We start from the raw sequence: 57,671 nt of genomic DNA, 5'->3' as shown, positions 1-57,671 counted from the left end.
GGTGGTATGGCGTCGCGTAATACGCTGCCGCCGCACCGGTTGCCGTTTCCCTGACGAGATTCGAACCGCTGCGCTCGCTCTGGATGAACGCCAGCGATCCGTTGAGCGTCGCGGACAGCGAACGCGAAAGCTCGAGACGGTAGGCGGTTTCCTCGGTGCGCTTGCGGGTCGTGACCAGACGGGCGGCGTAGACGTCCCGCTTCTTCTCGTCGTAATCGAGCCCCGCGGTCACCTTGAAACCGGCCGGGAGCATGTAACGGGCTTCGAGCTTGCCGGTATTGACCTCGAAATCGCGAGTCTCGTTCACACCGCTGAACGTTTTCGATGCCGTGGTCGAGAAATAGCGGCGCGCCGTGGTCTGATCGTCACGATTCTCGTGGCGCCAGTCCGCAACGATGGTCAGCGCGGAAAGCGGCCGGGCGCTCAGGCCGACCTGGGCAAGCGTGGTCTCGACCTTGCCATCGAGGTCCCGGTTGCCGGGATCGGCGCGAACGACAAACCTGTCCTCCTGGTAAGCGAAGCTTCGTGCAACTTTAAAGTTGACCCGGGTAAGGGGAGTGAAATTGTACCCACCGGTCAGGTAGAACTGGTGCGCGTAGTTGTCTGGCGGCAGGGCGATGCGGTTCGGGTTGGCGATGTCCATCAACCGGATCGAGGAGTTGCCATTCTCGAAGAACGACCCGTAGTAGCCGGCGGACAACTGCAGGTCCTTCCCTGCATAGCCGAGAACGACGTCGAGTTGCTGCATCGTGTGGTCGATCGGCTCGCCGATGAAGGCCACGTTGAAGTTGCCCGGATACACGCCGAACAGACGACGGCCTTCCTTCGTATCCTGCTTGGCCTTGACCTGCACGCTCCAGCCCGGGGCGAGAACGTAGGAGCCGCCTGCGCTAATCGCCTCGCGTGCCGTCTTGAAGCGCACATCGCGCACACGGCTCGCGGGGCCGAAGACATCGAGCGTATCGTGGCCCAGTCCCTGCACCCCGGTCCTGACGTCGTACTGGGAGAAGCGCGGGGTCTGGTCGTATTCCAGGAAATACTTCCAGCTCCCCTGCACGCCATGCTCGAAACGCAGGCTGCGATTATCCAGGCCGAGGTTGCGGCCGTTCAGCAACAGCCAGCGCCCCGTCCCGTCGTCGCGCCGAACCAGATTAATGTTTGCGATTGCGTAGAGTCCCAGATCCGGCATGCCCGAGTATTGGCCGAAACGCGCCGCATCCTCGGTAAGGTAGCCCAGGCCCAGGCTCACGGAGCTCTCGGGGCGAATCAGGCGAGTGACGATATCGTCCTCGGCAAACGCCGGGGAAAAAGCGGCCGACAGCGATGCGGCGATGATGCTCAGGCTGACGGCGCGAACGCGATTGATCTTTCTCATGTCCATTCCCTCCCCTGTCAGCGGCGCAACGCACGGCCGGAGTTTGTGTCGTCGAACGGGTTGTTCGTGCCGTGGATGTTGGTATGGCAGTTCAGGCAGCCGCGCCCCACGATCAGCTTGGTCGCGAACGAGGCCGCCCCTGACACTGGGCCTTCCGGATTCGGCACCATCTGCTGGTGGCTCTGGTTCTCGTGACACTGCTGGCACAGGAAAGGCGCGCGCTGCTTGAGCAGGTTGTCATTCACGCTGCCGTGCGGCGTGTGGCAGATCGTGCAGTCTTCGGTCACCGGCTGGTGGCTGCGGACGAAGGGGCCGCGCTTTTCCATGTGGCAGGTGTAGCAGGTGGCAACGACGCTGTCGCGCTGCATCAGCTTCGGACCGGCCGACCCGTGCGGGTTGTGGCAGTCGACGCACACGACCTTGCGCTCGGGGATCGGATGGTGGTTCGGGCGCATCACCTGCGCGCGCTGCTCCTTGTGACAGGCAAAGCAGACATCGGGCTGGGTCTGGCGGTCGCGGACCGGATCCTCATGCGAATGGATCTTATGGCAGGAGGTGCACTCCATGTTCGCGGCGGCGTGCGGCCCAGTCTGCCAATGCGTGCGCTGGCCGCCCTGGTGGCAGTTGAGGCAGACCTGGTTGCGCTCCTCGATCGGCGTCGAGGACTTCGGTCCGAAATTGACGGTGGGCTTCGGGCGCTCCGTCACGTCGGACGGCTTGCTCACGTGCGTCGGGCTTTCGCCGTGGCACGAGGTACAGGTTCCGGCATTCTTGTCGGCCATCGTGCCGTGGCGGGTCTGGCCGATCGACAGGACCGGCTTGGCCTCGCCTTCGTCGTGGCAGCGTGTACAGACCGCGTCGCCAACCTGGACGACGTCCTTTGCGGCATATGCATGACCGATGAATGCTGCACCGGCCAGCAACGCCAGCATCCACTTGCGGATGCTTCCTGCTTGCTTGCTCATTAACTTCTCCCCTTTAGTACTGCCGGCGCACTGGCGACGACACCGCGTCGCCGCCTGTGCATCAAACGGCGCGAAGCGCACCACGACCGCGGGTAACTCTTTAAGGAACCGCCTGCTGGCAGGTCCGGAGGTCCCGCCTCCCTGTTGTAATCAGCCGTGGCGCGCTTCGAACCGGATTCGTGTCAGAGCGAAAGAATCCACTCGACGACGTTCTTGACCGCCGCCGGATCCTCGGTCTTCAGCGTCTCGTGGTCCTCTTCCTTCCCCTCGACCTTGACCTTGCTCGGCACGGTTACGTGCTTCGTGAGCTTCTCCATCGCCTCGGGCTTGCCCTTGTACTTGGCGGCAGTCTCCTTGAACGCCGGGCCGTCCTTCTTTTTCTCGACGGCATGACAGGTCAGGCACTTGCTCTTGCGCACCAGGGCGTCGGCGGCGGCGGCATCGACCGCGGCAGCCGGCAGGCTCGCTGCACTTGCTGCGAGGGCTATGGTGAAAACAAAAAGACGCTTCATTTCAACTCCTTGGCGAGGCTCCGGATTCGGCCTGCCCGATTTGTAGCAGAATGTTTCTTATACCTTTTGGACGATGTACCGGCAACCACCCTGTGGCGCCGAAACGACAAGCAAAACAGTTAGATACGGAAACGCCTGATTTCATCGCGCAACTGCGCCGCCAGCTGCTCCAGGCTGGCCGTCGCGCATGTGACGCCGTCGAGCGAAGCACTCGTCTGCTGCGCCAGCCCGGCGATCATCTCGACGCTGTTGGCCGCAAGGGAGCTCGCCTTCATCTGCTCGTCGGTTGCCGTGGCGATGCTGTTCATGCCATCGGCCACACCGCCAGCCGACTCCATGTTGCTGCGCAACGCGTCGGACACGCGCAGCATCGACTCGCGGATGAGCACCAGCGCATCCGCTCCCTGCGTGATCGCGGCGCGCACCCCCACCGAACCCGAGTTCAGCTTGTGCGTGACGTCGTCGATGTCACTTGCCGAGCGGGTCGACTTCTCGGCCAGCTTGCGCACTTCGTCGGCGACGACGGCAAAACCGCGGCCGTGTTCCCCCGCCCGGGCGGCCTCGATCGCGGCGTTGAGCGCGAGCAGGTTGGTCTGGTCGGCGATTTCCTTCACCTGCGCGGTCAGGCTCGAGATCGCGTCGGTGTTGTGGATGAAGTCGCCGACGGTCTGGGTCATCTTGCTCACCGCGCTCTCGACATCGGACAGCCTGCCTGTGAGCTCGAGCACGTCGGCGTTGCCCGCCTCGGCGCGGGACAGGCTGTCGCGCGCGACCTTGAGCACCTCGCCGCTCGCCTGGGCAACGGACATGATGCTCGCCGCCATCTGCTCGACTGCGGAGGCCGCCGAAGCCGATTTTTCGGACTGCTCGCCCGCTCCGGCCCGGATCTCGACGGCCCCGCGCTGCAGATCGGAGGCGGCGCTCGACACCTGATCGGCCGATGAGGAAATGTTGCGGATGACGCCCTGCAACTTTTCCATCATCTTGTTGAAATAGCCGGCGGCCTTGCCCACTTCATCCTCGGCACGCACGGGCAGGCGCTGGGTGAGATCGCCCTCCCCTTCCGAAATGTCGCGCAGCCGGCTCGACAGCTCGGCCAGCGGCCGCGCGACCACCGCCTGCAGGAAAACGAAGATCAGGACCATCATCAGGCCCAAGGCCGCGAGCGCGCCGCCGATCAGCTTGGAGCGTGCGGCGGAGACCGCCGCATCCATGCGGTTGAGCGAAACCTCCATCGTCACGGCCCCCAGCACCGTGCCCTCGGGGTACTCGTCGTGGCACTCGGTGCAGTCCTTGCCAAGGTAATTCGTGCGGTTGATGGCCGGGAACACGGCCTTCAGGATCTTTCCCTTGTCCGGTTCGTTACGCAGCTCGAAGAACGGCTTGCCGCTGTCGATCGCCGCCTTTTCGTCGGGCCCGACGTTCATTTCATCCTCGTCGCCGTCGCCGAACTGATGGATGACCGGCTCCGCCCGGACCACCCGCATGTCGGTCAGTCCCGACGACTTCTTCACCTGGTCGAGATAGATCGCGCGCTTCTTGATCGTCTTCGTGCTCTTCATGAACACCAGCGTCGCCATGGTCATCTGGTTGATCGTCTCGGCGAAGTCATGGGACTGATTGATCGCCATGTTCTCCTGCTCGGCCGACACCCATACGACCAAGGTCGTACCGACGGCGATGAGCAGGGTTCCGATCGCCAGCATCAGGCGAACCCAGATCGGCGAATTCTTCAGTCGTTGCATCATGGCTGTGTTGTCCTGTCTCTACTTCCTGCACGTGCGCGGGGCACACATGCGCGTGGCCATCACTCATACGTACGTATTACGGTAACGCCGAAACAAAGTTTAACAATGATCGAAATCAGGGAAAAAATCGCACCAATTCCCCGGAAGCTCGCGATAGAAAACTTCTATCGACCACCTGTGCAAAAGGCAATTGGATCTTTCCAAATCATGGCAACATAATCCTCCGGTCATTCAACCCACTCTGGAGACGACTAACATGGCAGTCCTCGTCGGCAAGAAGGCCCCGGATTTCACCGCCACTGCGGTTCTCGGCAACAACGAAATCAAGAACATCACGTTCTCGGAAGTCACCAAGGGCAAGTACGCCGTGGTGTTCTTCTACCCGCTGGACTTCACCTTCGTGTGCCCGTCCGAGCTGATCGCCTTCGATCACCGCCTGGAAGAATTCACCAAGCGCGGCGTCGAAGTGCTTGGCGTTTCGATCGACAGCCAGTTCACCCACCTCGCGTGGAAGAACACGCCGGTCAACAACGGCGGCATCGGCCAAGTCCAGTACACGCTCGTCGCCGACATCAAGCACGAGATCTGCCGTGCCTATGACGTCGAAGCCGAAGGCGGAGTCGCCTTCCGTGGCTCCTTCCTGATCGACAAGAACGGCGTCGTGCGCCACCAGGTCGTGAACGACCTGCCGCTGGGCCGCAACATCGACGAGATGATCCGCATGGTCGATGCGCTGCAATTCACCGAAGAGCACGGCGAAGTCTGCCCGGCCGGCTGGAACAAGGGCAAGGCCGGCATGAAGGCCAGCACCGCCGGTGTCGCCGAGTACCTCGCCGAGCACGCCAAGGAACTCTGAGCGCTCGCAGCCGGATCAGCCGAAAGGCCGCGCCCTCACGGGCCGCGGCCTTTTTTGCGTCCGTATCAATTCGGATAGACGACCTCGACCGATTCGTGCGGCAACCACTCCCGCAGACTGTCGAGGAGCGCATCGTCGATACGCACGCGCCAGGCCGCGCCGAAGGGCAGCTCGGCCTCCGCTTGTTCGTTGCGATAGCGCAGCGAAACCGGGCAGCCGCCGTCGCGAAACGGCGAGAGCAGCGCTTCGAGCTTGTCCGCAGCCGCTGCGGCGCCCCCCGCACCCTTCACTTCGCCATTGACGCTGATCTGGAGAGCCTTGGCAAAGCGGGAACGTGCCTCACCGAGCGACAGCAACTTGTCGGCGACGATGCGCAGCCCGCCGGTGAAGTCGTCGTTGCTGACCTTGCCTTCGACCACCAGCACCTCGTCGGTGACGATCTTGGTCCGGTTCGCGTCGAACGCTTCGGAAAAAACCGAAACCTCGCGCACCTGGGAACCGTCGTCGAGCACGACGAAGGCCATCTTGCCGCGGTTGGTCATCTTGGTGCGCACATCCATCACCACCCCCGCCAGCAACGCTAGATCGCGCGATGGTTCGAGCTGCGACAGCGGCCGCCGGATGAAACGGCGCACCTCGTCGCGGAAGCTGTTGAACGGATGGCCCGAAAGGAAGAAGCCGATTGCGGTCTTCTCTTCCTTGAGCCGCTCGCGCTCCGTCCACGGCCGCACGTTCGCATACTGGGGCGCGGCACCGGCGGCCTCCGGGACGAGATCGAACAGGCCTCCCTGCATCGCATTCGCGGCGGCCTGCTCGGCCGCCTCCATCGCCAGCGCGACGGTCGCGAGCAGGCGCGCACGGTCTGCCGTGCCGCTGGGCTCGATGGTGTCGAAGGCACCCGAACGGATCAGCGCCTCGATCACGCGCCGGTTGACCATGCGTCGGTCCACGCGCGCGCAGAAATCGAACAGATCCTTGTACGCGCCGCCGTTCTTGCGTGCCTCGAGGATGGAGCGCACCGCCGGCTCGCCCACACCCTTCACCGCACCAAGACCGTAGCGGATCGTCTTGCGATCCGTGGGAACGAAACGGTAGTCAGACTGGTTCACGTCGGGCGGCAGGACCGTGATCCCGTTCGCGATCGTGTCCTCGAAGAAGATCTTGATCGTGTCGGTGTTGTCGAGGTCCGCCGACATGGTCGCGGCCATGAAGGCCGCGCAGTGGTGCGCCTTGAGCCACGCGGTATGGTAGGTGACCACGGCGTAGGCGGCAGTGTGCGACTTGTTGAAGCCGTACTCCGCGAACTTCGTCATCAGGTCGAAGAGCTGCTCCGCGAGCGCCGGATCGTAACCCTTCTGCTTCGCACCGGCTGCGATCGTCTCGCGGTGCTTGGCCATCTCCTCCGGCTTCTTCTTGCCCATCGCGCGGCGCAGCATGTCGGCGCCGCCCAGCGTATAGCCGCCGATGATCTGCGAGATCTGCATCACCTGTTCCTGATACACGATCACGCCGTAGGTCGGCTCCAGGCAGGGCTTGAGATCCGGATGGAAGTAGTCGATCTCCTGCTGCCCCTTCTTGCGCAGGATGAAGTCGTCCACCATGCCCGAGCCGAGCGGGCCCGGGCGGTAGAGCGCGAGCACCGCAATGATGTCCTCGAAGCGGTCGGGGGCGAGCTTCTTGAGGAGCTTCTTCATCCCGTCCGATTCCACCTGGAAGATCGCGGTGGTATTCGCGTCCTTCAGGATCTGGTAGGCGGCGGGGTCGGTGAAAGGCAGCGCGGCGAGGTTGGGCTTCTCCCCGGTGAGGCGCTCGACGTACTCGACTGCGAGCTCGATGATGGTGAGGTTGCGCAGGCCAAGGAAGTCGAACTTCACCAGGCCGACCGCCTCGACATCGTCCTTGTCGAACTGTGACACCGGCGTCGCGTCGTCACCGTCGGCGATGTAGAGCGGGCAGAAGTCGGTGAGCTTGCCCGGCGCGATGAGCACGCCGCCAGCGTGCATGCCGACGTTGCGGCTCAATCCCTCCAGCGGCTCGGCGAGGCTCCACAGCTCCTGCACCGACTCGCCGTCGTTGCCGTCCTTCATCATCTCGCCGATCTGCGGCTCCATCTCGTAGGCCTTCGCCAGCGATACGGGTTTGGCGCCTTCGATCGGGATCAGCTTGGAGAGCCGGTCGCACAAGCCGTAGGGCAGGTCGAGCACGCGGCCGACGTCGCGCACCACCGCCTTGGACGCCATGGTGCCGAAGGTCGCGATCTGGCTGACCGCATCCTTGCCGTAGCGCTCGCGCACATACTCGATCACGCGGTAGCGGTTGTCCTGGCAGAAGTCGATGTCGAAGTCGGGCATCGACACCCGCTCGGGGTTCAGGAAGCGCTCGAACAGCAGCGCGTAGGCGAGCGGATCGAGGTCGGTGATGCGCAGACTGTAGGCGACGAGCGAGCCCGCCCCCGAACCCCGCCCCGGACCCACGGGGACGCCGTTCTGCTTGCCCCAGTTGATGAAGTCCGCGACGATCAGGAAGTATCCGGGAAAACCCATCTGGATGATGGTGTCGGTCTCGAACTTGAGCCGCGCCTCGTAGGTCGGACGCTGGCGCTCGCGTTCGGCATCGTCCGGATAGAGTTCCTTCAGGCGCACCTCGAGGCCCGCCTTGGCCTCCGCGACGAGGAAGTCGTCGAGGGTCATCCCTTCCGGGGTGGGAAACTGCGGCAGGAAGTTCTTGCCCAACTGCACGGTCAGCGAGCAGCGGCGCGCGATCTCGACCGAATTCTCGAGCGCCTCCGGGATGTCGGCGAAGAGTTCGCACATCTCGTCCTGGCTCTTGAGGTACTGCTCCTCGGTGTAGTCCCGCGGGCGACGCTTGTCGGCCAGCACGTAGCCCTGCGCGATACACACGCGCGCCTCGTGGGCCTTGAAGTCCTCGCGCTTGAGGAACTGCACCGGGTGGGTCGCCACCACCGGCAGTCCCAGCCTGCCGGCCAGCTGCACCGCCTGGCGTACGTAACCCTCCGCTCCCGCATGGCCTGCGCGCTGCAACTCGATGTAGTAGCCGCCGGGAAACAATGCAGCCCATTCGGAGGCCACCCGATCAGCGAGTTCGACGTTACCGTTCGCCAGTGCTTGCCCCACTTCCCCTTCGCGCGCACCGGACAGGCACAGCAGGTCGGACGCGGCGCCGTCGGCGAACCAGTCGCGACGAATCTCGGCGCGTCCGCGGTACTTGTTGTCGAGAAAGGCGCGCGTCAGCAGCTCGCACATCTGGCCATAGCCCTTGCGGTTCTTGCAGATGAGCAGGGCGCGGAAGGGCTTGTCGCGATCGGTGTCGTTGGTGATCCACGCGTCGACGCCGATGATGGGCTTCATGCCCTTGCCGCGTGCGCCCTTGTAGAACTTGACCATGCCAAACAGGTTGGCAAGGTCGGAAATGCCCAGCGCCGGCATGCCGTCGGCGGCCGCACGGGCAATCGCCTGGTCGATCTGCACGATGCCGTCGGAGATCGAGTACTCGGTATGCAGGCGCAGGTGGATGAAGCGGGGTTCGTGAGATGCAGTCATCGGCGAATTTTACCCGATCGCCTACCTGCGCCGCGCCCCAATTCGGCAGCAGCTGCCGTCGTCGCCCGAGGCAGCCGCGAGGCGTCAGCGCGCGCCGGCGGCCTCGCGGGCCTTCATCAGCGAGAGCTTGCGTGCCTGGTCGGCCTCGAGGATTTCGGCCCGTTGCTCGGGCGTGAGCGGCGCGCCCAGGTCAAGCTCGAGCGCCGAAATCAATCGCGACGCAGCGGACGTGATGCGCCGCTCGTCGGGCATCGCACGGCGCACGCGGGCGGGAGTCGTGCCCGTGATGCGCGCGACCTCGGCAACGAAGTGGTCCTCGATGCGGCGACTTGCGGCCGACAGCGATGCAGTGCGCGCGGGATCCATCGCCGACGGCGGCCCCTGCTGCGCTAGCGCCGAGGGCGCGAGCGGCAGCGCCAGCAGGACCGCTATCGCGAAGCAAGCGCGGCGCAACGAACCGGTTTTCCGCTTCATGGCTCGACCGCTGCTCAGGGCAACAGGATGGTCGAGCCGGTGGTGCGGCGCGCCTCGAGATCGCGATGCGCCTGCGCGGCATCCTTCAGCGCGTAACGCTGATTGATCTCGACCCGCACCTTGCCGGATCCGACCACGTCAAAGAGTTCGTTCGCCATCGCAAGGAGATCCTCGCGTTTCGCGGTGTAGGCCGCGATGCTCGGACGCGTGACGAAGAGCGACCCCAGCGTGTTCAGAAGACCAAGATCGAACGGCGGTACCGGCCCGGACGCCGCACCGAACAGCACCATCATGCCCAAGGGGCGCAGACAGCGCAGCGAATCCATGAAAGTGTCCTTGCCGATCGAGTCGTACACGACCGGCACGCCTGCGCCGCCGGTGATCTCGCGGACACGCTCGGTGAAATTCTCACGGGTATACACGATCGGGTGCTCGCACCCGTGCGCCCGTGCAAGCTCGGCCTTGGCGTCGGATCCGACCGTTCCGATCACGGTCGCGCCCAGCGCCTTCGCCCACTGGCACGCGATGAGGCCGACACCGCCCGCGGCCGCGTGGATCAGCACCGTATCGCCCGGCTGCACACGGTAGGTGCGGCGCAGCAGGTACTGCGCCGTGAGCCCCTGCAGCATCATCGCGGCCCCCTGCTCGAAGGACAACGATGCCGGCAGCTTCACGACCCGATGCGCAGGCAGGTTGCGCACCTCGGAATACGCCCCGAGCGGCCCGCCGGCATAGGCGACCCGGTCGCCGGGCACCAGGTCCGAGACGCCCTCGCCTACCGCCACGACCACGCCCGCCCCCTCGAGGCCCAGGCCGGAAGGAAGCGGCACCGGATACAGTCCGCTGCGATGGTACGTGTCGATGTAGTTGAGACCAACCGCATGATGGCGAACCGCCACCTCGCCCGCGGCAGGTGCACCGACGTCGACAGTTTCCCACTGGAGCACCTCGGGACCACCGGTCTTGTTGAAGCGAATCGCGTGAGTCATGTCAAAGTCCCTTATTCCGGAAATGTTAGGTGGATTGTAAACCCTGTTAACGCCGGAACAGCCAGATAAGCAGACTCAGGACGAGGGAGACGAGCAACCCCGTCGTGACCGGAAAGAAAAAGTCGAAGCCGTCGCGTTGAATGTGGATGTCGCCCGGCAGACGGCCGAACGGAATCCGCGCCAGCCAAGGCCAGAAAAGTCCCGCGACGAGAACAAGAAGGCCGAGGATGATCAGCAGCCTTTGCATGATCGTTTCCCCGGCCTCCCCGAAAAAAAACCCGCGCGACCGGGATCCTGACCCGGATCCCGGTCGCGCCGTCCGACTCCCTTACACCGCAGCGCCCGACTGCATGCGCTGCTCGTAGGCGTCGACCACCGACACCGCGGTAATGTTCACCAGACGGCGCACCGTTGCCGACGGCGTCAGAATATGCACCGGCAGGCGCGCACCCAGCAGCATCGGGCCGATCGAAACGCCGTCGCTGTTGGCCATCTTCATCATGTTGAATGAGATGTTCGCGGCGTCGATGTTGGGCATCACGACCAGGTTGGCCTCGCCGACCAGCGTCGACTCGGCGTTGGCCTTGGCACGGATTTCCGGCGACAGCGCCGAGTCGCCGTGCATCTCGCCGTCGCACTCGAGGCCGGGAGCGATCTCACGCAGGATCCCTGCAGCCTCGCGCATCTTGCGCGCCGAGGCGGTACGCGCGCTGCCGAAGTTGGAATGCGACACCAGCGCGACACGCGGCTCGATGCCGAAGCGACGCAGCTCATCGGCCGCCATGCGGGCGATCTCGGCGACTTCCTCGGCGTTCGGATTCTCGTTCACGTACGGGTCGGTGATCGCCAGCGTGCGCTTGGGCAGCAGCAGCAGGCTCATCGAGGCGAAGAGCTTGGCGCCGGGCCTCAGGCCGATCACGTCCTCGACCTGCTTGAAGTGGTAATCGTACGAGCCGAAGGTGCCGCACACGAGGGCATCCGCATCGCCACGGCGCAGCACCATGCAGCCGATGAGCGTCGTGTCGCGGCGCATCTTGGCCTTCGCCAGCTCCGGCGTGACGCCGTCGCGGCACATCATGCGATGGTACTCCTGCCACAGCTCCTTGTAGCGCGGGTCCGATTCCGGATTGATGATGTCGAAGTCGCGGCCCGGCACGAGGTTCAGGCCGATCTTCTGGATGCGCATCTCGATGACGCTCGGACGGCCGATGAGGATCGGACGGGCGATGTTCTCCTCGATGACGACGCGCGCGGCGTGCAGGACGCGCTCATCCTCGCCCTCGGCGTACAGCACACGCTTGAACTCGGCCGGCACGCGCTTGGCTGCGGCAAAGACCGGCTTCATGACGATGCCAGACTGGTACACGAAGTCCGACAGGCTCGCGATATAGGCTGCCAGATCCTCGATCGGCTTGGTCGCGACGCCCGAATCCATCGCGGCCTTCGCGACGGCCGGTGCGATCTTGACGATCAGGCGCGGATCGAACGGCTTCGGAATGATGTACTCGGGGCCGAAGCGCAGATCAGCACCGCCGTAGGCGGAGGCGACGATGTCGCTCTGCTCGGCCTGCGCCAGCTCGGCAATCGCGCGCACGCAGGCAAGCTTCATCTCCTCGTTGATCGTCGTCGCGCCGACGTCAAGCGCGCCGCGGAAGATGAACGGGAAGCACAGGACGTTGTTGACCTGGTTCGGGTAATCCGAACGCCCGGTCGCGATGATGCAGTCGGGGCGCGCCTTCTTGGCGTCCTCAGGCAGGATCTCCGGGTTCGGATTCGCGAGCGCGAAGATCAGCGGCTTGTCGGCCATCGAGGCGACCATCTCGGGCTTCAGCACGCCCGCGGTCGACAGGCCGAGGAACACGTCCGCGCCCACCATCACGTCGGCGAGCGTGCGCGCGTCGGTCTTCTGCGCATAGCGGGCCTTGTTGGCCTCCATGTTCTCTTCGCGGCCGACCCAGATCACGCCCTTGGAGTCGCAGACGTACACGTTTTCGCGCTTCAGGCCGAGGCCCACCATCAGGTCCAGGCAGGCGATCGCCGCGGCGCCGGCGCCGGAACACACCAGCTTGACCTTGGCGATGTCCTTGCCGATCACCTTCAGGCCGTTGATCAGGCCAGCCGCGGAGATGATCGCCGTGCCGTGCTGGTCGTCGTGGAAGACCGGGATCTTCATGCGCTCGCGCAGCTTCTTCTCGATGTAGAAGCACTCGGGCGCCTTGATGTCTTCGAGGTTGATACCGCCGAGCGTCGGCTCGAGCGAGGCGATGATGTCGATCAGCTTGTCCGGGTCGTTCTCGGCCAGTTCGATGTCGAACACGTCGATGCCGGCGAATTTCTTGAACAGGCAGCCCTTGCCCTCCATGACCGGCTTGGATGCCAGCGGGCCGATGTTGCCCAGACCAAGCACCGCGGTGCCGTTGGTCACCACCGCGACGAGGTTGCCGCGCGAGGTGTATTCGCGCGCGTTCGCCGGATCCTCGACGATCGCGTCGCACGCCGCGGCGACGCCGGGCGAGTAGGCCAGCGCCAGATCGCGCTGGTTGGTGAGGCTCTTGGTCGGGACGACCGAAATCTTGCCGCGCGTCGGCGCACGATGATATTCGAGTGCCGCGGCGATGAAATCCTGATCCATTGTTCTCCCTCTCCGGGTCGGTGAGATGTGTTGTTGCTGTAGTGTTTTTCCAGCGCGGCGAAAACCTACGCCCGCTCGGGCGTCTCGCCAATTGCGATCATCCGCAGCTGTCCGGCCTATTCCGTCGGGGACTCCCGGGACCGGGAGCGATCGCACGCATCGGACAGCTGAGCTCGCACGCCGGCGGGGCGCGAGGGCGCCGCACCGGCACCACGCTCGGCGAGGCGCAAGTGTAGCGCAGCTACTCGGGCTTGGGCAGTGGCCATGTAGGGGTAAACCCGAAAGCACCGAACGACGCCGGAACGGCCACCGCACTTCCCGGAAACCGCATCCCGATCGACATTTTTTGGCACAATCTCACCCGACTCGACAAGGGAATCCAAGATGCGACGCGTGGTATTCAATCAGAAGGGCGGAGTCGGCAAGTCCACCATCACCTGCAACCTGGCGGCGATCAGCGCCCACCAGGGCAAGCGCACACTGGTGGTGGACCTCGATCCGCAGGGGAACTCGACCCAGTACCTGCTGGGCATTTCCGGGGAAAACCTGGAAACCACGCTCGCCGACTTCTTCGACCAGACGCTCAATTTCAAGCTCAACCCGAAGAAGATCGAGGAGTTCATCGTCGCGAGCCCCTTCCCCAATCTCGACGTCATGCCGTCGCATCCGGGCCTCGAGGACCTGCAGGGCAAGCTCGAATCGCGCTACAAGATCTACAAGCTGCGCGACGCGCTCGCGGAGCTCGCCGGCGACTACGACGTCATCTACATCGACACCCCGCCCGCCCTGAATTTCTACACCCGCTCGGCGCTGATTGCCGCGGACAGCTGCCTCATCCCCTTCGACTGCGACGAGTTCTCGCGCCGCGCGCTATATGCGCTGATGGAGAACGTGCAGGAGATCCGCGCCGATCACAACCGCGACCTGTCGGTCGAAGGCATCGTCGTGAACCAGTTCCAGGCGCGCGCCGGACTGCCGCAGAAGGTCGTGCAGGAGCTCATCGACGAGGGCCTGCCCGTGCTGGCGCCCTACCTCTCGGCATCGGTGAAGATCAAGGAGTCGCATGAACAGTCGCGCCCGATGATCCATCTCGACCCGAAACACAAGCTCGCGCAGGAATACGTCGCGCTGCACGACCGCCTCGCACGCACCTACGGAACCTGAACCCCGCGCGGTCAGGTGCCCCGCTGCGCGGCGGGGCGCCGCACATCATGCAGGGCTGAGTTTGGCCACTGCCAGCATCAGCCACTTGACGCCGGCCGAGCCGAAATTGATCTGTACCCGCGCATCGGCGCCGCTGCCCTCGGCCGCCACGATCACGCCCTGGCCGAACTTCGCATGCGTAACGAGCTGGCCGACGCGCAGGCCGCCCAGATCCTGGCTCCGCGCCGGAGCCTGCGCCACCCGGGGCGCAAGGCCGCCACGCCCCGGCTCGACACGCATCCCCGCACCGCTGCGCGCGCCCATGCCGCGCGGGCTGGGCGGCGAAAGCCATTTCACCAGCCCTTCCGGGATTTCCTCGAGGAAGCGCGAGCGCAGGTTGTAGCGCGTCTGACCGTGCAGCATGCGGCTCTGCGCAAAGCTCAGGTACAGCCGCTCGCGTGCCCGCGTCACCGCGACGTACATCAGGCGTCGCTCTTCTTCCAGGCCCTCGTTCTCGACCGCACTGTTCTCGTGCGGAAACAGCCCCTCCTCGAGTCCGGAGAGGAAGACCACGTCGAACTCCAGCCCCTTCGACGAGTGCACGGTCATCAGCTGCACGGCGTCGCTGCCGGCATCGGCCTGATGATCGCCCGCCTCCAGCGACGCGTGGGCGAGGAAATCGGCCAGCAGCGCATGCGGCTGCGCCAACGCCTCGGCATCCGCGCCCGACTCGCCGAGGAAGTTCGCTGCGGCGTTGATGAGTTCGTCGAGGTTCTCGAGCCGCTCCTGCCCTTCCTTTTCGCTGCGATAGAAATCACGCAGCCCACTCGCATCCAGCACGTGATCCACCAGCTCGGGGAGCGGCAGACGGGCCGTGTCGCGGCGCAGATCCTCCACGAGGCGCACGAATTGCGCGAGCACCGTCCCCGGCTTTCCCGACAGGTGCGGCACCGTCGAGTACAGGCTCGCATTCCAGGTGCGCGCCGCGTCCTGCAGCGCTTCGAGCGATCGCGCACCGATGCCCCGCGTCGGAAAATTCACGACGCGGCTGAAGGCCGTGTCGTCGTCCGGGTTGGCGATCAGGCGCAGATAGGCCAGCGCATGCTTGATCTCCTGACGCTCGAAGAAGCGCAGGCCGCCATACACGCGATAGGCGATGCCCGCGGAAAACAGCTGGTGCTCGAGCACGCGCGACTGAGCATTGGAGCGATACAGCAGCGCGATGTCCGACCGGCTCATGCCGTCACGTACCAGCGACTGGATCTCCTCCACGATCCAGCGCGCCTCGTCCATGTCCGCATACGCCTCGAACACGCGGATCGGTTCGCCGGCGCCGCGCTCGGTCCATAGGTTCTTGCCCAGCCTAGCGGTGTTGTGGCGGATGATCGCGTTCGCCGCGTCGAGGATGTTGCCATGGGAGCGGTAGTTCTGCTCCAGCCGGATCACGTTGGCGACACGAAACTCGCGCTCGAAGTCGCGCATATTGCCGACCTCCGCGCCGCGGAAGCGGTAGATCGACTGGTCGTCGTCGCCCACGCAGAACAGGCAGGCCCCGCCTTCGCGCCCGTCATCGGCAAGCAGCTTCAGCCAGCGGTACTGCAGGCGGTTCGTATCCTGGAACTCATCGACCAGGATGTGGCGGAAGCGGCGCTGATAGTGCCGGCGTATCGGCTCGTTGCGCTCCAGCAGCTCGTAGGTACGCAGCAGCAACTCCGCAAAATCCACAACAGACTCGCGCTGGCATTGCGCCTCATACTCCGCGAAAAGCTCCACCCGGCGTCGCGTGTAGTCGTCCCAGGCTTCGACCGCGTGCGGGCGCAGACCGGCTTCCTTCTGGGCATTGATGAAATGTTGCAGTTCGCGCGGCGGAAACTTCTCGTCATCGACATTGAGCGCCTTCAACAGGCGCTTGATCGCTGCGAGCTGGTCACCGGAATCGAGGATCTGGAAGAGCCGCGGCAGCCCCGCATCACGGTGGTGGGCCCGCAGCAGGCGGTTGCACAGCCCGTGGAAGGTCCCGATCCACATTCCGCGTGCGGAATGCCCGAAGGACAACGGCAGCATCGCCGACAGGCGCGCCAGCAGCTCCTTCGCCGCCTTGTTGGTGAAGGTCACCGCAAGGACCCCCTGCGGATCGACCTGCCCCGTCTGCACCAGCCATGCGATGCGGGTCGTGAGGACGCGGGTCTTGCCCGAGCCGGCACCGGCGAGGATCAGCGAGTGCTGCGGCGGGAGGGTGACGGCCTGGAGTTGTTCGGGATTGAGATTGGCGAGCAGATCGGACATGCGGGCTTCCTGGTCAGGCCGCGATTCTAACCGGGAGCGGCGACTTGTTTCCTCCCGGATCATCGCCCCCATCCTCAGGATCCGGTCCGCAGCCCATGCAGTTGAAAAAGAAAACCGTTGCGGCAATGCAACATCAAGTTGAAAACGTATAACGAATGGCGTATTTTTTTAGTTGTGCGTAGCAGCAATCCGTTGAGAAAAATCAAGGAAACCTGCTACCGAAGCGAAGAAAATTGCAACCAATTTTTGATGCTGCAGCGCATTAACCGCGCCCTCCACGGCCGGCTCAAGAGGCCGATCCGCGCGACGCAAGAACTGGCCGACGATGGCCATCAGGAGAACCAAGCCATGAAGACCCCGAAACTACTGCCCTGGTATGCCCGCAAGGCCGGCGTAACCATCGAGCGCGCCACGGTGCTATGGCACCAGGCCGTGCGCGAGGCGACCGCGGCAACCGGGTGGGTGGGCAATTCGGAATACTGGGGCGAGGCGATGAACGCCTTCCAGCGCCTCCTCGAAAGCGAGCGCGCCACCTTCTGCGCGCCGCGCGTGACCCCGATCGTGCGCTCCCAGAACCGCCTGTGGCGCCTGCCGCTGACGGCGATGGAAGACATGGTCTCCGTCTTCTCCGCCAACTGGCAGCGCCAGGCCGGCACGCCGCGCAAGGCCGCCTGAGCACACGAATATCCGCGGCTCGCGCCGCGACATCGTCTTCCTCCCTCTCCCTCAAAGGAGATTAAGCATCCGGCTCCCTCCGGATGCTTTTTTTTGTCCGCACCCGACCCGCCCGGACGTCGCAGGCAGAGACGCCGCACGAGGCTCAACGGCTTCGCGGTATACTCGTGTGTTTTCCACGTCTCGACTCCCGCCCGCACATGCAGGACAAATACACCCCCGCCACGGTCGAATCCGCCGCCCAGCAGCACTGGGAATCCGCCCAGGCCTTCCGCGTCACCGAGGACGCGAGCAAGCCCAAGTACTACTGCCTGAGCATGTTCCCCTACCCGTCGGGGAAGCTGCACATGGGCCACGTGCGCAATTACACGATCGGCGACGTGCTCGCGCGCTACCACCGCATGCGCGGCTACAACGTCCTGCAACCAATGGGCTGGGACGCCTTCGGCATGCCGGCCGAAAACGCCGCGATCCAGAACAACGTGCCGCCGGCGAAGTGGACCTACGCGAACATCGACTACATGAAGACGCAGCTGAAGCGTCTCGGTTTCGCCATCGACTGGTCGCGCGAGCTCGCCACCTGCAAACCCGATTACTACCGCTGGGAGCAGTGGCTGTTCACGCGCCTGTACCAGAAGGGCCTGATCTACAAGAGGCTCGGCACGGTGAACTGGGACCCGGTCGACGAGACCGTGCTCGCCAACGAGCAGGTCATCGACGGCAAGGGCTGGCGCAGCGGCGCCGTCGTCGAGAAGCGCGAAATCCCCATGTACTACATGAAGATCACCGCCTACGCGGATGAGCTTCTCGACGCCCTCGACGCCCTGCCCGGCTGGCCCGAGCAGGTCAAACTGATGCAGAAGAACTGGATCGGCCGCTCGGAAGGCGTGGAAGTGCATTTCCCCTACGACCTGTCGACGATCGGCAAGTCCGGCGTGCTGAAGGTGTTCACCACGCGCGCGGACACCCTGATGGGCGCGACCTACGTCGCCGTCGCCGCCGAGCACCCGCTCGCGCTGCAGGCCGCAACCAACAACCCGGCACTCGCCGCCTTCATCGACGAATGCCGCCACGGGGGCGTCGCCGAGGCCGACCTCGCGACGATGGAAAAGAAGGGCATGCCGACCGGGCTGCGCGTGGTCCACCCCATCACGGGCGAATTCATGGACGTGTGGGTCGCGAACTACGTCCTGATGGGCTACGGCGAAGGCGCGGTAATGGCCGTCCCGGCGCACGACGAGCGCGATTTCGCGTTCGCGACGAAATACCACCTGCCGATCCGCATGGTCGTCGGCTCGACGCGCGACGCCTATGCCGACACCGTCGCGCCGTGGCAGGACGCCTACTCCGAGCACGGCCGTCTGGTGAATTCCGGCAAGTACGACGGCCTGCACTTCCAGGATGCCGTCGACGCGATCTCCGCCGATCTGGCCGAAAAGGGCCTCGGCGCCAAGCGTACGCAGTACCGCCTGCGCGACTGGGGCATCTCGCGCCAGCGCTACTGGGGCTGCCCGATCCCCATGATCCACTGCGACGACTGCGGCGACGTGCCGGTGCCGGACGAGCAGCTGCCGGTCGTGCTGCCCGAGAACGTCGAGATCACCGGCCGCGGCTCGCCGCTCGCGAAGATGCCCGAGTTCTACCAGTGCAGCTGCCCAAAATGCGGCAAGCCCGCGCGCCGCGAGACCGACACGATGGACACCTTCGTCGAGTCCTCGTGGTATTTCCTGCGCTATGCCGCGCCGGACAACGACAAGGCGATGGTCGACGGGCGCGTGAACTACTGGGCGCCGGTCGACCAGTACATCGGCGGCATCGAGCACGCAATCCTGCACCTGCTGTATTCGCGCTTCTTCACCCGCGCGATGCGCGACGAAGGCCTGGTGAACGTCTCCGAGCCGTTCACGAACCTGCTCACCCAGGGCATGGTCGTCGCCGAGACCTACTACCGCGACGCCGAAGGCGGCAAGAAGCAGTGGATCAACCCCGCCGACGTGCAGATCGAGCGTGACGACAAGGGCCGCATCACCGCGGCGAAGCTCGCTACCGACGGCCAGCCGGTCGTCATCGGCGGCACCGAAAAGATGTCGAAGTCGAAGAACAACGGCGTCGACCCCCAGGCCCTGGTCGACCAGTACGGCGCCGACACCGCGCGCCTGTTCATCATCTTCGCCGCGCCGCCGGACCAGCAGCTCGAATGGTCGGATTCGGGCGTCGAAGGCGCCTATCGCTTCCTGAGGCGCGTGTGGGCCTTCGGCCACGGCTTCGCCAACGAAATCCGCGCGCAACTCCCCGCCGCGCGCACGCTCGCGGCAGCCCAGTTGCCCGAGGCGCTGGCCGCGGTGCGCCGCGAGATCCACACCTGCCTCAAGCAGGCGAACTACGACTTCGGCAAGCACCAGTTCAACACCGTCGTCTCGGCGGCGATGAAGACCCTCAACGCCCTCGAGAAGGCGCCGCGCGACAACGCCGCCGCCCACGCCGAGGTCACCGAGGAAGGCCTGTCCATCCTGCTGCGCCTGCTCGCCCCGATCACACCGCACATCGCGCACGCTCTATGGCAGGACTGCGGTTTCGCCGGCGATGTGCTGAATGCGCCCTGGCCCGAACCGTCCGAAGCTGCGCTCAAGCAGGATGAGCTCGACCTCGTGCTGCAGGTGAATGGCAAGCTGCGCGGCAACATCAAGGTGTCGGCGGACGCCAGCGCTTCGCAGATCGAGGCGATCGCGCTCGCCTCCGAGGCGGCGCAGAAGTTCATGGAAGGCAAGCCGCCGCGCAAGGTCGTGGTCGTGCCGGGCCGTCTCGTCAACATCGTGGTCTGAGGACTCCAGCGGATGACTCCTTCCCGCTCCCGCCGCAGTCTGCTGCTGGCCCTCGGCGCAGTCGCCGTGGCGCCGCTGGCCGGCTGCGGCTTCCAGTTGCGCGGACCGCGTCCGCTCGCGTTCTCGAGCATCCACGTCGGCGTCAGCGCCCAGAGCGAATTCGGCGCCGCGCTGCGTCGACGCATCCGCACCAGCGGCACGACCGAGATCGTCGACGACCCGTCCAAGGCCGAAGCAAAACTCGAAATCCTGCGCAATCAGCCCGAGCGGGAGATCCTCACACTGACGGGCGCCGGCAAGGTGCGCGAGTACGAACTGCGCCACGTCCTCACCTTCCGGTTGATCGACCGCGCGGGCAACGAACGCATCCGCCCCACGACGATTTCGGCCAAGCGCGAATACACCTACGACGACTCCCAGGTGCTCGCGAAAGAGCAGGAGGAAGCCCTGCTCTACCGCGACATGCAGGGCGACCTCGTAGACCAGCTCATGCGCCGACTCGCTGCCGTCAAGCCGTGATCCTGCGTCCGGACCAGCTGCCCCCCCTCCTCGAAAAGCCGCTCGCCCCGCTTTACCTGCTGCACGGCAACGAACCGCTGCTTGTGCTCGAAGCGGCCGACCTGATCCGGGCGGCCGCACGCCGCCAGGGGTTCGAGGAAAGGGAGACGCTGGTCGTCGGGCAGGGATTCCGCTGGGACAGCCTGAGCGCCGCCGCCGGTAATTTCTCGTTGTTCGGCGGCTCGAAGCTGATCGACCTGCGTATCCCCACCGGCAAGCCCGGTCGCGAAGGCGGCGAGGCGTTGCAACGGCATGCCCGCAACGCGGGCGACGGAATCGTCACGCTCGTCACGCTACCCGAGCTCGACTGGACCGCACGCAAGGCCTCATGGTTTACAGCCTTGAGCGATGCCGGCATAGCGGTTGAGCTCAACGCCCCCGAGCGCGAGCGCCTGCCGGAATGGATCGCGGGCCGCCTCGCGCGCCAGAACCAGTCCGCGCCCGCCGAAGCGCTCGCCTTCATCGCCGATCACGTCGAAGGCAACCTCCTCGCGGCACATCAGGAGATCCTCAAGCTGGGCCTGCTGCACGGTGAAGGACGCCTGACGCAGGAAGACGTGCAGGATGCGGTGCTCAACGTCGCGCGCTACGACATCAACAAACTGCGCCATTCCCTCCTCGAAGGCGACCCCGTGCGCTGCACGCGCCTGCTCGAAGGCCTGCAGGGCGAGGGAACGGCCCCGCCGCTCGTCCTTTGGGCGCTCGCGAACGAAATCCGCACGCTCGCCAACCTCAGTTCCGGCGTCGCATCCGGCCAGCAATTGCCGGCCCTGCTCAAGGCCGAGCGCGTCTTCGACGAACGCCGCCGCCAGGCGATCCAGCGCGCCATGCCACGCCTGAAGCCGGCGACGCTGCGCGCCGCGCTGCTGCACGCCGCACGCATCGACCGCGTGATCAAGGGCCTCGCCCCCGGCGACGTGTGGGACGAGTTCCTCCAGCTCGCGCTCCGGCTCGTCCGCCGCTAGCACGTCGGCCGAGCGCGTTCCGACACTGGCCGCACGGCACCGTTCGGTGCTTTAATGTTCTTTTGCACGGCAACACCGGAATTTCGATGGATATTCAGGAATACATGCAGACGCTGGGCCGCCAGGCCCGCGCCGCCTCGCGCCAGCTCGCCAGCGCATCGACCGCCGCGAAGAACGCGGCGCTGTGCGCGATGGCCGCCTCGATTCGCGACCGCCGCGAGGAGTTGCTCGCAGCCAACGCACGCGACCTCGAAGAAGCGCGCGCCGCCGGGCTCGAGCCCGCGATGATCGACCGCCTCACCCTCAACGCCAAGGGCATCGAGGCGATGGCCCAAGGCCTCGAACAGGTCGCAGCGCTACCCGACCCCGTCGGGGAGATCACCGACGTCAAGCGCCGCCCGTCCGGCATCCAGGTCGGCAAGATGCGCGTTCCGCTCGGCGTCATCGGCATCATCTACGAAGCGCGCCCCAACGTCACGGCCGATGCGGCCGCCCTGTGCCTCAAGTCCGGCAACGCGGCGATCCTGCGTGGCGGCAAGGAGGCCCTGCACTGCAACCAGGCGATCGCTGCCTGCGTGCGGTCCGGCCTTGCGGCCGCCGGCCTGCCCGAAACGGCGGTCCAAGTCGTGGACACCACGGATCGCGCCGCTGTCGGCCAGCTCATCACGATGCCCGAGTTCGTCGACGTCATCGTACCGCGCGGCGGCAAGGGGCTCATCGAACGGATCTCGCGCGAAGCGCGCGTGCCGGTGATCAAGCACCTCGACGGCAACTGCCACGTCTACGTCGAAACCGAAGCCGACCCGGCGAAAGTCGTGCCCATCGTCGAAAACGCCAAGACGCAACGCTACGGCACCTGCAACACGGCCGAATCGCTGCTCGTCGACCGCGCCGTGGCGGCCCGCTTCCTGCCAGAAATCGCCCGCATGCTCGCCACGAAGGACGTCGAGATGCGCGGCTGCAACGAGTCGCTCGCCATCCTGCGCGAGGCTGCCATTCCCGGCGCCCGCCTCGTCGCCGCGACCGAGCAGGACTGGAGCGAGGAATATCTCGCACCGATCATCGCGATCAAGCTCGTGTCCGGCATCGATGAGGCGATCGCGCACATCAATACGTACAGCTCCGGGCACACCGAGGCCATCATCACCGAGAACTACACGCGCGCGATGCGCTTCCTGCGCGAAGTGGATTCCGCATCGGTCATGGTCAACGCGTCGACACGCTTTGCGGACGGCTTCGAGTACGGCCTCGGCGCCGAGATCGGCATCTCCACCGACAAGATCCACGCACGCGGCCCGGTCGGCCTCGAAGGCCTCACGAGCCAGAAGTGGATCGTGTTCGGCAACGGGGAAACGCGCCGCTGACATCGGCCCCGAGCAAGCCACCGCCCGGCCCGCATGCCCCGGAACGCCCGTCCCCGCACGGGCGTTTTCGTGCAGACGGGGAAAATCCCCCCGATGACCGAGGAGACGCTTTCATGAACCACCGCCCGCTCCTTGCCGCCCTCGCATTCACTGCAATGACGGCATATGCTTCCCTCGCCGCCGCAGCGACAAACGTTGCCGGTGTGCCTTTCGACGATACCGCCACCGTCGGCGGGCAGACACTGGTTCTGAACGGAACGGGGGTACGCACCCGCCTGCTGTTCAAGGTCTATGCGATGGGCCTGTATGTGCCGCAACGCGCCAGTGATGCGGGGGCCGTGCAGAACCAGTCCGGCAGCAAGCGTATCCGCATCGTCACCCTGCGCGATCTGAGCGCCGAGCAGTTTGTCGACGCCCTCGTCGACGGGCTGAGGAAGAACCACTCCGCCGAGGCGCTCGCAGCCCTCGCCCCCGCGATCGCGGCGTTCCGCAAGGCCATGCTGGAGATCAAGGATGCCCCCACGAATACCGAAGTCCTGCTCGAATCGTGGAACGGCGCCACGCGCCTCACCGTAGGCGGAAAACGACGCGGCGAAGACATCCCGGACGAACGCTTTTTCCCCGCGCTGTTGCGTATCTGGATCGGAGAGGCGCCTGCCGACGCCGAACTCAAACAGAACCTCTTGGGCAAGGCGCCGTAGCCCCGTCAGCCGCAGCCTACACGTTCACACGCAAGTACCCCGGCATTAGGCATACGATGAATTCCAGACGCAACTCGCCCGCGCAGACCGGATTCTCTGCGATCCTGACGCTGCCCTTCGGTGGTCTGGGGGTGCATGCGGACTCATGCTGCATCCGGGAACTTGTGTTCCTGCCGCCGGAAACACCCGCCCGCCCCCCCGAGAATCCGCTTGCCGAACGGGCTGCGACGCAACTGCTGGCGTGGCTCGACGACCCCGACCGCCCCTTCGACCTACCCCTCGCGGAGCGCGGCACGGCGTTTCAGCGGCGGGTTTGGTCAGCGATTGCTGCCATCCCGCGCGGCGCGCATCGCGCCTACGGTGAAATTGCCGCGGAAATCGGCAGCGCCGCACGCGCTGTGGGTCAAGCCTGTGGAGCCAACCCCTTCCCCATCATCGTGCCCTGCCACCGCGTGATGGCCGCCGGCGGAGGAATCGGGGGCTTTGCCAATTCGACCGGCGGCTACCTGCTCGACACCAAGCGCTGGCTGCTGCGCTTCGAGGCCTGCCGGTGAGTATCGAGAATGCGCTCGACGCCGCCACCCGGGCCGCACTCGACAGTTTCAACGACGCGATGTGGCTCGAGCACGGGCTCGCGCGCAATACCCTGGCGGGCTATCGCAGCGACCTCGCCCTATTCGCGTTCTGGCTCCATGAACGCGGCACCCAACTCCAGCAAGCAGGCCCACCCGACCTCGCAGCCTACCTCGCCGAATTCAGCCGCCGCGCCAAGCCCGCCAGCCAACGACGTCTGCTCGCCGCCTTGCGCCGGTATTACCGTCATCTGCTAGCCCAGGGGCGTATCGGGACCGATCCCACCACCCTGCTCGATCCGCCGATGCGCAGCGAGCGCTTTCCGAAGACCCTTACCGAAACACAGGTGGATTCCCTGCTCGCAGCACCCGACGTCACCACGCCCATCGGCCTGCGCGACCGCAGCATGCTTGAAGTTCTTTATGCCACCGGATTGCGAGTTTCGGAGCTTGTGGGACTCAAGATATTTTCCACCAGTCTCGCTGACGGTGTCGTCCGCGTAATGGGAAAAGGCAGCAAGGAACGGCTCGTTCCCCTCGGCGAGGAAGCCATCGACTGGCTTGGCAATTATCTGCGGGATGCCCGCCCGGACCTGCTCGCAGGAAAAAGCAGCGACGATGTATTCGTCAGCCGGCGCGGCAGCGGAATGACCCGCCAGATGTTCTGGCGCATCGTAAAACAATACGCGATGACCGCCGGCATTCCCGCCGCCAGCATCTCGCCGCACACCTTGCGCCACGCCTTCGCGACCCACCTCCTCAACCACGGCGCCGATTTGCGTGTAGTCCAGATGCTGCTCGGCCATGCCGACATATCGACGACCCAGGTCTACACGCACGTCGCACGAGAGCGCCTCAAGGCACTCCATTCCCTGCACCATCCGCGCGGATGAATCATTTCCTCAAATACGCTTTCAAACCAGATTCGCAATTCGGAGCACCATCATGAGCAAACAGGATACGCACGCACCCGAAACGCCGGCCACGCGTTTCCTCAAGCAGCACGGCGTCGCCTTTTCCGCGCACCTCTATGATTACGAGGCCCACGGAGGGACGAAAGTATCGTCGCGCGAACTCAATGTTCCCGAACACGCCGTGGTCAAGACGCTGGTCATGGAAGATGAAAATGCCGCTCCGCTGATCGTGCTCATGCATGGCGATTGCAAGGTATCCACCAAGGAACTGGCACGCCAGACGGGCAGAAAACGCGTCGAACCCTGTGCCCCTGAAACTGCAAATCGGCACTCCGGCTACCTGGTCGGCGGCACATCCCCGTTCGGCTTGCGCAAACGCATGCCCATCTACCTGGAACGTACGATTCTCGACCTCCCGCTCGTCTATATCAATGGGGGCCGACGCGGCTTTCTGGTCGGAGTCAGCCCCCACGAGATAATGCGCGTATTGCAGCCGGAACTGGTCAGCGCCTCGATTTGAACGCACTTTCCTGACGCCGATTACGATTTCAATTCGCCTCCTGATTCTAATTCGCCGAAATTGCTGGCAGAATAAGCGCAGCCAATCACCCTGACGCCAGTGAAGCACAGCGTACCCAAGGATGATTGCCCTGATCGGAAATCAGATCAATAACAATTGAAACCGGAGAAAACATGGAACTGGCCAAGATGTCGCTGACCGAATTGCGCCGCCTGCAATCCAAGGTCGAAACGGAGATCCGTCGACGCAGCGATTCCGCCCGCCGCGACCTCCTGAAGAAAATGCAGAAGATGGCGGCCGAGGAAGGCCTGTCGCTGAGCGACCTGCTCCCCAGCGCCGCGGCTGCGGAAGAAAAGAGTGCGCCCACCAAGCGCCGGACGAAAGCAGCAGGCAAGAAGGCCGCACAGGTCGCCGTGAAATACCGCAATCCGGCAAATCCGCAAATCGGCTGGAGCGGCCGCGGCCGCAAGCCGCAGTGGGTGATCGACTGGCTTGCCCAAAACAAGCCGCTCGCAGAACTCGAAGCCGTCGCGGCGAAATAAGCAGTCCGGGGCATTTGATGCCCCGACGAAGGCTTGTTGTTTCAGCCCGCGGCCGGAGGAAGGGAGACCCCATCCCGGCCGCGCTGGATATACACACCGACTCGTCGCACCCCTTTCATGACCCCCAGCTTGGCGATGCGTATCTTCACCCAGGGGGCGCCGAATTCGTCGAACAGAAGCTTCACGACGAATTCTCCGAGGGTTTCTATCAGGTTGAAGTGACGCTCGGCGAACTCCTTGCGGATTCGTTCGATCACCTCCGCATAGTCGATCGTGTCGGCGATGTCGTCCTGCTCCGCCGCCGAATCCGGGACTCCGAACGTGAGGTTGAGCTCCAGCGTCTGCGGTGCGGCCTTTTCGCGCGAATAGATGCCGACCCAAGCCTGTACCCTCAATTCCTCGATGAAAATGAAATCCATGTCGCTTCCCGATTTGAATCGCGGCAATTCTAGGTGAAAAAATGACCCTGCTGCTTCTATTGCTGGCCGCCTACCTGCTCGGCTCCATCCCCTTTGCCATCGTCTCCAGCCGCCTTTTCGGCCTCGCCGACCCGCGCAAGTACGGCTCCGGCAACCCGGGCGCGACCAATGTCCTGCGTAGCGGCAACAAGGCCGCCGCGTTGCTGACCCTGGTCGGCGACTGCGCCAAGGGGTGGCTCGCGGCATGGGGCGCCAGCCGCCTCGGCTTCGACGCCACCGACACAGCCCTGGCCGGCCTTGCGGCCTTCCTTGGTCACGTCTTCAGCGTGTTCTTGCGCTTCAACGGCGGCAAGGGCGTCGCCACCGCACTTGGCGTGCTGCTCGGGATCAACGCCTGGGTTGCACTGGCTGCACTGGCAACCTGGCTCGCGGTCGCATTCACCACTCGCTACTCGTCCGCCGCAGCCTTGTCCGCCGCACTGGCCACCCCCGTCGCCGGCTACGTCCTGCTGGGCCCCACGCCGGTGACCGGCGTTCTCGCGCTCATCGCGGCAATCCTGATCTGGCGCCACAGCTCCAACATCCGCAAACTGCTCAACGGCACCGAAGGCCGCATCGGCGGTCGCAAGGCCTGAACGCACCCCGCTCGCGTCAGGCGGCACCTGGCGCACGCAACGCCGCCAACGGCCAGCGTGGGTACACCCGGACGGCACAGGCCGCCTCGGGCGCCTCGCCGGCCGCCATCCGGCGGCCCCCCGCAAAGGCAATCATCGCACCGTTGTCGGTACACAGCGCCGGCTCAGGGTAATACACCCTCCACCCCTTGCGTCGCGTCGCCGCGTCGAGACGCTGGCGCAGCTTGCGGTTGGCGCCCACGCCACCAGCCACCACCAGCCGCAACAGCCCCGTCAACTCCAGCGCCTTGAGCGCCTTGGTGCATAGCACGTCGACCACGGCATCCTGAAAGTCGGCCGCCAGATCGGCAGCATCTTCGGGTTTCCACTCGGGACCGGAAACGACGTTCAGCACTGCGGTCTTCAATCCGCTGAAACTGAAATCGAGATCGCCGGACTTGAGCATCGGCCGCGGCAGCCGGAACCGCCCCGCGTGCCCGAGCTCGGCAAGCGCCGCCAGTTGGGGGCCACCGGGATAACCGAGACCGATCAGCTTCGCCGTCTTGTCGAATGCCTCGCCCGCCGCGTCGTCGAGCGACTCGCCCAACAGGACGTACTCCCCAACCCCGGTCACCTGCATGAGCTGGGTATGTCCACCGGAAACCAGGAGCGCGACGAACGGAAACTCAGGCGGATCCGCGGACAACAGCGGCGACAGCAGATGCCCCTCGAGATGATGGACGGGCAGCACCGGGACACCCAGCGACATCCCCAGCGCCTCCGCGTAGCTTGCCCCTACCAGCAAAGCCCCCGCCAGCCCCGGCCCCGCCGTATAGGCGATCGCATCGATCTGCGCAAGGGTGCAGCCCGACTCCGCAAGCACCTGCCGCACCAGAGCGGGCAGGCGGCGGATATGGTCACGCGACGCCAGCTCCGGAACGACGCCGCCATAGGTCGCATGCAGATCGATCTGCGAATGCACGCTGTGCCCGAGCAATCCGGCATCAACGTCGAACACCGCCACGCCCGTTTCATCGCAGGAGCTTTCGATTCCCAGAACTCTCATGATTTGCAGCCAGCAGCCTCGCCGATCGGACAGGGCGCCATTCTAGCGGGCGGGCACTCGGAAAGCTAAGTTTGTACTTGGCTTGTTCTGATCTAATGGATATAATCCGCGTTTTCCGCCTACCAGACACACAAGGAAGTTCGCAATGCCGGGTATCCGCGTCAAGGAGAACGAGCCGTTTGAAGTCGCCATTCGCCGCTTCAAGCGCACCATCGAAAAAACCGGTTTGCTGACCGAGCTGCGCGCCCGCGAGTTCTACGAAAAGCCCACCGCGGAGCGTAAGCGCAAGTCGGCCGCCGCCGTCAAGCGCAACCACAAGCGCCTGCGCAGCCAGACCCTGCCGCCGAAGCTGTACTGATCCACACCTGGATCCAGCAGCCGGTCATCCACGCCGGGCGCAAGTCAGTAGACTTGCGCCCGGCGTGGCTTTTGCATTTCCATTCGGAGCATTTCCCATGTCCCTCAAGCAGCGCATCCAGGACGACATGAAGGCCGCCCTGCGCGCCAAGGATAGCGCGCGCCTGTCCGCGGTGCGCCTGCTCATCGCCGCAATCAAGCAACGCGAAATCGACGACCGGATCGAACTCGACGACGCCGGCGTCCTGGCCACGGTCGAAAAGCTCGTCAAGCAGCGCCGCGACTCGGCGAGCCAGTACGACACCGCGAACCGCCCCGACCTCGCCGCCAACGAGCGCTTCGAGATCGAGGTGCTGTCGGCCTATCTGCCCACCCAGCTGACCGATGCCGAACTGGACGCCGAAATTGCCGCCGCGATCGCCGAAGCGGGAGCCACCGGCATTGCCGACCTCGGCCGCGTGATGCCGCAACTCAAGGCTCGCCTCGCCGGACGCGCAGACATGGCGGAAGCCTCGCGCCGGGTACGCGCCAGACTCTCGGCCTGAGCACTCACCGCCCGCCCGGACACGGGCGGCGGCAACCATGATCCCCCAGTCGTTCATCCAGGACCTGCTCGCGCGCGTCGACATCGTCGACGTCATCGAACGCCACCTCACCCTCAAGAAGAGTGGCGCGAACTACTTCGCCTGCTGCCCCTTCCACGGCGAAAAGTCCGCCTCGTTCTCCGTCAGCCCGAGCAAGCAGTTCTACCATTGCTTCGGCTGCGGCGCGCACGGCAGCGCCGTCGGCTTCCTGATGGAATACACCGGGCTGTCGTTCGTGGAAGCAGTCAAGGAGCTCGCCTCTTACGCCGGATTGCAGGTTCCCCAGGAAACCCGCCCCGGCTTCCGCCCTGAATCAGCACCGGCTCATGACGGACTGATCGACGCCATGGCTGCCGCCGCACGCTTCTATCGCGAGCAACTCAAGTCGGCACCCGCGGCCATCGACTACCTGAAGCGAAGAGGCGTATCGGGCGAGATCGCAGCGCGCTTCGGCATCGGCTTCGCACCGGACGACTGGCAAGCCTTGCGCGCCACCTTCCCCAACTACGACGCAAAGCCCCTGCTCGACGCCGGTCTCGTCATCGAAAACGACGCCGGACGCCGTTACGACCGCTTCCGCAACCGCATCATGTTCCCGATCCAGGATCGCCGCGGACGCATCATCGCTTTCGGCGGACGAGTCCTGGACGCAGGCGAACCGAAGTACCTCAACTCCCCCGAAACACCACTATTCGAAAAGGGACGCGAGCTGTACGGGCTTTCCCAGGCGCAGAAGGCGATCCGCGATGCAGGCTACTCGATTGTCGTCGAGGGCTACATGGACGTCGTCGCGCTCGCGCAATTCGGCGTCGCCAATGCCGTCGCAACCCTCGGAACGGCGACCACTCCGCACCACATCAACACCCTGCTGCGCCAGTCGCAGCGCATCGTCTTCTGCTTCGACGGCGACAATGCGGGACGCAAGGCGGCCCGCCGCGCCCTCGAGTCTGCACTCGAGGCGCTGCGCGACGACGTCACGCTCGCTTTCCTGTTCCTGCCCGAAGAGCACGACCCGGATTCCTTCGTTCGCGCATACGGCGCCGAGGCGTTCAACCGGGCCGCAAACGACGCCACGCCGCTGACCGCCTTCCTGCTCAACGAACTGCGCGCCGAATGCCCCCTCGATACGGCCGAAGGCCGTGCGCGACTCGTACACGACGCCAAGCCGCTGGTCACACGCATCGCAGCACCAATGCTGCGCCTGCAGATCATCAAGGCGATCGCCGACGCGTCCGGATTCAGCCAGGGCGAAGTCGAATCGGCGTTCGGCCTGAAACAACAGAACACCGTGCGCCAACCGCGCGAAGCCGCATTCGACGGCCGGCGCGGTCGTGGCCCGTCGGGCTTTCCCGCGCCGACCTCGAACCGCCAGCGCCGACAGCAGCCTTCGGCGGCAAACACCCTCCTGCGCCTCGTCCTGCAGCATCCCGCATGGGCCGCACGCCTGCCTGTCGACCTCATCCCGACCCACACCGCGGAAGGCCGGGCACTGGTCGCGATCGTTGACCTGTCGAGCACCGGCGACCTGGCAATGAACGCGGGACTGGGGGCACTGGTCGAACAGTTCCGCGACACAGCTCACGCCGAAACCTTGGCGCGAGTGGCAGGGGAACTGGTCGATACCGAATTTGACGAAGCCGTCGTCGAGATCCTCTTCGAGGATGCCCTGAACAAACTCCACGCCGACGCGATCGCACGGGAGATCGCCGCGCTGTCCGCACAGGAGCGCGAATCCGGGCTTTCCCCGATGGACCGACACCGCCTCGCCGAGCTGCTGCTCGAAAAAATGAGCCTTGTCAACGCCCGCAAACCGCTGGACGTTTAGTATAATTGCAGGTTACCCAACTCATCTTTCGCCCGATTCAAGGAGTGCCATGGCCCGCGAAAAAATCAAGGATTCGCGCAAGGATAGCCCCAAAGGACGAGCCTCCAAGGCCAAGGACAAGGCCGTTCTGATCGCCGAAGGGCCGGAACTCGGGCCCATCGACGCCGAAATCCGCAGGACCCGCCTCAAGACCCTGATCACGCTCGGCAAGGAGCGCGGCTACCTCACCTATGCCGAGATCAGCGACCACCTTCCGGACGACGTCGCCGACGCCGAGCAGATCGAAGGCATCATCGCGACCTTCAACAACATGGGCATCCGGGTCTTCGACGAAGCCCCGGCCGCGGAAGACCTGCTGATGTCCGACGCCGTGCCGAGCACGGTGGACGAAGACGTCGCGGAGGAAGAAGCGGAACAGGCCCTGTCCTCGGTCGACTCCGAATTCGGGCGCACCACCGATCCGGTGCGCATGTACATGCGCGAGATGGGCACCGTCGAGCTGCTCACCCGTGAAGGCGAAATCGAGATCGCCAAGCGCATCGAGGACGGCCTGCGCCACATGGTCCAGGCGATCTCCGCCTGCCCGACCACCATCGTCGAGATGCTCGAGCTCACCGACAAGGTCGCGCAGGACGAAATGCGCATCGACGAACTCGTCGACGGCCTGATCGACCCGAACGCCGCCGCGACCGAAGCAGAAGCGGCCATGTCGGAGGCCGAGGAAGGCGACGAGGACGCCGAGGACGAGGAAGGCGCGGACGACGTCGGCGACGACGACGACGAGAATGCCGAGGAAAAGGAGGCCGCAGCCAACGCCGCGACGCTCCTGCAGCTCAAGAACGAAGCCCTCGCGCGCTTCGCGATCATTCGCGAACTCAACGAGCGCAAGATGGCCGCCCTGGCCGACCGTGGCTCGCAGGACGCGGACTACCTTTCGCTGCAGCAGCAGATTTCGGACGAGCTTCTCAACATCCGCTTCACTGCCAAGTCGATCGAACGCCTGTGCGACTCGGTACGCCACATGGTCGAGCAGGTACGCGGCCACGAGCGCCAGATCCTGCAACTATGCGTCGACCGCGCGGGCATGCCGCGCCAGCACTTCATCAAGGTCTTCCCCGGCAAGGAAGTCGATCTCGACTGGCTCAAGGACGAGATCGCGCTCGGCAAGAACTACGCCGAAGGCCTGATGCGGGTGCACCCCGCGGTGCTCGAGGAGCAGCAGAAGCTCATCGACCTGCAGACCCGCATCGGCATCCCGCTCAAGGAGTTGAAGGACATCAATCGCCAGATGTCCACCGGCGAAGCAAAGATGCGCCGCGCCAAGCGCGAGATGACCGAGGCCAACCTGCGCCTCGTGATCTCCATCGCCAAGAAGTACACCAACCGCGGCCTGCAGTTCCTCGACCTGATCCAGGAAGGAAACATCGGCCTGATGAAGGCGGTGGACAAGTTCGAATACCGTCGCGGCTACAAGTTCTCGACCTATGCGACGTGGTGGATCCGTCAGGCCATCACCCGCTCCATCGCCGACCAGGCACGCACGATCCGCATCCCGGTTCACATGATCGAAACGATCAACAAGATGAACCGCATCAGCCGGCAGATCCTGCAGGAAACCGGCCAGGAGCCGGATCCGGCGACGCTCGCCGAGAAGATGGAGATGCCCGAGGAGAAGATCCGCAAGATCATGAAGATCTCCAAGGAGCCGATCTCGATGGAGACACCGATCGGCGACGACGACGACTCCCATCTCGGCGACTTCATCGAGGACCAGGCAACGCTCGCCCCGGCCGACGCGGCGATGTACTCCAGCCTGCGCGACGCCACCAGCGAAGTGCTCGATTCGCTCACCGCGCGCGAAGCGAAGGTGCTGCGCATGCGCTTCGGCATCGAAATGAACACCGACCACACTCTCGAGGAGGTCGGCAAGCAGTTCGACGTGACGCGCGAGCGCATCCGCCAGATCGAGGCCAAGGCGTTGCGCAAGCTGCGCCATCCGAGCCGCTCGGAACGCCTGCGCAGCTTCCTCGACAGCGACGCCTGATAGCCCGCACTCCGGCGGGCGTGCAAGCACCGCCGGGGCAGCAATCAGCTAAAGGGCCTCTAGCTCATGCCTGGTTAGAGCAGCGGACTCATAATCCGTTGGTGCTGGGTTCGACTCCCAGGGGGCCCACCATATCGAAGGGGTTACATCGCACGATGTAACCCCTTCGTCTTTCCGGACGGAACGCAGGCGCCGCGCAGGCGGCGCCGCGAGTCGGTCCAGCAATCAGCGGACCGTATAGCGGAACGCGCCGCGCTTGTCGGCGCTCACCTTGATCGCGTTGATCGCAGTACCTTCGGCCATGCGGACGAGCGCGCTCTCCGCGATGTCGGGCAGCAGGCTGCCGTTGAGGATGTGATCCACGTTGCGTGCCCCGGAGTCGGTTTCGGTGCAGCGCTGCAACACCGCATCGACGATCTTCTCGTCCCACTCGAAGCTCGCCTGGTGGTTGGCCGCCACCCGGTCGCCGATGCGGCGCAGCTTCAGCCGGATGATCTCGGCGAGCATCTCGTCGGAAATCGGGTAATACGGGATCACCTTCATGCGCCCCAGAAAGGCCGGCTTGAAGTTCTGGTACAGCACCGGACGCAAGGACTCACCGAGTTCATCGGCGGAAGGTATCTCCTTCTTCGCCTTGTTCAGGCAGGCATGCATGATCTGGCTCGAGCCGACGTTACTGGTGAGGATGATGAGCGTATTGCGGAAGTCGACCTCCCTGCCCTCCGCGTCATCGAGCACGCCCTTGTCGAACACCTGGAAGAAGAGCTCCAGGACGTCCGGATGCGCCTTCTCGACCTCGTCCAGCAACACCACGCAATAGGGATTGCGCCGTACCGCCTCGGTCAGCACGCCCCCTTCGCCGTAACCCACGTAGCCCGGCGGCGAGCCCTTCAGGCCTGAAACCGAATGCGCCTCCTGATACTCGCTCATGTTGAGCGTCACGAGCTTGCGCTCTCCGCCGTAGAGGATGTCCGCGAGTGCGCAGGCAGTCTCGGTCTTTCCGACGCCCGAGGGGCCGACGAACAGGAACACGCCCTTGGGCTTGTCGGGATCCTCCAGATTCGCACGCGCGGTGCGAACGCGCTGCGCGATCGCATCCAGCGCATGGGACTGGCCGATCACGCGCTCCTCGAGCAACGGCTTGAGCTGAAGCACCGTGGTGATTTCGTCCTTGACCATCCTGCCGAGCGGGATACCGGTCCACGCCGAGATGATCCCGGCGACGACGTTGCCATCGACCTCGAGCGGCACCATCGGATCTTCCCCCTGCATGGCCCTCAACTCGTCGGAAAGCGACTGCAAGGACCGCTCCGACGCATCCACGACAGATTCGCCGCGGTGACGCCCCCGCAGGTCGCCGATCTGTGCCACCAGCGCTTTTTCCCGCTCGTGACGCGCGCGCAGGTCCTGCAACTCCGCCTCCACGGCCGCAATCTGCCCTCCAATCGCGTTCAGGCGCTTCGAATGCAGGGCGCCGTCCTGCGCCTCGCGCTCCAGCGCGGCGGCCTCGGCGCGCAGGCGCGCGAGCATCTTGTCCGCGTCGTCGATGCGACCCGGCACCGAACTGTGCGACAACGCCACCCGGGCGCACGCGGTGTCGAGCACGCTGATCGCCTTGTCCGGAAGCTGCCGGCCACTGACGTAGCGGTGCGACAGGCGCACCGCTTCGGTCACTGCCTCGTCCAGCACACGCACGCCGAAATGCCGCTCCATCAGGGGCACGATGCCCCGCAACATCGCCGATGCGACGTCTTCGGACGGCTCCTCGACCTTCACGACCTGGAAGCGGCGCGCGAGCGCGGCATCCTTTTCGAAGTATTTCTTGAACTCCGCCCAGGTCGTCGCCGCGACGGTACGCAACTCGCCGCGCGCGAGGGCCGGCTTGAGAAGATTCGCCGCATCGTTCTGCCCCGCCTGCCCGCCGGCACCGATGATCGTGTGAGCCTCGTCGATGAAGAGCACGATCGGCACCGGGCTCGAACGCACCTCGTCGATGACGCCGCGTAGGCGGTTCTCGAACTCGCCCTTGACGCTCGCGCCGGCCTGCAGCAAGCCCATGTCGAGCACATGCAACTCGATACCCTGCAGCGCCTCGGGAACATCACCCGCGGCAATGCGCTGCGCCAGACCTTCGACGACGGCGGTCTTGCCCACCCCGGCCTCGCCCGTCAGGATGGGGTTGTTCTGCCGCCGCCGCATCAGGATGTCGATGACCTGGCGGATCTCGGCGTCGCGCCCGATCACCGGATCGAGCCTTCCTTCGCGCGCGCTCCGCGTGAGATTGGTCGTGTAGCGTTCCAGTGCAGGGTTCTCGCGCTGACCGTCGATGACCGACGCCTCCTGGTCCTCTCCCGAGGCCGGTTCGGAACCCTGCCCTGCCCCGCCGACCTCGCGCGACTCCTCGGACTCCGCCGTGACCTCGTCGAAGTTGTGCTTGAGCTCGTCAACACGCACGCGACCGAACTGCGCCGAAGCACGCAGGGCAAGCTGCGCCAGCCCGGACTCGGTCAGCATCGCCAGCAGCAGGTGCCCGGAGCGGATGCGCGGCAAACGCCCATCGAGCGATGCGATCAACCAGGCCTGCTCCAGGAGAAGCTGCAGCCGTGGCGAGAAGACCGGCGTGCGGTCGTTGCCGCTGCGAAGGCGGCCGACCTCGCGCTCGAGATCGCGCCGGACGGCCGGGATCCCGACGCCGCTTCGCGCGAGGACGGCCGCGAAGTCGCTCGCCGGCCGCTCGCACAACGCAAGCAATACGTGCTCGAGGTCGACTTCATACTGGCCGTGCGCCATGCACAGGTTGGCGGCACGCTCGACGGCACCGCGACAAATCGTGTTGAGCTTGCAGATCAGGGTCTTGAGGGATGTACTCATGGGAGCGGAGACAGGATGGGGAAAGCGTTGCTCAATGGCACGCGCCGGGAGAATAGACGGCATCGTCCCGGTCGCGGCCGGACAGGCGCGAGACAAGGAAGGCATCGCGCCCGAGACGCGGGCTCATGGCGGCCCCGAGCGCCGCAGCACGGACATCCGCGGCACGCAGGCAAGGCCGGACTTCATATTCAAACTGGTGCCCGGTCGCCAGCTGCAGCAACTTTGCGAGGGCTGCTGCCGATTCGCCGCCGGGAAGGAATGCGTGGTAATCGGCCGCTGCAAGCGGCCCCAGGTGGATTCTTACCCTCAGGTTGCGCTGCCACACCCGTTCGCCCGACAGGGCGGTAAGTCCGAGCAGGGCATTGCGTCCACCGAGGGTGGTGCGCTGATCGTCGGGCAGTGCATACCACGCTCCGACGAACTGCTCGACGCGCACCGGTACGCGGAAATGCCCGGCGAGAATGCGTTCGAGCGCCCGCGCCGACAAGGGTCGCTGCGACAGGAGCGTCGCCACGCGGGCAATCGCCTCGTCCTCGATCCGCCCAGGGCCGTCGCGCATCCGCTCGCGCAGGGCATCGAAACCAAGCCCCGCCACCGCCAGCACCAGCGGCAGGAAGCGGTTGCGGCGGTCGCTCTCGTACTGGAGCGGCAGGCGGTACTTCTTCCATGCGAGGTAAAACTGCGCGACCGCACGATTGGCAAAGATATCTAGCAGGGCACGCGCCGCACGGTCGCGGTGTACGCGCTCGCGCTCCGAGATGCGCTCGGTGTAGTGGGCGGGCAAGGCGCCATGCACGCCGAGCAGCCCGATCGCGTAAGGGATGATCTCGACCTTGCGCCAGCGCTGCGGGCCGTCGTTGCCGTCGGCGTCGTCCGGCCACGCATCGAGGGCTTCGATCTCGGCGGGAGCGAAGCCCTGATGCAGGGTGTTGCGGAAACGGATGCGCTCCGACAGCACATCGGCGCCGTGCCGGCGCCCTGAGTTCTCGCCACGGAACAGGCCATCGAGCAGACGTACGGCCTGAAAGAACTCAAACCGGTACGGCGCCTCGACGAGCTGCTCGATCACACCAGGATCGAATCGCCCGAGCGTGGCTCGCATCGAACGAGCTCCTCCCCTGTCCTGACCGATACAAGCACGAGCTGAACGAAACTGTTCAACTGCACATAAAGACCGAGAAAGCGATCGATAACCCGCGCGAAGACATCGAGACCGGCGCCGACGAAACTGTCCTCGTCGACCGTCAGGCGCACCTCGATCCCTCGAACGAAACTTGCGAAGGGGCGCCCGGCCATCCAGCAGGTCTTCTCCCGCTGCTCGATGCCCCGGATCCCGTCGATCTGGCGTCGCGACACCGGCGTGCGGCGCACGTCATAGAGTCCGAGCATTTCCTTGAAGGCTGCGAGGCCGTTGCCGGTCAGGGAAAGGTGATTCAGCGACAGGTGAGAGATCAGGCGCCACAGTCCGTCACGCTCATGACTGAAGCGGCACGACAGCGTCGGCACGCGCAAGAGCCGGATCGTTCGTACCGCGCCTCCGCCTTCCACATGGAGGTCGCCGCCCTCGAGGCCGATCGCGAGCCGCGCCGGAAGATCACGGTTGGTGCATGTGAGCGCTACGCTCAGGATGTCCGTGCCGGGCTGGAGCGGTTCGAAGCCGGCATCGACGATCGTTAGCGCAGTCTCGTAGCCGGGGCTGCGCTCCGCCACGCGCGCGTCGCGTTGCGCGTGCCAGTAATGGCCATCCCGACCGGGCGATTCGCCATGACGCAGGGAAAAGAATGGGCGATATTCAGTCTGCGCCTCGCCGTCCGGCCTGCGACTCACGCGGCTGACCGCGTCGATCGAATAGACCTCGTAAGCATGCGCCTGGCGTCCGTCTGCGACCACGGGATACGTCGACGTGCGCCCCGTGAGGCGGATCGGATCGCCGGGCCGCTGGAACAGGTTGACCACCGGCACGCAGCCCAGCTTGAGGGAATCACCGCCTAATCCGCCCAGAAGCCGGGCGATCTCTCCGTCCGGCCGCACGTCCTTGAGTGCAAAATGGACACGGAGCGCCCCTCCGCCGCGGGCAACGCCCGGCAGGCGGGTGAGAAGCAGATCGAAAAAGTTGTACTTCTCGGGAAAGGCGAAGTACTCCGTCAGGTGACGGTAGGCATCATGGGCGTTGTCTGGAAAATCGACCAGCGCCTCATCGGCCGCCAGACCGACCTCCCCGATCACCGGTCCCTCGACCCGATGCCAGGTACCACTCGCGTCTTCCACCCACGTCCGCAGAACGCGCAGGAACAGCGCATCGCGCAGCGCGGCTGCGACAGACGGTTCCGCATCGATGTACAGGCGCACCCGTTCGATGCCCCCCAGCGCGCCACCGCCTCCCTGAACCGCAAACCGCAACGACAGCATCCCCGAGACGCCAAGCGGCGCGCGCACGGCCGCCGGAATGTTCGCAACCGGCTCGAAGCGGAGCTCATCGACGCGCAGCGGCAACAGCTCCACCCGCCATGCGGTGCGGAACCGGCAGGAGACGCCATTCACCGCCCGCGACCGCAGTTCCGTTCCCCGCTGCAGCGCCGCAGGCCGGGAAAGTTGCGACGCCCCGTCCCCGCCGTCGAAATGTGCAATCGAACAGGCGGGGAAGGGGCGCAGGTAATGCGGATACAGGACCTGCAGGAGGGCCTCGGTGAATAGCGGATACGAGTCCTCGAGTTTCCTCGATATACGGGCCGACAGCAGCGCGAAGGATTCGATCATCCGCTCGACGTGCGGATCGTCGCATCCCTCGCCGTTCAGCAGCAGCCGCGCAGCAATCTTCGGATAGCGTTCGGCAAACTCGCGGGAATTGCCGCGCAGGAACGCAAGCTCGCGCTCGTAATAGGGAAGGAGATCTTCCATTTCAATTCTGGCCGCTGCGCGGAGCCTGCCGATTCACCGAGTAGAGAAGGGTCGTCGGCTGCAACAAGGCGTCGAAATTGACCGGCTCGCGGGCAGGACGGACTACGAGCAGGGCCTTGATCGAAAAGTACAGTGCATTGACCGAGCGGCGATCCAGCTCGATCCGGACTTCGACATCCCGCAGCCGCGGCTCGTGACGGGCGATCGCCGTCTCGATCGACTGGCAGATCGCCGCGCGATCGTGCGGATTGTTCAGGCTCATGGCCGCGAAATCCCTCAGCCCGTACGTGAGCGGCGATCTGGCCGCTTCGGGGTGGTACAGGGCCAGAGATTCATCCACGGTCGTACGCGCATTGAGAAGGGCTTCAAGATCTCGGGCAACCGAGTCTTTCAGTTGCTCGAGCGACAGAACGGGCCGGGCGGGGCCGGCAGGGCTGTCGTCGAACAGTTTGTCGAAGAAGGTGGGTTCGAACCCTTTCATGATGACGGCGCAGCCCGGGCAGCCCCCGGGCCCCACGCGACTTCCGGACGGTTCAGGTCAGGCTCGGAGCGTTCTTCGCGAGGTTCCAGGCACCCTGGATGTTCACCTTGCCCGACTTGTTGCCGTCGATATTGAGCTCGTCGTAGGTCCACTTCACCGCCGAATACTTCAGCGCGAAGGTTTCGGTCGGAATGCCCTCGCTCGACACCGACGGCGACACCGAAGAGATCAGCACGTTCTTGAGTTCGACCTTCAGGTACTGGTGCCGGTTTTGCGTGCCGCTCGGATTTCCGGTCGTGTTCTTGCCGCCGAACGCACGGTAGAAGTAGATGATCGCGTCGTTGACGATGAGTCCGGAGGAGCAGGCCTGGTAAAGCTTGGGGCTGGCTCCGTCGATATCCTTCACGAAGATCATCTCGCCGTGTTCGCAGCGCTCGGCGGTGTGCCCGCCGGCGCTCGACGCGGTGGCCGACTTCGGCTGACGGATGGTGTGCGACCACGAGTACACCTCGACCTGGTCCTTGTGCTTGGTGTCGCGCGAGTCGCCCTTGAGGTCGCTACCCTTGAATTCGATGTAGATATCCTTCATTGCCTTCAGCTCCTTGAATTAGTCGAACAATCAGGCCTTGCCGGACTGCGGCAGTTCGGCGACCAGCCGCAGCGAAACGGAGAGTTCGTCGAGTTGAAAATGGGGACGGATGAAAGAGACCGCCCGATAGACGCCGGGGCGTCCGGGAACCTCGTCCACCTCGATGGAGGCTTCGCGCAGGGGAAACTGCGCCTTGGTTTCCTGCGAAGCGGTGTCGTCTGCGGTAACGTACTGGTCGATCCACCGCTGCAGGTACATCTCGACGTTGGCGGCACTGGCGAAGCTGCCGATCTTGTCGCGCATCATCGCCTTCATGTAATGCGCGATGCGGCACACGGCAAAGATGTACTGCAGCTGCGCCGAAAGTGACGCGTTGGCGTTGGCCGCATCCGTGTCGTAACGGCGTGCCTTCTGGGTCGACTGCGCACCGAAGAACGCCGCGTAGTCGGTGTTTTTGCAGTGGACGAGCGGGATGAAGCCAAGATCGCTGAGTTCCTTTTCCCGCCGGTCGGTGATCGCAACCTCCGTCGGGCACTTCAGCGCCACCTCGCCTTCGCCGGTGCGGAAGGTGTGCGCCGGCAGATCCTCGACCAGGCCGCCCCCCTCCACGCCGCGGATCGCCGCGCACCATCCATGATTTTCGAAAGCATTGGTGAGGCGCGCCCCAAAGGCAAAGGCCGCGTTGCACCACAGGTACTTCGAGTGGTCCGCGCCGTCGACGTCCTCGACGAAGTTGAATCCCTCGGTCGTCGTTCCGTCGATCGGGTTATACGGCAGGCGGCCAAGGAAACGCGGCAGCGTGAGACCGACGTAACGCGCATCCTCCGAGTCGCGATAGGATTTCCACTTCGCATACTCCACGGTGTCGAACACCTTCGACAGGTCACGCGGCCGGCTCAGCTCGACATAGGATTCGAGACCGAACAGCTCGGGTGAAGCCGCGGTGATGAAAGGTGCATGCGCCGCAGCGGCAACATGCGACATCTGCTCGAGCAGGTAGAGGTCCTCGGGCTGGCGCGTCATCTCGTACTGGCCAAGCAGGACCCCGAAGGGCGAGCCACCGAAGGTGCCGAACTCCTCCTCGTACACCTTTCGGAAGAGCGCGCTCTGGTCGAACTCGATCGCGGTCTTGAAATCCTTGACGAGATCGCGCTTGGTCGCGTTCATCATCTTGATTTTCAGCTGAGTGCCGGTCGAGGTCTGGCGACAGAGGTAATGCAGCCCGGTCCAGGCACTCTCCAGCGCCTGGAACTGCGCGGCATGCATCACCTCGCTGAGCTGCGCCGAGATGAGCCGGTCCAGATCGGAAAGCCTGGCGTCGAGCGACGCCGAGAGGTTCTCGGACACGACGACCTCGCCTTCCAGGACCTGCCGCGCCAGTTCGCCGATGATGTCCCGCGCATGGCTGCGCTCGGACTCCGAGCGGGCGACACGGCTCTCCTCGATGATGCGATCCAGGAGCGGAATGTCGCCCCCGACCACTTCCGCATTGGCGGATGCTTGCGACAGCGCACTCATCGCTCGCCCCCCGAATCAGCCGAGGGGGTCGTCGCACCGATGGAGCGCAGCTTCTCCGTGTTGCTGAGCACGTCGCTCAGCAGGTCGTCAAGCTTCTCGTTTCCTGCGAGCTTGTTGCGAAGCTCCGCGAGCCGCGCACGTGCTTCGAGCAATTTGCGCAGCGGCTCGACCTGGCGCGCGACCGACTCGGGGCGAAAATCCTCGAAACTCCGAAACGTGAGATCCACGGCAAGCTCGCCGCCCTGCTCGGACAAACGGTTCTTGACACGAAATGCGGCACGCGGCGCGAGCGCGTCCATCACGTCATCGAAATTGTCGCCATCGATCCCGACGAACTTCCGGTCACGCAGCTTTGCCTCGCCACCTTCGCTTTGCCCGGCGAAGTCCCCGAGCACACCGACCACGAAGGGCAACTCCTTCTGTTCGACGGCGTCACCCTTTTCCACGTCGTAGGTGAGCTGCACACGCGGCGGCCTGACCTTCTGCAGACGCTTCTGAATACTTTCCTTCCTGGACACAATAGCCTCCTGGCAAGTCACCGGCGCACCGTGCGCCGCCCCGTCGGTGCTTCTTACTTCAGCGCACCGAACGGCCCGGAACCGTTTGCAGCAGTCGCTGTCGGCTCCTGCCCGGCGCTGGCTGCGGGCAAGACCTTCTTCACGCGCGCCTTCGGCTTGGCCTTCGGCTTCTGCTTCAGACTCCTCTCGCGCTCCTCCTCCAGCCGGCGCGCCTCGAGCTCTTCGGGCGTGGGCGGGGGAATCAGCACCGACTCGCCGAGCGATTCGCGCATGACCTTGGCCAGCGCGACCGCATCGCCGCGCGCGGAGCCCGTCATCTCGGTGTCGTTGCGCAGATCGGCCAGGGATTCCGTCGCCACACGCAATCCGCTCACGGCACGCACGCTCTTCGCCACGCGATCTGCCGGATCGCGCTGCAGGACCTCTCCCGCCGCGACGATCGCTTCGCCGTACTTGCCCCCATCGAACTGGATCCGCGCGATTCGCACCCATGGCTCCTTCGACTCCGGACCGAGCTCGGCCGCCTTTGCCAGCAGCCCCACCGCCTCGTCCCGCTTGCTCTCCGCGAGCAGCTGATCGACCTGCACCGTAGTCGTCTTCAGGTACTGCGAGTAGTCGTCCCGGGACATCTTCTGCGGCGTCGATGCGCAGCCCGTAACAAGCACAGCCATCGCCAGAACTGCTGCCTTTCCTGGAATTCCGATCTTCATCACCAACCCCGAATTATTGATTTGACATACCGGCATTGCGCCGCAAAGCCCGGCATAGTACATTTGCATCGTCACAAAATGCAATCTTCTGGCATTATTTTTTATGCTATATGCGTCCACAATGCTACCTGACCGTGCGCCCACGGGATTCTTGAGCGCCCCCGTACGTGTCGTACTGACCGCCATCTTGTTCGCCATGGCGACTGGCTGCTCGACCGTGTCGGCGCTACAGCTCGCCGGAACCGTGGCGGGCGTTGCACTTGAAGCGGCCGGACTGAAGAAGGCCGACGAGCGGCCCGCCGCCGAGGCGGTACACCCGGTCGCGATGACCCTTTCGACCGGCCCTGCGACCAATGCCACCCGGAAGGGCGACGCGCTCGCACTCGTCGTGCGCATCTACCAATTGCGCAGCAACACGGCCTTCGCCCGTCTCACCTACGCACAGGCCAGCACGCCCGAAGCCGAGCGCAACATGCTGCAGGATGACCTGGTGACGGTGCGCGAACTGACGCTGCTGCCAGGCAAGACCTACCGGTTCGAGGAGCAAGTGCCCGACCATGTCAAAGTCATTGGCATCACCGCACAGTTCCATCGCCCCGCGGCAAATCGCTGGAAATTGGCCTTCGATCGCGAGGCGTCGCAGGAGACCGGCATCGCGGTCGCCTTCCACGCCTGTGCGATGACGGCCGGGGCCGGGGAGTTCGCCCAACCCGCAACAACAGCTTCCGCCCGTTCGCTGTCGGGCGTCCGCTGTACCTGACCAAGGAAGCGCACAACACCGTGACACCCCCCAAGATCCTTTGGGGCGAAGGACTCTTCCTTCGCCCGCAGCACTTTCAGCAGCAGGATGCACGTCACGAGACGGGCATCCGCAGGGCCATGCTCACCGCGGAGCCGTTCGCCTGGGGCGTTCGTGCGCTCGAACTGGATCGTGACGCGCTGGCGAACGGGTCCTTGCGCATCGACCGTCTCGACGTGGTACTGCCCGACGGAGAGATCTATCTCGCACCGGGCGAGGACCGCCTGCCAGCGCCTCTTGCGCTGGATCAGCTCGATTGGGGCGCAGGACAGGTCGAACTCCATCTGGCGCTCCATCACCTGCGCGACTTCGGCAACAACTACGACGCGGGCGACAGCAACCCGGGCGGTTGTCGGTATGTGCTCGACACCTGCCAGGTGCCCGACCTGTTCACCGATGCGGTCGAGGCCGAGCTCGGCGTGCTGCGCAAGCAGGCACGCCTCATCGCAGGCACACAGGCGCCCGATCAATACCTGACGCTTCCACTCGTTCGCCTCCGCAGGACCACAACCAACGGCTACGAGGTCGACCCGGGTTTCATCGCGCCGAGCCTGCGCGTGGACGGCGCCCCTGCCCTGCACCTGATGCTGCGGCGCCTGCTCGATTCACTCCAGGCGAAAGTCGACGCCCTGTACGGTTTCCACCGCGAGCCGTCGAAGAACGTCATCGAATTCCGCTCGGGCGATATCGCATCCTTCTGGCTGCTGCATACGGCGAGCAGCGCCTTCGCGGCGCTCGCTCACATCCACTGGAATCCGTCGCTCCATCCCGAGCGCCTGTACCAGGAACTGCTGCGCCTCGCGGGCGGGCTGATGACCTTCTCCAAGACGCACACCCTCGCCGACCTGCCAGCCTACGAGCATGCACGGCCTTCCTCGTGCTTCGCGAAGATCGACGGGATACTGCGCAACCTTCTGGAAACCGTGATCTCGACGCGTTATTTCGCGATCAACCTGGACGAGCAGAAACCGTCGTTCCATCTGGGTCGCATCGATTCGGACAAGATCACGCAGGACACCCGCTTCTTCCTCGCCGTGTCCGCAACGCTGCCGCTGTCGGAGATCATCGAGTCGGTACCCGCACGCTTCAAGGCCGGCGCGCCCGACGACGTCGACAAGCTGGTGCTTTCTGCCATGGGCGGCGTGCCGCTCACGCATTGCGCCCAGGTTCCGCCCGCCATCCCGGTGCGCCCCGGGGCCTGCTACTTCAGCCTGGACCCCCACGGCCCGCTGTACGAACGCATGCTCAAGGCACGCAGCATCACCATTTACACGCCCACCGGCTACCCCGAACTCAAGCTCGAGCTCATTGCAGTCAACTCATGAACGCGAATCCGTCGATCTTTGCCGAGAATGCCCCCATGTCGGGGCCGCACTCGCCCCCCACTGTCAGGACCACGCTCGCAGACCTGTTGTACGAAGGGTTCTACATGGTGTTCCTGCTCAAGAACAACAAGACGCCCCGCGAGGCCCGGGAATTCTCCGACAGCGTCACGGCCTTCCTCGGGGAGTTCGAGCGCCAGGCCAAGAAACAGGACTTCGCGCCCGAGGATATCTTCGATGCGAAGTACGCCTTCTGCGCAACCGTCGACGAGGCCATCCTGTCTTCGCGCCTGTCCATCCGCGACGACTGGGAACGCCGCCCGCTGCAGCTGAGCCTGTTCGGCGACCAGCTCGCCGGCGAATACTTCTTCGACAAGCTTGGCGCCGCCCGCGACGCCGGCGCGCGGCGGATACAGGCACTGGAGGTGTTCCACATGTGCCTGCTCCTCGGCTTCCGCGGCAAGTACCTGCTCGAAGGCCCCGAGAAGCTCGCTTACCTGACGGCCCGTCTCGGGGAGCAGATCGCCCACATCAAGGGCCGCAAGGCGAGTTTCGCCCCTCACGGCGCCCGCCCCGACAGCATTGCACACGAACTTCGGCGCAGCTTGCCCGCATGGGTCACGGTCGCGGTGGTGGCATTCAGCGCGCTGGTCGCGTACACGGGCATCCGCACCCACCTTGCCCACGAAACGCAGGCAACCCTCGCCGGATATCGCGACATCATCAAGCTTGCCGCGAAGCGTCCCCACATCACCATCACCCTGCCTTGAACGCGATGCCAGGCACCGATTTCGAGGCATTGCTGTCCCAGCATTCGCGGCTGATCGAGATCCGTTCGACGGTACCGGCGCCGCTGCTCGTCGAGAGCATGACGGGACGCGAAGCCGTCAATGAACTGTTCCGCTTCGATGTCGACTGCATCGCGACGAATGCCTACCTCCCCCCGTCCGACCTGCTCGGCACGCAGTTCGCGCTGCGCTTGCGCCTCGCCGATGGAAACCTGCGGACCTGGCACGGCTACTGTACCCACTCGGCGCCACTCGGAAGCGACGGCGGACTCGCGCGCTACCGCCTGACGCTCGACCCCTGGCTCGCGCTGCTCGCCCAGGGGCGACGCAGCCGCGTGTACCAGGATCTCGACCTGAGCGGCTTGTGCGACGCCGTGTTCGCGGGCTATCGGATGCACGCGAACTGGCGTTTCGACGTCACCCGAACGCTGCGCCGGCGCAGTCTCTGCATCCAGCACCGCGAGAGCGATCTCGACTTTCTCCTGCGACTGCTCGCGGAAGAAGGCATCTCCTTCCGCTTCGAACACGAACAGACGCCGCAGGGCGACACTGCCGCGGAACGCGCACGGCACTGCATGGTCCTCTTCGACCATCATGCCGCACCTGGATCGACGCTTCAGGATCGCATCCGCTTCCACCGTGCGGACGCCACCGAGACCGACGACACCATCCAGTCCCTGGCGGAACAACATCAGGTCGGCGCCAATGCGTTCAGCCGCAGCTCCTGGGATTACCGCACACTGGTCGCAACGGCTGCGCAGGCCCGCAACAGCATCGACCACATGGACCTGCCCCCTCTCGAGGACCATGACGGCAGCGGCGCCTACCGCTTCGACGCAGAGACTGCGGCGGCGGAGCACGCCGATATCGCCCTTGCCGGGCATGAGGCCCGCTACCGCCGTCTGAGCGGGCATGGCAGCGTGCGCGGCCTGGCCGCTGGCAGCCATTTCGTGCTGGAAGGCCATGCGCAGTTCGCCGGCGAAAACGCGAACTTTGCCGTCCTCAGCGTCGAACACCGGGCTGCGAACAATCTCGGCAGCGGCGCCACGGCACTCCTGCCCGCCAATGGCATCGAGCGCGGCAGCTACCGCAACGAATTCGTCCTGCAGCCCGCAGCGGCCCCCGTGCTGCCCATGCCGCGTAGAAAACCGGCCGCATACCCGGAAACCGCGCTCGTGGTCGGAGAGGCTGGCGCCGCCCTGACCACGGATCGCGATCACCGCATCCGGATCCAGTTCCACTGGCAACGTGGCGAACGGCCCAACCCGGGCGGTCTTGCGATCGCGGGGCAGGCGACGGGAGACGAACACGCACCCGGCGATGAACGCAGCGGCACCTGGGTGCGCGTGGCCGAATGGCTGTCCGGCCCCGACTGGGGGAGTCACTTCCTGCCGCGGACCGGCACCGAAGTCCTGATCGATTTCGTCGACGGCGACATCGACCACCCGCTGGTCGTCGGACAGCTCTATGGCGGCACCGACCTGCCACCTTTCAGCGCGGGCGAGGCGAGCGCCGCCAACCACCCCGGCGTCATCTCGGGCTGGAGCAGCGACACCCATGCAGGCGGGGGACAGGACGTCAATCAATGGCTCGCCGACGACACGCCCGGACAGCTGCGTACCCGGCTCGCCAGCACTCACACGGCATCGCAGCTGTCGCTCGGCCATCTGGTCGAACAGGCGCCGCACACCTCCTCGCGCGGCGCCTGGCGCGGCGCCGGTCTCGAGTTGCGCAGCGACGGCTGGCTGGCCCTGCGCGCCGGCGACGGCATGCTGATCTCCTCCACCGCCCGCCCGAATGGCGCCTCGACGCAGATGGACGTCGCCGAGGCGGTCGGCCAGCTGCGGGGCGCGGAACACACTGCGCAAGCCCTTTCCGACGCGGCAGCGGCGCAATCGGCCCGCCCGCTGGCCGCCAACAGGAACCAGAGCGCCTTCATCGACGCCATCGACGCGGCACGCGACGGACACTACACGGGCAAGGTCGGAGGCCAGGACGTCGCCAAGGCCCGCCCCGGCAGCCGCGAGCCGGACGCCCCCGCCGAACGTTTCCCGCGACCGTTCATCGTCACCGAGGGGCCGGACGACATCGGCCTGTCCACGCCGGCAAGCACCCTGCTGTTTGCCGGCGGGCACCTGCACGCCACGACCCAGAAGGACTTTCACGCATCAGCCGCTCATACCTTCAGCGCCACGGTCGGCGAAGGGGCGAGCTGGTTCAGCCACTCCGGCGGCATCAGGAGCATCGCCGCGACCGGCAGCCAGACGATACAGGCGCACACCGATGCGATGGAAATCCTCGCGGACCAGTCGGTAACCGTCACCAGCTCGAACGACGAAATCCATGTCCTCGCCAGGGAGCTCATTGTCCTGCAGGCGGGCGAGAGTTCGGTCACGCTCGAAGGCGCCGACATCACCTTCGCCTGTCCGGGGACGTTTTCGGTGAAGGGGGCGGGGCATGCGTTCGAGGGACCGGCGAATCGACCGGCCGCACTTGGGACGCTACCACGTGGCGATACACCCAAAGGGACTATCGAGTTGGAGCACCGCTACCACGACGATGAACCCGTGAATGGGGCCGAGTTCGAGGCGACGCTTCCGGATGGCAGTGTCCGCAAGGGAAAGCTCGATGCCAATGGCACGGCAATACTGACCGACGTCCCGTTCGGCTCTGCCCGAATCCGCTTCGGCCCGGCAGCGACGGTATATCGGCGCAAGCATCGGACGCCCAACCCGGACTACGGCACCGCCCCCGACGATCGGGCGATCAGCACACTGATCGAGAAATACGCTGGACATCTGAACCAGGAAAAATGAGCAATGAGTAGCACTTATTCATCGGCCCAGACGCACTGGTGGTCGGAATTCCAGGCCGTTTCGCTCGAGGTCGGAGACTGGTTGTGGGGCACCGCGCAAGGCGCCTTCAATGAAAAGGCTTCCCTGCCCCAGATCATCGTGGACGCGGTGATCGGGATGATTCCGGTGGTCGGAGACGTAACCGCCGTACGCGACCTGATCGCCGTCACCATCGGGATGGTTGACGACCCGGCCAAACGTGAAGACAAGTTCGAGTGGGCGCTGCTCGTCGTGCTCCTGTTCGCCCTGATCCCTGTGATAGGTGGGGTCATCAAGGGAGTCGGCAGAATGGTCATCAGCGTCGCCAAGACCAGCGCCAATCTTACCGGCGCCGCCAGGGCCGCCTACATGGCCGAGACCGCAAAGGACATCACCGCCTTCCTGAACCGGACGGGCACGGGGAATGCCGAGAAGTGGTTGCTGCAACTGCGGTTTTCCGACTATCAAACTGCGATCCTTCAAAAATCCAGCGGCCTGATCGTCACCATCTACACGGGACTCGACGGGTTCAAAACGAAATTTTCCGGCGTCCTGTCGCCATCGATGCGCACCCGCCTCGACGGCTTGACGAAAGGCCTCAAAACGCTGAACGAACTTGCCGCGGTACGCATTCCTCCTGCGATCCGGGAGCTGGATCAGTCACTACTGGAAATCCAGGCATACATTCGTTCCGGCGGCGAAACGACAGCCAGGACATTCGAGCACACGGCGGCCAGCGGCACGAAAACGGTCACCTACGCAGACGAACTGCGGCTGATTGATGCCGAAACCGGCGCAACCCGCAGCCGCAGGGGGGGCTGGGCGCAAAATCCGGCTGATCCCGAGAGAGTCTCCCACCTCTATCGGCATGAGGCGGGGTATCCGGATCTGATGAAATCGGCCGACCCGTGGGGAAAACTGATTGGCATTCCCGCCTTCTCCGGCAAAATCCTGAACCGGACCATGAAGGAAGACGAGGTACTGTATCGCCTGTTCGGCCCGCAAGGAGTCACGCACGGAACCGAAGTCCGCGCGACAATCCCTGACGGAAGATGGTGGGGACTCGGCGCCGTGCCGGCCAGTGCAAAGGAATGGCGCGGACCAACAGGCGTGCTCGACGAATTCAACCGCGATGGCTTCGTGGTCGTCGGTCGCGTCGCGGAACCGGACCGCATCAAGGCCTGCGTCGGCAAGGTGTCCGAGCAGAGCGGCGCCCGGATTCCAGGTCAGTATCTCCCCGGCGGCGCGCTGCAGGCGGTCATCGACCTGGATTCCGCGACGAAGGCCGCACTCGAGACCGCGGGCGAAGCAGTGATCGCCACCGGCAAACCACAGACCGTGAAGTCCGGCGGCATGATTTTCGAGTTGCGCCCGACGGGCTGGAGCGACGCCAACGGCGTCTGGGGTTACCTCCGCATGCCCGGCACCGCCACCATCCAGACAGCTCGCCTCGGCGCGCGCGAACTTGCTGCCAAGGACGAACGCGCCCCCATCCCCGCAACGCGGACCGCGAAACAATGAACGACTTCACCTACAACCTTGACACCCTCCCGAACGAGGAGGAGCGCCGCCGCATCTTCTACATGTTGAAGAAGAACTCCTCGTACACCGCCTGGGCACGGGTCGGGAAGTACTACGACCGCTGGATGCACACCTACCAGCGCGCCTTTGAAGAGGCCCGGCAAGCCGGCCGCTTCGGATTCGGGAATTTCCGAAGCGACTATGCCTGCTATTGCGGCTTCGCCGAATGCCTGAAGCGTCTCCTGCGCGGCGACAAACGCCCGTTCAAATTCCTCGGCCAGCACGGGCATTTCTATCAGGCGGGCGTCCCAATGCAAGTCTGGGGCAGAGACATCAGCTTCCACGAGTTCGGTGAAGGCACTTGTGTCGCTGCCATGAAATCGCCGCTGTGGGCCGAATTCGAGGCCGTTTTCACGAGCGCCGGCCGCGCATGGGGGGAAATCTACCGTTACATTCTCGAAGACCGCTACATCGACAAACCTGCCCCCCTCGGGCTGATGGCCTACCGCGGGCCCGACTTCCTGCGCGACAAGACCACCCTTCCCGACGGCGAACTGCCGCCGGTGCCCGCCGTCCTGCCGCCGCAGCTCGTCCGGAGCGGCGATACCGTGCCCTGCTCGGGCATCTGGGAGCCGGTCAAGGCGGATTTCTCCGGCGGCTTTCTCGGCCTGTTCCGCAAGCCACTCATCCCGCCCGGCGTGCGCCTGCCGCTCGACGGCACGATGAATTACCTGCACGGCGGCTCGCCCGCCCCCAACATCTCGTTCGAGGGCGACGCCGACCGCGACGACGGCCGACCCACCGTCTGGCAGCTGCTCTGGCGCGACGACCGCTACGAGGACGGCACCATCCCCCCCGAAGAGGCCGACTACACCTTCCGCTGCCCGGAGTACCCCGCTCCACCCTGGAAGGAGTTTCAGCCCGGCGGGGCTGACGGAGCGCAGACGGCCTCCGGCGAGGCCCGCCCCAACGTCCCCGCTGGCCAGCCCTGCCCGGAAGCCGGATGGTGGCTCACGCCGGCCCAGGCGAGTAGCCGACGATACTTCAACGAAGGCGAGATCATGCCCGCGCTCGGCGGCGACTACGGGCAGACGTTCTGGCAGTGGGCGCCGGATCAGGCTGCGCCGACGATCTGAGACTCGAGCCTGGCTCCGGCCTTCACCGCATCACGCGTCGCCGTCGGCACTCTGTGGGCTGACCGTGACGCCGACCTTCAGCGTGTGCTCGCCGCCGCCCTGGATGACGCCGCGCAACGGGGAAACGTCGCCGAAGTCGCGGCCCCAGGCAAGGACGATGTGGCGTTCGTCGGCGAGGCAATCGTTGGTGGGGTCGAATTCGATCCAGCCGGTTTCGGGAACGAACACGGCGACCCAGGCGTGGGAGGCGTCGCTGCCGGTCATCCGTGCCTGCCCCGGCACAGGGTCGGTGCGCAGGTAGCCGGAGACGTAGCGTGCGGCCAGGCCCAGCGAACGCAGGCATCCGATCATGAGGTGGGCGAAGTCCTGACAGACGCCGTGCTTGTTTTCCAGCACCTCGACGACGGAGGTGCCGACTTCGGTGGCTTCGGGGTCGTAGCGGAACTCGGCGTGGATGCGGCGCATGAGGTCGCGGGCGGCGTCGATCACCGGACGACCGGGGGCGAACGAGGGGGCTGCGTACTCTTCGAGTTCGCGCTTGACGCGCACGCCGGGCGATTCGAAGCGCATGCGCTGGGCGTCGGCGACGGCGTCTCCGAGCGGGGCGGCATGGTAGTCGAGGGCGTCGCGCACCTGTTCCCAGGCAGGGCCGTCGCCCGGCATGGCGAGCCAGGGGCGTTCCCCAACGGCGACGATCAGTTCGCTCTCGACGCGCAGGTGGTCGTGCGGGGCGGCGAACTCGACACGGTCGACCGGATTGCCGAACGGGTCGGCACTGCGCACGTGCGTCGTCGGCTCGGGTTCGATGTGCAGGGACTGCCGTTCGAGCGCCTGCCAGGGCAGGGGCTGCGGAACGAGGTGCAGGACATGCCGCGCGGTCTGCACCGCCTGCGCGTACTGGTATTCGGTGGTGTGCAGGACGTGGTAGCGCATGTTCAGGCCGAGAGCACCCGCGCAGCGGGAAGGACATGGGTGAAGAAGCGTTCGGCGATGCGGTCGGACAGTGTCGCCGAGGCGTCGTGCACTGTGCGCAGGCGTCGCGCGAGATCGTTGCAGCCGGCGCAGTTGGTGCAGCGTTGCGCGATCGCACCGCCGCCCGGGCGCCCCGTTTCGAGCTCGTGCAGCGAGAAGGCGTTCAGCGCGGCCACTGCGTCGCGGAACGCGGGGATACCGTAGTCGCCCGCCGGGGACCCGGCGAATTCGCGCTGCAGCGATTCGAGGTAGCGCAGCAGCATGTCGGTCTGGAACGCCACCGAATGGGGGTTGTCGGTGTCGAACACGACGAGGTCCAGCGTCGGCAGGATGTCGGGCGTACGCAGGTAGCGCTGGCGATAGGCTTCGGCGCAGTCGGACAGCTCCAGCAAGGCGTCGACGCCGGCCGGCTGGCCGCCGCAGGCCTCGAGGAAATGCGCGACGACGCGGCTGCGACATTGCAGGCGCTCGATGCGGCGGCCGAGGATCAGGAAGCGCCAGCCGCTGTCGCGCATCATCTCGTCCATCGCGAAGCCCGACAGCGAGATGCAGCCGAGCAGCACGCGGTCCAGCGTCGAGGGCAGCGCGCCGATGTCGGCAGGCGCGGCGCCGTCCGGGCGCTGCCGGCGCAGGATGTCGTGCAGGCGGTTGAGGGAGTGCCAGTGGTCGAGGGACAGGCGGTCGCGCACCTGGGTCGCAGCCCACACGGCGCGGCGCAGGTTGGCGGCGAGGCTGGCGGGGCCGTTCTCGTCGAGCGCGCCTTCGACGAGGCGGCGCGCGACGGACCGCTCTTTGGCGGGCGGAAGCAGGCCGAAGAGTTCGCAGTAGCCGACGGCGGTGACGAGGACGCCCGGTTCCTCGAAGAGCTCGCCCCGGGCCTCGCCGCGCACCGCTTCCCCGAGTACAGCCGCGCCTGCGGCCGCCTCGCCTTCCTCGCTGAGCCTGTCGCAGGCGAAGCGCAGCAGGCGGGCACTGTTTTCGACGCGCTCGGCGTAGCGGCCGAGCCAGAACAGGTTCTCCGCGGTGCGGCTGGCGATCTCGGGGCCGGCACGCACGATGTCGCCGGCGCCGAGTTCGCCCTTGAGCAGGCTGAACTGGCTCACCGGCTCCTTGGACAGGACCCAGGTGTCCTTCGACGAGCCGCCGCGCTGCATTGACAGGATGTCGACGTCGCTGCTGCCGGAGACGCGCGTGAGCCCACCGGGCATCACGCGCCATCCCTCGGGCGTGACGACCGCATAGACGCGCACACCGATTGCGCGCGCGACGACGCGGCGGTCGAGGGTCGGGCTGCCTGCGTCGGGCATCACCGGCGCCTGCGACAGCTCCACCAGTTCCTGCCCGACGTAGGCGTGCGGGCGATGGCGCAGGCGTTCGGTCCAGTGCGCGCGCCCGCGGGCGTCGAGGTCGCGCCCGAACACCGGCTGCATGCGTTGCGAGGGATAGGCGGGCTTGATGACGAGTTCGGCGAGATGCTCGACGACGTAGTCGAGCGCTGGGGCTTCGCCGCACCACCAGCTGGCGACGGCCGGCATCGCGAGCGGCTCGCCGAGGAGGTGTTCGGCGAGCTTGGGCAGAAAGGCGAGCAGGCCCGAGGATTCCAGGACGCCGCTGCCCAGCGCGTTGGCCATGAGCACGCGGCCGGCACGCGCCGCCTCGACGAGGCCGGGCACGCCGAGCGAGGAGTCGCCGCGCAGTTCGAGCGGGTCGGCGTAGTCGTCGTCGAGCCGGCGCAGGATCACGTGGACGCGCCTGAGTCCGGCGAGCGTCTTCAGATACACGGCGTCGCCGCGCACCGTGAGGTCCTGGCCTTCGACGAGCGGGAAGCCGAGGTAGCGCGCGAGGTAGGACTGCTCGAAGTAGGTCTCGTTGTAGGGCCCGGGCGTGAGCAGCACAACGAAGGGCGTCTCGCCGGGATCGACGGGGGCCCAGCGCGCGAGGCTGTCCTGCAGGTGGCGGAAGAAGTCAGCGAGGTGATGCACGCGTTGGTCGCGGAAAAGTTCCGGGAACAGGCGCGAGACGATCAGGCGGTTTTCGAGCGCGTAGCCGGCGCCCGAGGGGCCCTGCGCACGGTCGGCGATGACCCACCAGCGACCGTCCGGCGAGCGCGCGAGGTCAGCCGCATAGACGTGCAGGAAGTGGCCCGAGGGCGGGCGCGTGCCCTGGCAGGGCCACAGGAAGCCGTTGTGGCCGTAGACCAGCGCGGCGGGCAGCGCGCCGCTGCGGATCAGGTTCTGCGGACCGTAGAGATCGGCGAGGACCTGATCGAGCAGATCCGCGCGCTGTGCGATGGCGGCATCGATCTGCGCCCATTCGTCGGCCGGGAGGATCAAGGGCAGCGGATCGAGGGTCCACGGCCGGTCGGCGCCCTGCGGGTCGGCATAGACGTTGTAGGTGGTGCCGTTCTCGCGGATGCGCTCGGTGACGAAGGCCTGGCGCGCGCGCATCTGGTCGGGTGTCGAGGCGTCCAGCGCCTCGAACAGCGGCTGCCAGTGAGGCCGCAAGTGCTCCGCCCCCGCGAGCATTTCATCGTAGCGGCCGGACTGGCGGGCGTAGAGCGAGAGCAGCTGGTGCGGCATCGTCGGGGTCAGGACCTGGCCTTGGGAACTCCCCGCAAGTCTAGCGTGAAGGGGAACTCCGCGTTGCGTCGCACGGGTTCGATATTCAGGGGACGGCTGCCGGGCGTGTGGCCCATGCGGAAGAAGCGCGCAAGACGGCGCGATTCGGCTTCGAAGGCATTGACCGGGAAAGTATCGTGGCTGCGCCCGCCGGGGTGGGCGACGTGGTATTGCGCGCCGCCGAGTGAGCGCTTCATCCAGGTGTCGACGAGGTCGAACACCAGCGGCGCATCGACACCGATGGTCGGGTGCAGGCAGGACGCCGGTTGCCACGCGCGGTAGCGCACGCCGGCGACCGCCTCGCCGACGGTGCCGGTCGCCTGCAAGGGCAGCGCCGCGCCGTTGACCGCCAGCACGTAGCGGTCCGGCGCCATGCCGCTCACCTTGACCTGCAGGCGCTCGAGCGAAGAGTCGACGTAGCGCACGGTGGCACCGGCACCGCCCTCCTCGCCCATCACGTGCCAGGGTTCGAGGGCGTGGCGCAGTTGGACCTCGATGCCGCGCACGGCGAAGTCGCCGACCTTGGGGAAGCGGAACTCGAAATGTGGTGCGAACCATTCCTCGCGCATCGGCAGGCCGAAGTCGTTCATCTCGGCGATGACGTCGGCGAAGTCCTGCTCGACGAAGTGCGGCAGCATGAAGCGGTCGTGCAGTTCCGTGCCCCAGCGCACGAGGCGCTCCGGGGCGTAGGGCTGCTGCCAGAAGCGCGCGACGAGCCCGCGCAACAGCAGTTGCTGGGTGAGCGACATGCGCGCGTGCGGCGGCATCTCGAAGGCGCGCAGTTCGAGCAGGCCGTGGCGGCCGGCGGGGCCGTCGGGCGAATACAGCTTGTCGATGCAGAACTCGGCGCGGTGGGTGTTGCCGCTGACGTCGATGAGCAGGTTGCGCAGCAGGCGGTCGACGAGCCAGGGCGGACCTTGCTCGGAGTGTTGTCCACTGAGGCCGATCTGCCGCTCCAGCTCGCGGAAGGCGACCTCGATCTCGTACACCGAATCATTGCGCGCCTCGTCGATGCGCGGCGCCTGCGAGGTCGGGCCGATGAAGAGGCCGGAGAAGAGATAGGACAGCGAGGGGTGGTTGTGCCAGTAGCCGATCAGGCTCCTGAGCAGGTCGGGCCGGCGCAGGAAGGGAGAGTCGGCGGTGGTCGCGCCGCCCAGCACGAAATGGTTGCCGCCGCCGGTGCCGCTGTGGCGCCCGTCGAGCATGAATTTCTCGGTCGACAGGCGCGACTCGCGCGCGGCCTCGTAGAGATGAGTGGTGCGCTCGACGAGCTCGTCCCAGCTGGCGGCCGGGTGGATGTTGACCTCGATCACGCCGGGGTCGGGCGTGATGCTGAAATGCGCGAGGCGCGGGTCGGCGGGCGGCGCATAGCCTTCGAGGATGACCGGCTGGCCGAGCGCCGCGGCGGTGGCCTCGACGGCGGCGACGATCGCGAGGTAGTCGTCGAGCGCGCCGGTGGGCGGCATGAAGATGTACAGGGTGCCTTCGCGCGCCTGCGCGCACATCGCGGTGCGCGTGATCCACGCGGCCGATTCGTGCTTGCCCGGCACGCGCATGGCTGCGGCGGCCGCGCCCTCCCCCACCGCGGCGCGCGCCGGATGGTCCCGCAGCTGACGGCGCACTTCGGCATGCGTTGCGAGCGGCGGGAAGGCTTGCGTCGGGTCGGGCTGATGCAGGTAGGGATAGTCCCTCTTGCTCACCCAGGGTTGCGAGTCGAGCGGCAGGCGGTAGCCGAGCGGCGAGTCGCCGGGGATCAGGTAGCAGCGTTCGGAGCGCAGGAACCACGAGCCGCTGACCCAGTGTCCGGCGGCATCGCGCGCGATCGGCAGCACGGCGCCGGCGGCGTTCGACAGGCCGTGCGAGAACACGCGCATCAGGCGCTCGCGCTCGATCGGATCGTCGAGCCGGGCATCGAAGGGATCGACGTTGGCCGGCAGGCGGCGCTCGCGCCACAGGTAGTAGAAGACGTCCTCGAAGGCGTCGAACACATATTTCGGGTCGAGCGCAAGCCGCTCGGCGACACCGGCGAGGAAGCGGTTCGCGAGGGCGGCGTCGGCGCCGGCGGGATTGCGCTCGTCGCCGTACAGCGCCGCGTCGCGCCACATCGGCTCGCCGTCGCGGCGCCAGAAGGCGTTCAACGACCAGCGCGGGAGCTGTTCGCCGGGATACCACTTGCCCTGGCCGAAGTGCATCAGCCCCTGCGCGCCGTATTTCTCGCGCAGGCGGTGGTAGAGGTCGGCGGCGCGCAGGCGCTTCGTCGGCCCCATCGCGGTGGTGTTCCATTCGTCGCCGTCGGGATCGTCGACAGCAACGAAGGTCGGCTCGCCGCCCATCGTGAGGCGCACGTCGTGGGCCGCGAGTTCAGCATCGATCGCGTGCCCCAGGGCCTCGATGCGCGCCCATTGTTCTTCCGTGTAGGGCTTGGTGACGCGCGGCGCCTCCCGGATGCGCTCGACCTTCATCGCATGGTCGAAATCGCATTCGCATTCGTCGATGACGCCACTGACCGGCGCGGCCGACGAGGGCTCGGGGCTGCACGCGAGCGGGATGTGGCCTTCGCCGGCGAAGAGACCGGAGGTCGGGTCGAGGCCGATCCAGCCCGCGCCGGGCAGATAGACCTCGCACCACGCGTGCAGATCGGTGAAATCAGCCTCGGGGCCGCTCGGACCGTCGAGCGACTTCACGTCGGCGGTGAGCTGGATCAGGTAGCCGGACACGAAGCGCGCCGCGAGCCCCAGATGGCGCAGCAGCTGCACCAGCAGCCAGGCCGAGTCGCGGCACGAGCCGCTGCCCTTCTCGAGCGTTTCCTCGGGTGTCTGGACGCCCGGCTCGAGGCGGATCAGGTAGGCGATGTCCTGCTGCAACTGCGCGTTGAGGTCGACGAGGAAATCGACGGTGCGGCGCCTGTCGCGCGGCATCGCTCCCAGATACGCCGCGAAACGTTCGCCCAGCCCCGTGCCGACGCTCATGCGGTGCAGGTAGGGCGCGAGCTCGATGCGCTGTTCCGCGTTGTA

The 57,671-nt window shown here is 65.6% G+C and carries 47 protein-coding genes and 1 tRNA gene (2 of these 48 running past the window's edge); 24 read left to right on the top strand and 24 right to left on the bottom strand.

Annotation, left to right across the window (positions count from 1 at the left end):
- From U5817_RS07035 to U5817_RS07020, 4 genes are all read right to left on the bottom strand, one after another.
- Positions 1–1,375, bottom strand: the 5' portion of a protein-coding gene (locus tag U5817_RS07035; RefSeq protein WP_407280174.1) for an MtrB/PioB family decaheme-associated outer membrane protein. 614 nt of this gene lie to the left of the window's left edge; only the first 1,375 of its 1,989 coding nucleotides appear in the window; its start codon is at positions 1,373–1,375; the stop codon falls past the left edge of the window.
- A 17-nt stretch (positions 1,376–1,392) separates the two neighbouring features.
- Entirely contained in the window at positions 1,393–2,340 is a 948-nt protein-coding gene (locus tag U5817_RS07030; RefSeq protein WP_169131074.1) for a DmsE family decaheme c-type cytochrome, read from the bottom strand.
- A 182-nt stretch (positions 2,341–2,522) separates the two neighbouring features.
- Positions 2,523–2,852 (bottom strand): c-type cytochrome, encoded by a 330-nt coding sequence (locus tag U5817_RS07025; protein WP_407280173.1) that lies wholly within the window; start codon positions 2,850–2,852, stop codon positions 2,523–2,525.
- A gap of 119 nt (positions 2,853–2,971) precedes the next feature.
- Positions 2,972–4,600: a methyl-accepting chemotaxis protein gene (locus U5817_RS07020; RefSeq protein ID WP_169131070.1), complete on the bottom strand. Its 1,629-nt coding sequence runs from the start codon at positions 4,598–4,600 to the stop codon at positions 2,972–2,974.
- 256 nt (positions 4,601–4,856) lie between these two features.
- Between U5817_RS07020 and U5817_RS07015 the strand changes: the two genes are divergently transcribed.
- Positions 4,857–5,456, top strand: a complete 600-nt coding sequence (locus U5817_RS07015) for a peroxiredoxin (RefSeq protein WP_169131068.1) — start codon at positions 4,857–4,859, stop codon at positions 5,454–5,456.
- Positions 5,457–5,521: 65 nt separating this feature from the next.
- On the opposite strand, the gene dnaE is transcribed toward U5817_RS07015, so the two are convergent.
- The 5 genes from dnaE to U5817_RS06990 form a co-directional block, all read right to left on the bottom strand.
- Positions 5,522–9,016 (bottom strand): DNA polymerase III subunit alpha, encoded by a 3,495-nt coding sequence (gene dnaE, locus U5817_RS07010; protein WP_407280172.1) that lies wholly within the window; start codon positions 9,014–9,016, stop codon positions 5,522–5,524.
- 84 nt (positions 9,017–9,100) lie between these two features.
- Positions 9,101–9,490, bottom strand: coding sequence for a hypothetical protein (locus tag U5817_RS07005; RefSeq protein WP_407280171.1), 390 nt, complete (start codon positions 9,488–9,490; stop codon positions 9,101–9,103).
- 14 nt (positions 9,491–9,504) lie between these two features.
- Positions 9,505–10,479 (bottom strand): quinone oxidoreductase family protein, encoded by a 975-nt coding sequence (locus U5817_RS07000; protein WP_407280170.1) that lies wholly within the window; start codon positions 10,477–10,479, stop codon positions 9,505–9,507.
- A gap of 46 nt (positions 10,480–10,525) precedes the next feature.
- The gene (locus U5817_RS06995; protein ID WP_169132610.1) at positions 10,526–10,726 is read right to left on the bottom strand and encodes a DUF2905 domain-containing protein; all 201 of its coding nucleotides are present in this window, start codon (positions 10,724–10,726) and stop codon (positions 10,526–10,528) included.
- 81 nt (positions 10,727–10,807) lie between these two features.
- On the bottom strand, positions 10,808–13,111 hold the full coding sequence (locus tag U5817_RS06990; protein WP_407280169.1) for an NADP-dependent malic enzyme: 2,304 nt from the start codon (positions 13,109–13,111) through the stop codon (positions 10,808–10,810).
- Between the two features lie 384 nt (positions 13,112–13,495).
- Here U5817_RS06990 and U5817_RS06985 point away from each other — a divergent pair, with 384 nt between their 5' ends.
- Positions 13,496–14,275, top strand: a complete 780-nt coding sequence (locus U5817_RS06985) for a ParA family protein (RefSeq protein WP_169132608.1) — start codon at positions 13,496–13,498, stop codon at positions 14,273–14,275.
- Positions 14,276–14,320: 45 nt separating this feature from the next.
- Here U5817_RS06985 and U5817_RS06980 read toward each other — a convergent pair whose 3' ends face one another.
- Positions 14,321–16,540, bottom strand: a complete 2,220-nt coding sequence (locus U5817_RS06980; protein ID WP_407280168.1) for a UvrD-helicase domain-containing protein — start codon at positions 16,538–16,540, stop codon at positions 14,321–14,323.
- 168 nt (positions 16,541–16,708) lie between these two features.
- Positions 16,709–16,873 (bottom strand): hypothetical protein, encoded by a 165-nt coding sequence (locus U5817_RS06975; protein ID WP_407280167.1) that lies wholly within the window; start codon positions 16,871–16,873, stop codon positions 16,709–16,711.
- 15 nt (positions 16,874–16,888) lie between these two features.
- Here U5817_RS06975 and U5817_RS06970 point away from each other — a divergent pair, with 15 nt between their 5' ends.
- From U5817_RS06970 to U5817_RS06925, 10 genes are all read left to right on the top strand, one after another.
- Positions 16,889–17,215, top strand: a complete 327-nt coding sequence (locus U5817_RS06970) for a hypothetical protein (RefSeq protein ID WP_169132613.1) — start codon at positions 16,889–16,891, stop codon at positions 17,213–17,215.
- 200 nt (positions 17,216–17,415) lie between these two features.
- Positions 17,416–20,037, top strand: coding sequence for a leucine--tRNA ligase (leuS, locus tag U5817_RS06965; protein ID WP_407280166.1), 2,622 nt, complete (start codon positions 17,416–17,418; stop codon positions 20,035–20,037).
- Positions 20,038–20,049: 12 nt separating this feature from the next.
- Positions 20,050–20,556 (top strand): LPS assembly lipoprotein LptE, encoded by a 507-nt coding sequence (lptE, locus tag U5817_RS06960; protein ID WP_407280165.1) that lies wholly within the window; start codon positions 20,050–20,052, stop codon positions 20,554–20,556.
- The gene (gene holA, locus U5817_RS06955; protein WP_407280163.1) at positions 20,553–21,560 is read left to right on the top strand and encodes a DNA polymerase III subunit delta; all 1,008 of its coding nucleotides are present in this window, start codon (positions 20,553–20,555) and stop codon (positions 21,558–21,560) included. The genes lptE and holA overlap by 4 nt, the downstream gene beginning before the upstream one ends.
- A gap of 86 nt (positions 21,561–21,646) precedes the next feature.
- Complete coding sequence (locus U5817_RS06950) at positions 21,647–22,924, top strand: glutamate-5-semialdehyde dehydrogenase (protein ID WP_407280161.1); 1,278 nt, start codon at positions 21,647–21,649, stop codon at positions 22,922–22,924.
- 113 nt (positions 22,925–23,037) lie between these two features.
- Positions 23,038–23,625 carry a chalcone isomerase family protein gene (locus U5817_RS06945; protein ID WP_407280159.1) on the top strand — a complete coding sequence of 196 codons (588 nt, stop codon included), beginning with the start codon at positions 23,038–23,040 and terminating at the stop codon, positions 23,623–23,625.
- Positions 23,626–23,681: 56 nt separating this feature from the next.
- Entirely contained in the window at positions 23,682–24,179 is a 498-nt protein-coding gene (locus U5817_RS06940) for a methylated-DNA--[protein]-cysteine S-methyltransferase (RefSeq protein WP_407280158.1), read from the top strand.
- Positions 24,180–24,238: 59 nt separating this feature from the next.
- A complete protein-coding gene (gene xerD, locus U5817_RS06935; protein WP_407281030.1) occupies positions 24,239–25,090 on the top strand; it encodes a site-specific tyrosine recombinase XerD in 852 nt (283 codons plus the stop codon).
- 52 nt (positions 25,091–25,142) lie between these two features.
- Positions 25,143–25,631 carry a Cys-tRNA(Pro) deacylase gene (gene ybaK / locus U5817_RS06930; protein ID WP_407280156.1) on the top strand — a complete coding sequence of 163 codons (489 nt, stop codon included), beginning with the start codon at positions 25,143–25,145 and terminating at the stop codon, positions 25,629–25,631.
- A gap of 173 nt (positions 25,632–25,804) precedes the next feature.
- Complete coding sequence (locus U5817_RS06925; RefSeq protein ID WP_407280155.1) at positions 25,805–26,173, top strand: H-NS family nucleoid-associated regulatory protein; 369 nt, start codon at positions 25,805–25,807, stop codon at positions 26,171–26,173.
- Between the two features lie 41 nt (positions 26,174–26,214).
- Here U5817_RS06925 and U5817_RS06920 read toward each other — a convergent pair whose 3' ends face one another.
- Positions 26,215–26,592, bottom strand: a complete 378-nt coding sequence (locus U5817_RS06920) for a dihydroneopterin aldolase (protein ID WP_407280154.1) — start codon at positions 26,590–26,592, stop codon at positions 26,215–26,217.
- Positions 26,593–26,633: 41 nt separating this feature from the next.
- On the opposite strand from U5817_RS06920, the gene plsY reads away from it, so the two are divergent.
- A complete protein-coding gene (gene plsY, locus U5817_RS06915; RefSeq protein WP_407280153.1) occupies positions 26,634–27,227 on the top strand; it encodes a glycerol-3-phosphate 1-O-acyltransferase PlsY in 594 nt (197 codons plus the stop codon).
- A 16-nt stretch (positions 27,228–27,243) separates the two neighbouring features.
- On the opposite strand, the gene tsaD is transcribed toward plsY, so the two are convergent.
- Entirely contained in the window at positions 27,244–28,272 is a 1,029-nt protein-coding gene (gene tsaD, locus U5817_RS06910; RefSeq protein WP_407280152.1) for a tRNA (adenosine(37)-N6)-threonylcarbamoyltransferase complex transferase subunit TsaD, read from the bottom strand.
- 145 nt (positions 28,273–28,417) lie between these two features.
- Here tsaD and rpsU point away from each other — a divergent pair, with 145 nt between their 5' ends.
- The 5 genes from rpsU to U5817_RS06885 all read left to right on the top strand — a co-directional run bounded on the left by rpsU (position 28,418) and on the right by U5817_RS06885 (position 33,214).
- Complete coding sequence (gene rpsU, locus U5817_RS06905) at positions 28,418–28,630, top strand: 30S ribosomal protein S21 (RefSeq protein ID WP_011238288.1); 213 nt, start codon at positions 28,418–28,420, stop codon at positions 28,628–28,630.
- 97 nt (positions 28,631–28,727) lie between these two features.
- Positions 28,728–29,174, top strand: a complete 447-nt coding sequence (locus U5817_RS06900; RefSeq protein WP_407280151.1) for a GatB/YqeY domain-containing protein — start codon at positions 28,728–28,730, stop codon at positions 29,172–29,174.
- Positions 29,175–29,211: 37 nt separating this feature from the next.
- Positions 29,212–31,038, top strand: coding sequence for a DNA primase (dnaG, locus tag U5817_RS06895; protein ID WP_407280150.1), 1,827 nt, complete (start codon positions 29,212–29,214; stop codon positions 31,036–31,038).
- Positions 31,039–31,087: 49 nt separating this feature from the next.
- A complete protein-coding gene (rpoD, locus tag U5817_RS06890; RefSeq protein WP_169128749.1) occupies positions 31,088–33,082 on the top strand; it encodes an RNA polymerase sigma factor RpoD in 1,995 nt (664 codons plus the stop codon).
- A gap of 53 nt (positions 33,083–33,135) precedes the next feature.
- Positions 33,136–33,214: transfer RNA gene (locus tag U5817_RS06885), tRNA-Ile, on the top strand.
- Positions 33,215–33,307: 93 nt separating this feature from the next.
- On the opposite strand, the gene tssH is transcribed toward U5817_RS06885, so the two are convergent.
- From tssH to U5817_RS06845, 8 genes are read right to left on the bottom strand one after another with little or no spacing between them, the layout of a single operon-like run.
- A complete protein-coding gene (gene tssH / locus U5817_RS06880; RefSeq protein ID WP_407280149.1) occupies positions 33,308–35,953 on the bottom strand; it encodes a type VI secretion system ATPase TssH in 2,646 nt (881 codons plus the stop codon).
- A 31-nt stretch (positions 35,954–35,984) separates the two neighbouring features.
- The gene (tssG, locus tag U5817_RS06875; protein ID WP_407280148.1) at positions 35,985–37,055 is read right to left on the bottom strand and encodes a type VI secretion system baseplate subunit TssG; all 1,071 of its coding nucleotides are present in this window, start codon (positions 37,053–37,055) and stop codon (positions 35,985–35,987) included.
- On the bottom strand, positions 37,019–38,851 hold the full coding sequence (tssF, locus tag U5817_RS06870; RefSeq protein ID WP_169128762.1) for a type VI secretion system baseplate subunit TssF: 1,833 nt from the start codon (positions 38,849–38,851) through the stop codon (positions 37,019–37,021). The genes tssG and tssF overlap by 37 nt, the downstream gene beginning before the upstream one ends.
- A gap of 1 nt (position 38,852) precedes the next feature.
- Entirely contained in the window at positions 38,853–39,332 is a 480-nt protein-coding gene (gene tssE / locus U5817_RS06865; protein WP_169128764.1) for a type VI secretion system baseplate subunit TssE, read from the bottom strand.
- 52 nt (positions 39,333–39,384) lie between these two features.
- On the bottom strand, positions 39,385–39,921 hold the full coding sequence (locus U5817_RS06860) for a type VI secretion system tube protein Hcp (protein ID WP_169128766.1): 537 nt from the start codon (positions 39,919–39,921) through the stop codon (positions 39,385–39,387).
- A 30-nt stretch (positions 39,922–39,951) separates the two neighbouring features.
- Positions 39,952–41,439: a type VI secretion system contractile sheath large subunit gene (gene tssC / locus U5817_RS06855; protein ID WP_407280147.1), complete on the bottom strand. Its 1,488-nt coding sequence runs from the start codon at positions 41,437–41,439 to the stop codon at positions 39,952–39,954.
- Positions 41,436–41,957 (bottom strand): type VI secretion system contractile sheath small subunit, encoded by a 522-nt coding sequence (gene tssB / locus U5817_RS06850; protein ID WP_169128786.1) that lies wholly within the window; start codon positions 41,955–41,957, stop codon positions 41,436–41,438. The genes tssC and tssB overlap by 4 nt, the downstream gene beginning before the upstream one ends.
- A 53-nt stretch (positions 41,958–42,010) precedes the next feature.
- On the bottom strand, positions 42,011–42,628 hold the full coding sequence (locus U5817_RS06845; RefSeq protein ID WP_407280145.1) for a tetratricopeptide repeat protein: 618 nt from the start codon (positions 42,626–42,628) through the stop codon (positions 42,011–42,013).
- Between the two features lie 190 nt (positions 42,629–42,818).
- Here U5817_RS06845 and tssJ point away from each other — a divergent pair, with 190 nt between their 5' ends.
- The 6 genes from tssJ to U5817_RS06815 are packed head-to-tail and all read left to right on the top strand — an operon-like array spanning position 42,819 to position 51,067.
- Positions 42,819–43,427 (top strand): type VI secretion system lipoprotein TssJ, encoded by a 609-nt coding sequence (gene tssJ / locus U5817_RS06840; RefSeq protein ID WP_407280144.1) that lies wholly within the window; start codon positions 42,819–42,821, stop codon positions 43,425–43,427.
- Between the two features lie 20 nt (positions 43,428–43,447).
- A complete protein-coding gene (tssK, locus tag U5817_RS06835; protein ID WP_407280143.1) occupies positions 43,448–44,791 on the top strand; it encodes a type VI secretion system baseplate subunit TssK in 1,344 nt (447 codons plus the stop codon).
- Entirely contained in the window at positions 44,788–45,558 is a 771-nt protein-coding gene (icmH, locus tag U5817_RS06830; protein WP_169128800.1) for a type IVB secretion system protein IcmH/DotU, read from the top strand. The genes tssK and icmH overlap by 4 nt, the downstream gene beginning before the upstream one ends.
- Before the next feature lie 5 nt (positions 45,559–45,563).
- The gene (locus tag U5817_RS06825) at positions 45,564–48,392 is read left to right on the top strand and encodes a type VI secretion system Vgr family protein (protein WP_407280142.1); all 2,829 of its coding nucleotides are present in this window, start codon (positions 45,564–45,566) and stop codon (positions 48,390–48,392) included.
- 3 nt (positions 48,393–48,395) lie between these two features.
- Positions 48,396–49,931, top strand: coding sequence for a hypothetical protein (locus U5817_RS06820; RefSeq protein ID WP_407280141.1), 1,536 nt, complete (start codon positions 48,396–48,398; stop codon positions 49,929–49,931).
- On the top strand, positions 49,928–51,067 hold the full coding sequence (locus U5817_RS06815) for an Imm71 family immunity protein (protein ID WP_407280140.1): 1,140 nt from the start codon (positions 49,928–49,930) through the stop codon (positions 51,065–51,067). The genes U5817_RS06820 and U5817_RS06815 overlap by 4 nt, the downstream gene beginning before the upstream one ends.
- A 30-nt stretch (positions 51,068–51,097) precedes the next feature.
- Here U5817_RS06815 and U5817_RS06810 read toward each other — a convergent pair whose 3' ends face one another.
- The 3 genes in view from U5817_RS06810 to U5817_RS06800 are tightly spaced (at most 8 nt apart) and all read right to left on the bottom strand, a layout consistent with a single transcriptional unit that may run on beyond the window.
- Positions 51,098–52,000 carry a transglutaminase domain-containing protein gene (locus U5817_RS06810; RefSeq protein WP_407280139.1) on the bottom strand — a complete coding sequence of 301 codons (903 nt, stop codon included), beginning with the start codon at positions 51,998–52,000 and terminating at the stop codon, positions 51,098–51,100.
- A 2-nt stretch (positions 52,001–52,002) separates the two neighbouring features.
- Positions 52,003–54,618, bottom strand: coding sequence for a circularly permuted type 2 ATP-grasp protein (locus tag U5817_RS06805; protein WP_169128810.1), 2,616 nt, complete (start codon positions 54,616–54,618; stop codon positions 52,003–52,005).
- Positions 54,619–54,626: 8 nt separating this feature from the next.
- Positions 54,627–57,671: the 3' portion of a DUF2126 domain-containing protein gene (locus U5817_RS06800; protein ID WP_407280138.1), read on the bottom strand. Its footprint extends 315 nt past the window's final position; the window shows 3,045 of its 3,360 coding nt (coding positions 316–3,360); the start codon falls outside the window, past its right edge; the stop codon is at positions 54,627–54,629.

Origin of the sequence: Aromatoleum evansii (genome assembly GCF_045689615.1) — a bacterium.
GTDB lineage: Bacteria > Pseudomonadota > Gammaproteobacteria > Burkholderiales > Rhodocyclaceae > Aromatoleum > Aromatoleum evansii.
This window is presented reverse-complemented; position numbering and strand designations above follow the sequence as displayed.

Coding starts and splice junctions, on each gene's coding strand:
- U5817_RS07030 (WP_169131074.1), bottom strand. CDS start 2,340: ATGAGCAAGCAAGCAGGAAGCATCCGCAAGTGGATGCTGGCGTTGCTG.
- U5817_RS07025 (WP_407280173.1), bottom strand. CDS start 2,852: ATGAAGCGTCTTTTTGTTTTCACCATAGCCCTCGCAGCAAGTGCAGCG.
- U5817_RS07020 (WP_169131070.1), bottom strand. CDS start 4,600: ATGATGCAACGACTGAAGAATTCGCCGATCTGGGTTCGCCTGATGCTG.
- U5817_RS07015 (WP_169131068.1), top strand. CDS start 4,857: ATGGCAGTCCTCGTCGGCAAGAAGGCCCCGGATTTCACCGCCACTGCG.
- dnaE (WP_407280172.1), bottom strand. CDS start 9,016: ATGACTGCATCTCACGAACCCCGCTTCATCCACCTGCGCCTGCATACC.
- U5817_RS07005 (WP_407280171.1), bottom strand. CDS start 9,490: ATGAAGCGGAAAACCGGTTCGTTGCGCCGCGCTTGCTTCGCGATAGCG.
- U5817_RS07000 (WP_407280170.1), bottom strand. CDS start 10,479: ATGACTCACGCGATTCGCTTCAACAAGACCGGTGGTCCCGAGGTGCTC.
- U5817_RS06995 (WP_169132610.1), bottom strand. CDS start 10,726: ATGCAAAGGCTGCTGATCATCCTCGGCCTTCTTGTTCTCGTCGCGGGA.
- U5817_RS06990 (WP_407280169.1), bottom strand. CDS start 13,111: ATGGATCAGGATTTCATCGCCGCGGCACTCGAATATCATCGTGCGCCG.
- U5817_RS06985 (WP_169132608.1), top strand. CDS start 13,496: ATGCGACGCGTGGTATTCAATCAGAAGGGCGGAGTCGGCAAGTCCACC.
- U5817_RS06980 (WP_407280168.1), bottom strand. CDS start 16,540: ATGTCCGATCTGCTCGCCAATCTCAATCCCGAACAACTCCAGGCCGTC.
- U5817_RS06975 (WP_407280167.1), bottom strand. CDS start 16,873: ATGGCCATCGTCGGCCAGTTCTTGCGTCGCGCGGATCGGCCTCTTGAG.
- U5817_RS06970 (WP_169132613.1), top strand. CDS start 16,889: ATGAAGACCCCGAAACTACTGCCCTGGTATGCCCGCAAGGCCGGCGTA.
- leuS (WP_407280166.1), top strand. CDS start 17,416: ATGCAGGACAAATACACCCCCGCCACGGTCGAATCCGCCGCCCAGCAG.
- lptE (WP_407280165.1), top strand. CDS start 20,050: ATGACTCCTTCCCGCTCCCGCCGCAGTCTGCTGCTGGCCCTCGGCGCA.
- U5817_RS06950 (WP_407280161.1), top strand. CDS start 21,647: ATGGATATTCAGGAATACATGCAGACGCTGGGCCGCCAGGCCCGCGCC.
- U5817_RS06945 (WP_407280159.1), top strand. CDS start 23,038: ATGAACCACCGCCCGCTCCTTGCCGCCCTCGCATTCACTGCAATGACG.
- U5817_RS06940 (WP_407280158.1), top strand. CDS start 23,682: ATGAATTCCAGACGCAACTCGCCCGCGCAGACCGGATTCTCTGCGATC.
- xerD (WP_407281030.1), top strand. CDS start 24,239: ATGTGGCTCGAGCACGGGCTCGCGCGCAATACCCTGGCGGGCTATCGC.
- ybaK (WP_407280156.1), top strand. CDS start 25,143: ATGAGCAAACAGGATACGCACGCACCCGAAACGCCGGCCACGCGTTTC.
- U5817_RS06925 (WP_407280155.1), top strand. CDS start 25,805: ATGGAACTGGCCAAGATGTCGCTGACCGAATTGCGCCGCCTGCAATCC.
- U5817_RS06920 (WP_407280154.1), bottom strand. CDS start 26,592: ATGGATTTCATTTTCATCGAGGAATTGAGGGTACAGGCTTGGGTCGGC.
- plsY (WP_407280153.1), top strand. CDS start 26,634: ATGACCCTGCTGCTTCTATTGCTGGCCGCCTACCTGCTCGGCTCCATC.
- tsaD (WP_407280152.1), bottom strand. CDS start 28,272: ATGAGAGTTCTGGGAATCGAAAGCTCCTGCGATGAAACGGGCGTGGCG.
- rpsU (WP_011238288.1), top strand. CDS start 28,418: ATGCCGGGTATCCGCGTCAAGGAGAACGAGCCGTTTGAAGTCGCCATT.
- U5817_RS06900 (WP_407280151.1), top strand. CDS start 28,728: ATGTCCCTCAAGCAGCGCATCCAGGACGACATGAAGGCCGCCCTGCGC.
- dnaG (WP_407280150.1), top strand. CDS start 29,212: ATGATCCCCCAGTCGTTCATCCAGGACCTGCTCGCGCGCGTCGACATC.
- rpoD (WP_169128749.1), top strand. CDS start 31,088: ATGGCCCGCGAAAAAATCAAGGATTCGCGCAAGGATAGCCCCAAAGGA.
- tssH (WP_407280149.1), bottom strand. CDS start 35,953: ATGAGTACATCCCTCAAGACCCTGATCTGCAAGCTCAACACGATTTGT.
- tssG (WP_407280148.1), bottom strand. CDS start 37,055: ATGCGAGCCACGCTCGGGCGATTCGATCCTGGTGTGATCGAGCAGCTC.
- tssF (WP_169128762.1), bottom strand. CDS start 38,851: ATGGAAGATCTCCTTCCCTATTACGAGCGCGAGCTTGCGTTCCTGCGC.
- tssE (WP_169128764.1), bottom strand. CDS start 39,332: ATGAAAGGGTTCGAACCCACCTTCTTCGACAAACTGTTCGACGACAGC.
- U5817_RS06860 (WP_169128766.1), bottom strand. CDS start 39,921: ATGAAGGATATCTACATCGAATTCAAGGGTAGCGACCTCAAGGGCGAC.
- tssC (WP_407280147.1), bottom strand. CDS start 41,439: ATGAGTGCGCTGTCGCAAGCATCCGCCAATGCGGAAGTGGTCGGGGGC.
- U5817_RS06845 (WP_407280145.1), bottom strand. CDS start 42,628: ATGGCTGTGCTTGTTACGGGCTGCGCATCGACGCCGCAGAAGATGTCC.
- icmH (WP_169128800.1), top strand. CDS start 44,788: ATGAACGCGAATCCGTCGATCTTTGCCGAGAATGCCCCCATGTCGGGG.
- U5817_RS06825 (WP_407280142.1), top strand. CDS start 45,564: ATGCCAGGCACCGATTTCGAGGCATTGCTGTCCCAGCATTCGCGGCTG.
- U5817_RS06820 (WP_407280141.1), top strand. CDS start 48,396: ATGAGTAGCACTTATTCATCGGCCCAGACGCACTGGTGGTCGGAATTC.
- U5817_RS06815 (WP_407280140.1), top strand. CDS start 49,928: ATGAACGACTTCACCTACAACCTTGACACCCTCCCGAACGAGGAGGAG.
- U5817_RS06810 (WP_407280139.1), bottom strand. CDS start 52,000: ATGCGCTACCACGTCCTGCACACCACCGAATACCAGTACGCGCAGGCG.
- U5817_RS06805 (WP_169128810.1), bottom strand. CDS start 54,618: ATGCCGCACCAGCTGCTCTCGCTCTACGCCCGCCAGTCCGGCCGCTAC.